Source organism: Falcatimonas sp. MSJ-15 (assembly GCF_018918265.1).
Lineage (GTDB): Bacteria > Bacillota > Clostridia > Lachnospirales > Lachnospiraceae > Falcatimonas.
In genome coordinates this window covers 1-57,671 of sequence record NZ_JAHLQC010000016.1, presented here as the reverse complement: position 1 = coordinate 57,671, position 57,671 = coordinate 1, and the positions used below count along the sequence as shown (strand labels likewise).

The 57,671-nt window shown below is 34.0% G+C and carries 52 protein-coding genes and 2 tRNA genes (1 of these 54 running past the window's edge); 49 read left to right on the top strand and 5 right to left on the bottom strand.

What is annotated here, in order from left to right; genetic code table 11:
- From rpsM to rpsI, 11 genes are all read left to right on the top strand, one after another.
- Positions 1-192 carry the 3' portion of a 30S ribosomal protein S13 gene (gene rpsM / locus KQI85_RS12455; protein WP_216576406.1) on the top strand. The gene continues 177 nt to the left of window position 1, outside the view, so 192 of the gene's 369 nt are visible here — the last part of the coding sequence; its start codon lies beyond the left edge, outside the window; the stop codon is at positions 190-192.
- 33 nt (positions 193-225) lie between these two features.
- Positions 226-618: a 30S ribosomal protein S11 gene (gene rpsK / locus KQI85_RS12450; RefSeq protein ID WP_216576405.1), complete on the top strand. Its 393-nt coding sequence runs from the start codon at positions 226-228 to the stop codon at positions 616-618.
- An 18-nt stretch (positions 619-636) separates the two neighbouring features.
- Entirely contained in the window at positions 637-1,230 is a 594-nt protein-coding gene (gene rpsD, locus KQI85_RS12445) for a 30S ribosomal protein S4 (protein WP_216576404.1), read from the top strand.
- Between the two features lie 87 nt (positions 1,231-1,317).
- The gene (locus KQI85_RS12440) at positions 1,318-2,277 is read left to right on the top strand and encodes a DNA-directed RNA polymerase subunit alpha (RefSeq protein WP_216576403.1); all 960 of its coding nucleotides are present in this window, start codon (positions 1,318-1,320) and stop codon (positions 2,275-2,277) included.
- A 95-nt stretch (positions 2,278-2,372) separates the two neighbouring features.
- Positions 2,373-2,909 carry a bL17 family ribosomal protein gene (locus KQI85_RS12435; protein WP_216576402.1) on the top strand — a complete coding sequence of 179 codons (537 nt, stop codon included), beginning with the start codon at positions 2,373-2,375 and terminating at the stop codon, positions 2,907-2,909.
- A gap of 288 nt (positions 2,910-3,197) precedes the next feature.
- A complete protein-coding gene (locus KQI85_RS12430) occupies positions 3,198-4,049 on the top strand; it encodes an energy-coupling factor transporter ATPase (RefSeq protein ID WP_216576401.1) in 852 nt (283 codons plus the stop codon).
- The gene (locus KQI85_RS12425; RefSeq protein ID WP_216576400.1) at positions 4,034-4,903 is read left to right on the top strand and encodes an energy-coupling factor transporter ATPase; all 870 of its coding nucleotides are present in this window, start codon (positions 4,034-4,036) and stop codon (positions 4,901-4,903) included. The genes KQI85_RS12430 and KQI85_RS12425 overlap by 16 nt, the downstream gene beginning before the upstream one ends.
- The gene (locus KQI85_RS12420; RefSeq protein WP_216576399.1) at positions 4,896-5,696 is read left to right on the top strand and encodes an energy-coupling factor transporter transmembrane protein EcfT; all 801 of its coding nucleotides are present in this window, start codon (positions 4,896-4,898) and stop codon (positions 5,694-5,696) included. The genes KQI85_RS12425 and KQI85_RS12420 overlap by 8 nt, the downstream gene beginning before the upstream one ends.
- A gap of 438 nt (positions 5,697-6,134) precedes the next feature.
- Entirely contained in the window at positions 6,135-6,887 is a 753-nt protein-coding gene (gene truA, locus KQI85_RS12415) for a tRNA pseudouridine(38-40) synthase TruA (protein ID WP_216576398.1), read from the top strand.
- Between the two features lie 207 nt (positions 6,888-7,094).
- On the top strand, positions 7,095-7,523 hold the full coding sequence (gene rplM / locus KQI85_RS12410; RefSeq protein WP_216576397.1) for a 50S ribosomal protein L13: 429 nt from the start codon (positions 7,095-7,097) through the stop codon (positions 7,521-7,523).
- A gap of 28 nt (positions 7,524-7,551) precedes the next feature.
- Positions 7,552-7,944, top strand: coding sequence for a 30S ribosomal protein S9 (rpsI, locus tag KQI85_RS12405; protein ID WP_216576396.1), 393 nt, complete (start codon positions 7,552-7,554; stop codon positions 7,942-7,944).
- A gap of 140 nt (positions 7,945-8,084) precedes the next feature.
- On the opposite strand, the gene KQI85_RS12400 is transcribed toward rpsI, so the two are convergent.
- Positions 8,085-8,609, bottom strand: a complete 525-nt coding sequence (locus KQI85_RS12400) for a TetR/AcrR family transcriptional regulator (protein WP_216576395.1) — start codon at positions 8,607-8,609, stop codon at positions 8,085-8,087.
- A gap of 386 nt (positions 8,610-8,995) precedes the next feature.
- On the opposite strand from KQI85_RS12400, the gene KQI85_RS12395 reads away from it, so the two are divergent.
- The 5 genes from KQI85_RS12395 to nudC all read left to right on the top strand — a co-directional run bounded on the left by KQI85_RS12395 (position 8,996) and on the right by nudC (position 17,719).
- Positions 8,996-10,738 carry an ABC transporter ATP-binding protein gene (locus KQI85_RS12395; RefSeq protein WP_371820635.1) on the top strand — a complete coding sequence of 581 codons (1,743 nt, stop codon included), beginning with the start codon at positions 8,996-8,998 and terminating at the stop codon, positions 10,736-10,738.
- A 16-nt stretch (positions 10,739-10,754) separates the two neighbouring features.
- Positions 10,755-12,647, top strand: a complete 1,893-nt coding sequence (locus KQI85_RS12390) for an ABC transporter ATP-binding protein (RefSeq protein ID WP_216576393.1) — start codon at positions 10,755-10,757, stop codon at positions 12,645-12,647.
- Between the two features lie 506 nt (positions 12,648-13,153).
- Complete coding sequence (locus tag KQI85_RS12385) at positions 13,154-14,938, top strand: methyl-accepting chemotaxis protein (RefSeq protein WP_253293884.1); 1,785 nt, start codon at positions 13,154-13,156, stop codon at positions 14,936-14,938.
- A 534-nt stretch (positions 14,939-15,472) separates the two neighbouring features.
- Positions 15,473-16,834, top strand: a complete 1,362-nt coding sequence (locus KQI85_RS12380) for an MATE family efflux transporter (RefSeq protein WP_216576392.1) — start codon at positions 15,473-15,475, stop codon at positions 16,832-16,834.
- A 9-nt stretch (positions 16,835-16,843) separates the two neighbouring features.
- Positions 16,844-17,719, top strand: a complete 876-nt coding sequence (nudC, locus tag KQI85_RS12375) for an NAD(+) diphosphatase (protein WP_216576391.1) — start codon at positions 16,844-16,846, stop codon at positions 17,717-17,719.
- Between the two features lie 221 nt (positions 17,720-17,940).
- On the opposite strand, the gene KQI85_RS12370 is transcribed toward nudC, so the two are convergent.
- Positions 17,941-18,594 carry a helix-turn-helix transcriptional regulator gene (locus tag KQI85_RS12370; protein ID WP_216576390.1) on the bottom strand — a complete coding sequence of 218 codons (654 nt, stop codon included), beginning with the start codon at positions 18,592-18,594 and terminating at the stop codon, positions 17,941-17,943.
- Positions 18,595-19,532: 938 nt separating this feature from the next.
- Between KQI85_RS12370 and nth the strand changes: the two genes are divergently transcribed.
- On the top strand, positions 19,533-20,180 hold the full coding sequence (nth, locus tag KQI85_RS12365) for an endonuclease III (protein ID WP_253293883.1): 648 nt from the start codon (positions 19,533-19,535) through the stop codon (positions 20,178-20,180).
- A 187-nt stretch (positions 20,181-20,367) separates the two neighbouring features.
- Complete coding sequence (locus KQI85_RS12360; protein ID WP_216576389.1) at positions 20,368-20,634, top strand: GNAT family N-acetyltransferase; 267 nt, start codon at positions 20,368-20,370, stop codon at positions 20,632-20,634.
- 544 nt (positions 20,635-21,178) lie between these two features.
- Here the strand turns inward: KQI85_RS12360 and KQI85_RS12355 are convergent.
- Positions 21,179-22,396, bottom strand: a complete 1,218-nt coding sequence (locus tag KQI85_RS12355; RefSeq protein WP_216576388.1) for an iron-containing alcohol dehydrogenase — start codon at positions 22,394-22,396, stop codon at positions 21,179-21,181.
- A 382-nt stretch (positions 22,397-22,778) separates the two neighbouring features.
- Here KQI85_RS12355 and KQI85_RS12350 point away from each other — a divergent pair, with 382 nt between their 5' ends.
- The 7 genes from KQI85_RS12350 (at position 22,779) to KQI85_RS12320 (ending at position 32,514) form a co-directional block, all read left to right on the top strand.
- On the top strand, positions 22,779-23,948 hold the full coding sequence (locus tag KQI85_RS12350; protein ID WP_216576387.1) for a cation diffusion facilitator family transporter: 1,170 nt from the start codon (positions 22,779-22,781) through the stop codon (positions 23,946-23,948).
- Between the two features lie 675 nt (positions 23,949-24,623).
- Positions 24,624-25,946 (top strand): NCS2 family permease, encoded by a 1,323-nt coding sequence (locus tag KQI85_RS12345; protein WP_216576386.1) that lies wholly within the window; start codon positions 24,624-24,626, stop codon positions 25,944-25,946.
- Positions 25,947-26,070: 124 nt separating this feature from the next.
- On the top strand, positions 26,071-26,760 hold the full coding sequence (gene pnuC / locus KQI85_RS12340) for a nicotinamide riboside transporter PnuC (protein ID WP_216576385.1): 690 nt from the start codon (positions 26,071-26,073) through the stop codon (positions 26,758-26,760).
- A 20-nt stretch (positions 26,761-26,780) separates the two neighbouring features.
- On the top strand, positions 26,781-27,812 hold the full coding sequence (locus tag KQI85_RS12335; protein ID WP_216576384.1) for an AAA family ATPase: 1,032 nt from the start codon (positions 26,781-26,783) through the stop codon (positions 27,810-27,812).
- Between the two features lie 123 nt (positions 27,813-27,935).
- Entirely contained in the window at positions 27,936-29,921 is a 1,986-nt protein-coding gene (locus KQI85_RS12330; RefSeq protein ID WP_216576383.1) for a methyl-accepting chemotaxis protein, read from the top strand.
- Positions 29,922-30,191: 270 nt separating this feature from the next.
- Positions 30,192-31,439: a histidine--tRNA ligase gene (hisS, locus tag KQI85_RS12325; protein ID WP_371820630.1), complete on the top strand. Its 1,248-nt coding sequence runs from the start codon at positions 30,192-30,194 to the stop codon at positions 31,437-31,439.
- A 436-nt stretch (positions 31,440-31,875) separates the two neighbouring features.
- Positions 31,876-32,514: a hypothetical protein gene (locus KQI85_RS12320; protein ID WP_216576381.1), complete on the top strand. Its 639-nt coding sequence runs from the start codon at positions 31,876-31,878 to the stop codon at positions 32,512-32,514.
- A 180-nt stretch (positions 32,515-32,694) separates the two neighbouring features.
- On the opposite strand, the gene ymfI is transcribed toward KQI85_RS12320, so the two are convergent.
- Positions 32,695-33,471 (bottom strand): elongation factor P 5-aminopentanone reductase, encoded by a 777-nt coding sequence (gene ymfI / locus KQI85_RS12315; RefSeq protein ID WP_216576380.1) that lies wholly within the window; start codon positions 33,469-33,471, stop codon positions 32,695-32,697.
- A 537-nt stretch (positions 33,472-34,008) separates the two neighbouring features.
- Here ymfI and trxB point away from each other — a divergent pair.
- From trxB to KQI85_RS17005, 9 genes are all read left to right on the top strand, one after another.
- Positions 34,009-35,019, top strand: a complete 1,011-nt coding sequence (gene trxB / locus KQI85_RS12310; protein WP_216576379.1) for a thioredoxin-disulfide reductase — start codon at positions 34,009-34,011, stop codon at positions 35,017-35,019.
- A gap of 159 nt (positions 35,020-35,178) precedes the next feature.
- Entirely contained in the window at positions 35,179-36,486 is a 1,308-nt protein-coding gene (locus tag KQI85_RS12305) for an SH3 domain-containing C40 family peptidase (protein ID WP_216576378.1), read from the top strand.
- 793 nt (positions 36,487-37,279) lie between these two features.
- Entirely contained in the window at positions 37,280-37,807 is a 528-nt protein-coding gene (gene hpf / locus KQI85_RS12300; protein WP_216576377.1) for a ribosome hibernation-promoting factor, HPF/YfiA family, read from the top strand.
- 180 nt (positions 37,808-37,987) lie between these two features.
- Positions 37,988-40,549, top strand: coding sequence for a preprotein translocase subunit SecA (gene secA, locus KQI85_RS12295; RefSeq protein WP_216576376.1), 2,562 nt, complete (start codon positions 37,988-37,990; stop codon positions 40,547-40,549).
- Between the two features lie 14 nt (positions 40,550-40,563).
- Positions 40,564-41,685, top strand: a complete 1,122-nt coding sequence (prfB, locus tag KQI85_RS12290; RefSeq protein WP_216576375.1) for a peptide chain release factor 2 — start codon at positions 40,564-40,566, stop codon at positions 41,683-41,685.
- A 6-nt stretch (positions 41,686-41,691) separates the two neighbouring features.
- Positions 41,692-42,150, top strand: coding sequence for a chemotaxis protein CheW (locus KQI85_RS12285; RefSeq protein WP_216576374.1), 459 nt, complete (start codon positions 41,692-41,694; stop codon positions 42,148-42,150).
- A gap of 195 nt (positions 42,151-42,345) precedes the next feature.
- Positions 42,346-42,789: an ACT domain-containing protein gene (locus KQI85_RS12280; RefSeq protein ID WP_216576373.1), complete on the top strand. Its 444-nt coding sequence runs from the start codon at positions 42,346-42,348 to the stop codon at positions 42,787-42,789.
- A gap of 6 nt (positions 42,790-42,795) precedes the next feature.
- Positions 42,796-44,016: a homoserine dehydrogenase gene (locus tag KQI85_RS12275; RefSeq protein ID WP_216576372.1), complete on the top strand. Its 1,221-nt coding sequence runs from the start codon at positions 42,796-42,798 to the stop codon at positions 44,014-44,016.
- Between the two features lie 59 nt (positions 44,017-44,075).
- Positions 44,076-44,426, top strand: coding sequence for a DUF2752 domain-containing protein (locus KQI85_RS17005; protein WP_371820634.1), 351 nt, complete (start codon positions 44,076-44,078; stop codon positions 44,424-44,426).
- 28 nt (positions 44,427-44,454) lie between these two features.
- Here KQI85_RS17005 and KQI85_RS12265 read toward each other — a convergent pair whose 3' ends face one another.
- On the bottom strand, positions 44,455-44,817 hold the full coding sequence (locus tag KQI85_RS12265; RefSeq protein ID WP_216576370.1) for a DUF4190 domain-containing protein: 363 nt from the start codon (positions 44,815-44,817) through the stop codon (positions 44,455-44,457).
- Between the two features lie 334 nt (positions 44,818-45,151).
- Between KQI85_RS12265 and KQI85_RS12260 the strand changes: the two genes are divergently transcribed.
- The 15 genes from KQI85_RS12260 (at position 45,152) to KQI85_RS12195 (ending at position 57,440) form a co-directional block, all read left to right on the top strand.
- Positions 45,152-47,299, top strand: coding sequence for a Tex family protein (locus KQI85_RS12260; protein ID WP_216576369.1), 2,148 nt, complete (start codon positions 45,152-45,154; stop codon positions 47,297-47,299).
- A gap of 256 nt (positions 47,300-47,555) precedes the next feature.
- On the top strand, positions 47,556-48,053 hold the full coding sequence (locus tag KQI85_RS12255) for a YcxB family protein (RefSeq protein ID WP_216576368.1): 498 nt from the start codon (positions 47,556-47,558) through the stop codon (positions 48,051-48,053).
- Between the two features lie 13 nt (positions 48,054-48,066).
- Complete coding sequence (gene tsaE, locus KQI85_RS12250; protein WP_216576367.1) at positions 48,067-48,489, top strand: tRNA (adenosine(37)-N6)-threonylcarbamoyltransferase complex ATPase subunit type 1 TsaE; 423 nt, start codon at positions 48,067-48,069, stop codon at positions 48,487-48,489.
- A 69-nt stretch (positions 48,490-48,558) separates the two neighbouring features.
- Positions 48,559-49,269 (top strand): tRNA (adenosine(37)-N6)-threonylcarbamoyltransferase complex dimerization subunit type 1 TsaB, encoded by a 711-nt coding sequence (gene tsaB / locus KQI85_RS12245; protein WP_216576366.1) that lies wholly within the window; start codon positions 48,559-48,561, stop codon positions 49,267-49,269.
- A complete protein-coding gene (gene rimI, locus KQI85_RS12240; protein WP_216576365.1) occupies positions 49,256-49,693 on the top strand; it encodes a ribosomal protein S18-alanine N-acetyltransferase in 438 nt (145 codons plus the stop codon). The genes tsaB and rimI overlap by 14 nt, the downstream gene beginning before the upstream one ends.
- A gap of 67 nt (positions 49,694-49,760) precedes the next feature.
- Positions 49,761-50,672: a ribonuclease Z gene (locus KQI85_RS12235; protein ID WP_216576364.1), complete on the top strand. Its 912-nt coding sequence runs from the start codon at positions 49,761-49,763 to the stop codon at positions 50,670-50,672.
- A 20-nt stretch (positions 50,673-50,692) separates the two neighbouring features.
- The gene (locus KQI85_RS12230; RefSeq protein ID WP_216576363.1) at positions 50,693-51,283 is read left to right on the top strand and encodes a DUF6715 family protein; all 591 of its coding nucleotides are present in this window, start codon (positions 50,693-50,695) and stop codon (positions 51,281-51,283) included.
- On the top strand, positions 51,276-52,298 hold the full coding sequence (gene tsaD, locus KQI85_RS12225; protein ID WP_216576362.1) for a tRNA (adenosine(37)-N6)-threonylcarbamoyltransferase complex transferase subunit TsaD: 1,023 nt from the start codon (positions 51,276-51,278) through the stop codon (positions 52,296-52,298). Before KQI85_RS12230 ends, tsaD begins: the two co-directional genes overlap by 8 nt.
- 1,099 nt (positions 52,299-53,397) lie before the next feature.
- Positions 53,398-53,820, top strand: a complete 423-nt coding sequence (locus KQI85_RS12220; RefSeq protein WP_253293882.1) for an NUDIX hydrolase — start codon at positions 53,398-53,400, stop codon at positions 53,818-53,820.
- A gap of 201 nt (positions 53,821-54,021) precedes the next feature.
- On the top strand, positions 54,022-54,525 hold the full coding sequence (locus KQI85_RS12215; RefSeq protein WP_371820626.1) for an N-acetyltransferase: 504 nt from the start codon (positions 54,022-54,024) through the stop codon (positions 54,523-54,525).
- Between the two features lie 76 nt (positions 54,526-54,601).
- The gene (locus KQI85_RS12210) at positions 54,602-54,793 is read left to right on the top strand and encodes a zinc ribbon domain-containing protein (protein WP_371820625.1); all 192 of its coding nucleotides are present in this window, start codon (positions 54,602-54,604) and stop codon (positions 54,791-54,793) included.
- Between the two features lie 41 nt (positions 54,794-54,834).
- Positions 54,835-54,957 (top strand): hypothetical protein, encoded by a 123-nt coding sequence (locus tag KQI85_RS16830; protein WP_256448219.1) that lies wholly within the window; start codon positions 54,835-54,837, stop codon positions 54,955-54,957.
- Positions 54,958-55,542: 585 nt separating this feature from the next.
- Positions 55,543-56,358: a 2-C-methyl-D-erythritol 4-phosphate cytidylyltransferase gene (locus tag KQI85_RS12205; protein WP_216576360.1), complete on the top strand. Its 816-nt coding sequence runs from the start codon at positions 55,543-55,545 to the stop codon at positions 56,356-56,358.
- Between the two features lie 837 nt (positions 56,359-57,195).
- Positions 57,196-57,281, top strand: a tRNA-Ser gene (locus KQI85_RS12200).
- A 70-nt stretch (positions 57,282-57,351) separates the two neighbouring features.
- Positions 57,352-57,440, top strand: a tRNA-Ser gene (locus tag KQI85_RS12195).
- Positions 57,441-57,671 lie beyond the last annotated feature (231 nt).

Sequence of the window (57,671 nt, the reverse complement as noted above, 5' to 3'; positions counted from 1 at the left end):
ATCGATGCAAAACATACAGTTGAAGGTGATTTAAGAAGAGAAATCGCTTTAAATATTAAGAGATTACAGGAAATCGGATGTTATAGAGGAATCCGTCATAGAAAAGGTCTTCCAGTTAGAGGACAGAAAACAAAGACTAATGCGAGAACTCGTAAAGGTCCTAAGAAAACAGTAGCAAATAAAAAGAAATAATTCAGTTTAACCCATAAGGGAGGTTAGTTTAAAATGGCTAAAGTTACAAAAAAAGTGACAAAAAAGCGTGTAAAGAAAAACGTTGAACGTGGACAGGCACATATCCAGGCATCATTTAACAATACAATCGTTACATTAACTGACATGGAAGGTAACGCTTTATCATGGGCAAGTGCTGGTGGTCTTGGTTTTAGAGGTTCAAAGAAATCTACTCCTTATGCAGCACAGATGGCAGCAGAAACTGCTACTAAAGCAGCTTTGGTACACGGTCTTAAAGTAGTTGACGTAATGGTTAAGGGTCCAGGTTCAGGTAGAGAAGCAGCAATTCGTGCTCTTCAGGCTTGCGGTCTTGAAGTAGCAAGTATCAAAGACGTTACTCCTGTACCACATAATGGATGTCGTCCACCAAAACGTAGAAGAGTTTAATTAGGAGGTGTAACAAAGATGGCAGTTAATAGAGTTCCTGTTCTTAAAAGATGTAGATCACTTGGATTAGATCCAATTTACTTAGGAATAGATAAAAAATCAAACAGAGAATTAAAAAGAGCTAATAAGAAAACAAGCGAGTATGGACTTCAGTTAAGAGAAAAACAGAAAGCTAAATTCATATATGGCGTATTAGAAAAACCTTTCAGAAATTACTATAAGAAAGCTGAAAAGATGAATGGCCAGACAGGTGAAAACCTTATGGTATTACTTGAAAGCAGACTTGATAATGTAATCTTCAGATTAGGTTTAGCAAGAACAAGAAAAGAAGCAAGACAGATTGTTGATCATAAACATGTATTAGTAAATGGTAAATGTGTTAACATTCCATCATACTTAATCAAAGCTGGTGACACTATCGAAATCAGAGAAAAATCAAAAGCTTCACAGAGATATAAAGATATCTTAGATGCAACAGCTGGAAGATTAGTACCTGAGTGGTTAGATGCTGACCAGGAAAACCTTAAAGGTTCAGTAAAAGAATTACCATTAAGAGAAGCAATTGATGTACCTGTAAATGAAATGCTTATTGTAGAGTTATATTCTAAATAATCTTTAGGATTGTAACTCTATATGGAATATAGGGTGGATATAACTTCCCTCAATATAAGAATAACCCATTAAAGGAGGGGCTTTAGAGTGTTCGATTTTGAAAAACCAAAAATTGAGATAGCAGAAATCTCAGATGACAAGAAATATGGAAGATTTGTAGTTGAGCCACTCGAAAGAGGTTACGGTACAACTCTTGGTAACTCATTAAGAAGAATTATGCTTTCTTCTTTGCCAGGTGCCGCTGTAAGTCATGTTAAAATTGACGGTGTTCTTCATGAATTCAGTTCAATTCCAGGAGTTAAGGAAGATGTAACAGAGATCATAATGAACATAAAGAACTTAGCAATAAAAAACAATAGTGATACAAACGAAGCTAAAGTAGCTTATATTGAGTTTGAAGGCGAAGGCGTTGTTACAGCAGCAGATATTCAGGTTGATCAGGATATTGAAATTCTTAACAAGGATTTAGTAATTGCAACTCTTAACGGAGGAGCTGATAGTAAGCTTTATATGGAACTTACAATCACTAAAGGAAGAGGATATGTAAGTTCAGATAAGAATAAGAGTGATGATTTGCCAATCGGTGTAATCTCAATCGATTCAATCTATACACCAGTAGAACGAGTAAACTTATCAGTACAGAATACTCGTGTTGGACAGGTTACAGATTATGATAAGCTTACATTAGATGTATATACTAACGGAACGCTTGCACCGGACGAAGCAGTTAGTTTAGCTGCAAAAGTATTAAGCGAGCACTTAAATCTGTTCATTGATCTTTCAGAAAATGCCAAGACAGCAGAGATCATGGTAGAAAAAGAAGACAATGAAAAAGAAAAAGTATTAGAAATGAATATTGATGAACTCGAATTATCAGTTCGTTCATACAACTGTTTAAAGAGAGCCGGAATTAACACTGTTGAAGAGTTAACCAACAGAACTTCCGAAGATATGATGAAAGTTCGTAACTTAGGTCGTAAGTCACTAGAAGAAGTACTTGCAAAACTTAAAGAACTTGGATTACAACTTAATCCAAGTGACGAATAATCCTCAGAGAACTAATTAATTTATGGATAAATAGCATATAGTCAGTAAGACCGAAGAAGCATGGCTATATGTTCCACAAATGGAGGTAAAATATAATGGCAGGATATAGAAAACTCGGTAGAACATCTAACCAGAGAAAAGCTTTACTTAGAAACCAGGTAACAAACCTTTTATACAATGGAAAGATTGTTACAACAGAAGCTAAAGCTAAAGAAATCCGTAAAATTGCTGAGCATTTAATTGCATTAGCAGTTAAAGAAAAAGATAATTTTGAAACTGTTAAAGTAACAGCTAAAGTTGCTCAGAAAGATAAAGATGGAAAGAGAATCAAAGAAGTAAAAGACGGTAAAAAAGTTACTGTTTATACAGAAGTTGAAAAGGAAATCAAAAAAGATATGCCTTCACGTCTTCACGCTAGAAGACAGATGCTTCAGGTTCTTTATCCTGTAACAGAAGTTCCAGCAGAAAACGCTGGTAAGAAGAAAAATACTAAAGAAGTTGATTTAGTAGAAAAATTATTTACAGAAATCGCTCCAAAGTATGTTGATCGTAAAGGTGGTTATACAAGAATCGTTAAGATCGGACCACGTAAAGGTGATGCAGCTATGGAAGTTCTTATTGAATTAGTATAGTATCAGATAAGGCTGTTTCTATCTTAGATAAAGGTAGAAGCAGCCTTTTTTTGGTTCTTTGTTAAGAGTAGGGGCAAAATCCTATATTTTTTGACTATAAGTTTTTGTCACTTTTATCTACTTGTAATAACAAAGAATAAGATAAGTTTTTCCGCTTGTAAGCCTAACAAGCAGGCTAAAGCATTCTTTTTCTTGCAAAAATCCTGTACATAATTTACAATAGTAAAAAATAGAAACTACGATAACAGACCAATATAAAGCAAGATAATTGTTTATTGGAGGAAAACAATGGGAATTGTAAAAACAGCGAAACTAGTATATGAATACTTAAAACACGATGAAGAAGGCAATGTTGAAGCTGTAAATAGAGCAATAGATGGAGTTGACATAGATATAGAAGAAGGTCAGTTCATAGCAGTACTCGGACATAATGGTTCAGGCAAATCAACATTTGCAAAACATATTAATGCATTAATAGTTCCAACAGAAGGAACAATGTGGGTTGATGGATTAAAGACAGATGAGGAACAGAATACAATAAAAGTCAGACAAACGGCAGGTATGGTATTTCAAAATCCTGATAATCAGATAATAGGAACAATAGTAGAAGAAGATGTTGGATTTGGCCCGGAAAATCTAGGTGTACCAACACAAGAGATATGGGAACGAGTTAATAAAAGTCTTGAAAGTGTCCATATGACAGAATATCGACATCATTCGCCTAATAAACTATCAGGTGGACAGAAACAGAGAGTGGCGATTGCAGGCGTAATTGCAATGCATCCAAAATGCATAGTATTAGATGAACCTACAGCAATGCTAGATCCAAATGGTAGAAAAGAAGTAATAAAAGCAGTACATGAGCTTAATAAAAAAGAGAAAATTACTGTGATACTGATTACACATTATATGGATGAGGTAATAGACGCAGACAAAGTATACGTTATGGATGAAGGAAAAGTAGTAATGGAAGGAACACCAAGAGAGATATTTTCACAGGTTGATAAGATGAAAGATTTAAGATTAGATGTTCCACAGGCTACAGAGATAGCGTATGAATTAAGAAAATCCGGTATAAACATAAGAGCGGATATATTATCAATAGATGAGTTGGTGAATGAAGTATGTCAATTAAAGTAGAAAATGTAAATTATATATATGGAATAGGCTCTGGATTTGAAAAACAGGCACTTAAAGATGTAAATTTGACAATAAATGATGGAGAATTCATAGGTCTGATAGGACATACAGGTTCAGGCAAATCAACCCTCACACAACATCTGAATGGACTTGTAAAAGCAACATCAGGAGCTATATATTACAATGGACAAAACATATATGATGAAAAATATAATATGCGTGAGTTAAGAAGTAAAGTAGGATTAGTATTCCAGTATCCAGAACATCAGTTATTTGAAGAAACAGTATTTAAAGACGTATGTTTTGGCCCATCTAACCTTGGACTTAGCAAAGATGAGATAGAAGAAAGAGCCTACCAGGCATTAAAAAATGTAGGACTTGATAAGACATTCTATGAACAATCACCTTTTGAACTCTCAGGAGGACAGAAAAGAAGAGTAGCTATAGCAGGAGTACTTGCGATGAAACCGGATGTACTTATACTTGACGAACCAACTGCAGGGCTTGATCCTAGAGGTAGAGATGAGATACTTGACCAAATAGCACTTCTTCACAAAACAGAACATATAACAATTATTCTTGTATCGCATAGTATGGAAGACGTTGCAAAATATGTAGGAAGAATAATAGTTATGAACAGAGGAGAAGTGCTCTTTGACGATATACCAAAAAAAGTGTTTAAAAATTATAAAAAACTTGAAGAAGTTGGTTTAGCAGCTCCACAGTCAACATATATAATGAATGCATTAAAAGAGCGAGGGCTTGATGTAGACACAGATGCCATGACAGTTGAAGAAGCAGCAACAAGCATAATAAAAGCATTAAAAGAAAATGGAGGAGCTGGAGATGATTAGAGATATAACACTAGGACAATACTATCCAGCCAATTCAGTTCTGCATAGACTAGATCCAAGAGTAAAGCTGGTAGGAACACTAATTTTTTTAATAACACTATTTCTTGGAAATAACATAATAATGTATGCAATAGCAACATTATTTTTAGCAATAGTAATTAAGATATCAAAAGTACCATTCAAATTCATGGTAAAAGGTCTAAAAGCAATAGTATTACTATTGATGATAAGCGTAGTATTTAACCTTTTTTTAACACCAGGTGACATATTGGTTAAAATAGGAATATTAAAAATAACAAAGCAGGGACTTAAAATAGCAATATTTATGGCTGTAAGACTTGCATACTTAATTGTCGGTTCATCTATAATGACACTTACAACAACACCGAATGACCTTACAGACGGTATGGAAAAAGGACTTTCACCATTAAAATATATAAAAGTTCCAGTGCATGAGATATCAATGATGATGTCAATAGCATTAAGATTTATACCAATACTTATAGAAGAGACAGACAAGATAATGAAAGCCCAGATAGCAAGAGGAGCTGACTTTGAGACAGGTGGGATGGTAAAAAAAATAAAAGCAATGGTACCACTGCTCGTGCCACTTTTCATATCAGCATTTAGAAGAGCTAACGATCTGGCAATGGCAATGGAAGCAAGATGCTATACAGGCGGAGAAGGCAGAACCAAGATGAAACCGCTAAAATACGAAAAAAGAGACCATATAGCATATCTTATACTCTTATTATATACAGGAACTATGATAGGACTAAAGATAGTATTGTAAAATAATAAAAGATATTGAAATAATGTAGAAAATAAGCAGATGTAAGCATAAGTATATTTGTATTTTCTACATTTTTTAATAAAAAGTAACTACTAAGATTAAAATTGATATTGCAACAATAAATATAAAAAAATATTATAAAGCAAGTAATTATCATATTATAAATTCGTGGCATCCCACAGACTTGTTACGGGAGTAGTCAGAAATCAGTGAAAAATGTAACTTGCTGTGAAGAATATTAAAAGTTGCAATAAGTATAAAAAATAAGTATGATAATTATCAATTTTAGTACTTGCTACTGCATTAACAATGGAGATAAGTATAAATAAGCTGTTTATAAGCTAGAGCGTAAAACCCTCTACCTTTGGGTGATGGGTAGTTCACTAATAAATAAATAGCAACAAATATAGAAAAGCATAGAGAAGAGAGGAAAAATTAATGAAACGAGTTATGCTTCGTGTTGCGTATGACGGTACGAACTACTGTGGATGGCAGATTCAGAATAATGGGATAACAATAGAAGAAGTATTAAATAGAGAGCTCACAAGACTTCTTGGTGAAGAGATAAAAGTAACAGGAGCAAGCCGAACAGACTCAGGTGTACATGCACTTGGCAACGTTGCAGTCTTTAGCACAGATACAAGAATACCAGCAGATAAGATATCATTCGCACTTAATCAGAGACTTCCGGATGATATAGTAATACAGGAATCAAAAGAAGTTGAATCAGACTTTCATCCAAGATATGCAAGATGCGAGAAGACGTATGAATATAGAATATTAAATAGAAGATTTCCATTACCATCAGAACGATTTAATTCTCATTTTTTCCATTACAAATTAGACATAGACAAGATGAGACAGGCAGCAAAATATATAATAGGCGAACATGATTTTAAGTGCTTCTGTGCAGCAGGAGCGCAGGTTAAGACAACCGTAAGGACGATATATGCACTTGACATATCAGAGAATAATGGAATGGTAACTATACGAATAAGAGGAAACGGGTTCCTATATAATATGGTAAGAATCATAGCCGGAACACTTATAAAAGTAGGAAATGGCGACATTGAACCTGAATATATAAAGGAGATAATAGCATCAAAAAAACGTGAGAATGCAGGTCCAACAGCACCGGCTAATGGTCTTACGCTTGTAAAAATCAGATATATTGATATGGAGACTGATTGATAAAAGCCAGACAGTTATAAACAAAATATAAATTACATATAAAAAGCAAAAACCACAGAGAAAAAATGGGAAAAACATATTGACACAAATACACTGATTTAGTATAATAAATAAATGTGACGTAAGGAAAATAATGTCTAATCCAATGCCCCGGTAATGACATTTTGCATCATATAGTTATAGTAAATATTCATAGGAGGTAAACTAATGAAAACTTTCATGGCTAGTCCAGCAACAATTGATAGAAAATGGTATGTAGTTGACGCTACAGGATGTACATTAGGTCGTTTAGCATCTGAGGTTGCATCAGTTTTAAGAGGAAAAAATAAACCAACATATACACCACACATTGATACAGGTGATTATGTAATCGTTATAAATGCAGATAAAATTAAAGTAACAGGTAAAAAATTAGATCAGAAGATCTACTACAATCACTCAGATTTCCCAGGTGGAATGAGAGAGACAACACTTAGAGAAAAATTAGCTAAGTCACCTGAAAGCGTTATTGAACTTGCTGTTAAAGGCATGCTTCCAAAGGGACCACTTGGAAGATCAATGATTGACAAACTTCATGTATACGCAGGACCTGATCACAAACATGCTGCTCAGAAACCTGAAGTATTAACATTTTAATTAGAGAGTCTGGAAGGAGGAAATTAAATTGGCTAAATCAAAATTTTACGGAACTGGTAGAAGAAAAAGTTCTATCGCAAGAGTATATTTAGTACCTGGTAAAGGTGATATTACAATAAATAAGAGAAGTATTGATGAATACTTCGGTCTTGAGACATTAAAATTAATCGTTCGTCAGCCACTTGTTGCTACAGAGACAACAGAGAAATATGACGTAATCGTTAACGTACATGGTGGTGGTACAACAGGACAGGCTGGTGCTATCAGACATGGTCTTTCAAGAGCTTTATTACAGGTTGACGCAGAATATCGTCCAATCCTTAAAAAAGCAGGTTTCTTAACAAGAGATCCAAGAATGAAAGAAAGAAAGAAATACGGACTCAAAGCCGCTCGTCGTGCTCCACAGTTCTCAAAGAGATAATTCAAACCGAATATCACAAAAATATTACCCCTTGGAAATCCAATATTTCCAAGGGGTTTCTTATGTCCTATTGTCCCTAAAATGCCAACATGCTCCAATGCAGACGATAGTTCTTCAAGGTTTCTTATGCCCTATCGTCCCTAAAATGCCCTAATAACCCTCATAGTATAGTCAACCATCTCATTAACACTTTCAGGAGTATTATTTTCAAGCCATTTATTGCCGATGCCATGAATTAAAGACATCTTGGCAGCGATACTATACTTCTCATCGATACTGTCAGGAGAATGAACACTGCACTCAAGGCTGCTAAGCTTCTCGTGAAGACGATAGAAGATAATATTATGTCTTCTTGATATTGCAGAAGGAAAAGGCTTGTAACGTTCCTTAAGCTCAGTAAAATATCTATTAAGATAATTACGCAGTTTAACATCATCATTATAATCAAACATAGGAACAAGATCAGTGAAGAACTCATTAACCATATTATCAGTAATACTCTCCACAATATCATTAATCGAAGAAAAATGACGATAATAAGATGTTCTTGAAACCATTGCCTTTTTAACAATGTCAGTAACACTGATATCAATATAAGCCTTCTCATCGAGAAGATCCATAAAAGCCTGTTCAATTAAGCGTTTAACAGAATAATTCTCAGACATGTTACAAAAAACCTCCATTTATGTACTATTTACAAAAAAGCATTGATTTTGAAAAAAAGAACGTATATACTAGTTCCTACACAATAAAATTCTATCAATATGTAATACAGTTGTCAACTGACATATCACAAAGTTTATAGCATAAATCAGCATTACAGTTAAGTAAAAATCAACACCTAGTCAGTATTTTTATTAACACAAAATTTATAGCGGATATATAGCTAAGCAATCAACTTGCTGATAATAAAAATTAATATCACAACTATATTACTTAGAAGTAATCAGATATATGCAAAAAATAAATTTGCAATAATCAATTACAAAAATACGGTAGCCGCAAAACTATATAGCTACCTAATTAATATTAAAAAGGAGGAATAAAAGTGATAAAAAAACTACTACAATATGTAGGCGAATACAAAAAAGACTCAATATTAACACCAATATACATAATCGGTGAAGCATTTATGGAGATCTTGATACCATTTGTAACAGCATCAATAATTGACAAAGGAATAGAAGCCGGAGACATGTCAAAAGTATATCAATATGGTGCGATAATGCTCATACTTGCATTCTTAAGTCTGTTCTTCGGAATACAAGCAGGTAAGACAGCAGCTCGTGCATCAGCAGGATTTGCATCCAACTTAAGAGAAGGAATGTACGAGAACATACAGACATTTTCATTTTCCAATATAGATAAATTCAGTACAGCAGGACTAGTAACACGAATGACAACAGACGTAACCAATGTACAGAATGCATATCAGATGATAATTAGAATAACAGTAAGAGCACCACTTATGTTAATCTGTAGTATGATAATGTGTTTTGTAATCAATGTAAAGTTAAGCCTGATATTCCTTTGTGTGCTCATACTATTAGGATTCGCATTAGGATTCATAATAAAATGCGCAATGCCAGTATTCAATGAAGTATTTAGCAAATATGATGACCTTAACGCAAGTGTACAGGAAAATGTAACAGGAATAAGAGTAGTAAAAGCATTCGTAAGAGAAGATTTTGAAAATAAAAAATTCGGAAAAGCATCAGAAGTACTATATAAGATGTTTGTAAAAGCAGAATCATACTTAGCATTTAATAACCCTGTAATGATGGTAGCAATATACGGATGTATGCTTTCATTATCATGGTTAAGTGCCCACTACATAGTAGGTGGAACAATGACAACAGGTAATCTTACATCACTTTTTAGTTATGTAATGGGAATGATGATGTCACTTATGATGATATCAATGATATTCGTAATGCTATCAATGAGTACAGCAAGTGCAAAACGAATAGCAGAAGTACTCAATGAAAAAGCAGACATAACTAACCCTGAGAAACCAGTAATGGAAGTAAAAAATGGAGACATCGACTTCAACAACGTAAACTTTGCATATAAACATGGAAGTGGTGAAGAGACACTTGAGAATATAGACCTTCATATTCATTCAGGTGAGACAATAGGAATAATAGGAGGAACAGGTTCAGGTAAATCAAGCTTTGTAAACCTGATATCAAGACTATATGATGTATCAGCAGGTTCAGTATGTGTAGGTAATGTAGACGTAAGAAAATACGATATCGAAGTACTAAGAGATGAAGTAGCAGTAGTACTTCAGAAAAATGTACTTTTCTCAGGAACGATATTAGATAACCTTCGCTGGGGCAAAGCCGATGCAACAGAAGAAGAATGTAAGGAAGTATGTCATCAGGCATGTGCAGATGAATTCATAGACAGATTCCCTGATGGATATAATACATACATAGAACAAGGCGGTAACAACGTATCAGGAGGACAAAAGCAGAGACTTTGTATAGCAAGAGCACTCCTTAAAAAACCAAAAGTACTTATACTTGATGACTCAACAAGTGCAGTAGATACAGCAACAGATGCGAGAATAAGAGAAGCATTTGCAACCAAGATACCGGGAACAACCAAGATAATAATCTCACAGAGAATATCAAGTATACAAGGAGCAGACAGAATACTTGTATTAGATGACGGTAAAATAAGCGGTTTTGCATCCCATGAGGAACTTTTACAGACTAACATCATATATAAAGACATATATAATGTTCAGATGCAGGCAGGCGGAGATTTTGACGAGAAGATGAACTAAGAAGGAGGAAAGGAAAATGAGAGGACCAGGAAATATGCCAATTAGTAAAGGCAAAAGTAATCCAATGGTATCATTGAAAAAAGTAATGAAATATGTGCTAAAAGAATACAAAGGCTCATGTATAGCAGTAGTAATCTGTATACTACTATCAGCACTTGCAACACTTTCAATGACATTATTTTCACAGAGCCTTATAGATGACTACATAATACCAATGCTATCACAGAGTACACCGGATTTTAAGCCACTTGAGATAAGAATGTTAAAACTTATGATAGTGCTGATTGGTGGAGTAATATGTGCATATGCATACAATAGAATTATGGTAAATGTAACACAGGGAACAATGAAAAGAGTCAGAAATGACATCTTCACCCACATGGAATCATTACCAATCAAATACTTTGACACACATGCACATGGAAATATAATGTCAATCTACACTAACGATGTAGATACATTAAGACAGTTAATAAGCCAGAGTACACCACAGATAATCAACTCATTAATAACACTTATATCAACATTTATAAGTATGATAGTATTAGATATACCACTTACAATAGTATCAGTAATAATGGTAGCGATAATGCTATATGTAACATCAAGATTAAGTGCAGCATCAGGCAAATACTTTGTCAAACAGCAGAAAGACTTAGGAGCACTTAACGGATACATAGAAGAGATGATGGAAGGACAGAAAGTAGTAAAAGTATTCTGCCATGAAGAAAAGAGTATCGAAGACTTCAAAAAAGTAAACAGACAATTAAGAGAAAGTGCGACAAAAGCTAACGAGATAGCAAATATAACAATGCCGGTTAATGGTAACATAGCCAATATAAGTTATGTAATCTGTGCAATCACAGGAGCAATCCTTGCACTTAATGGATTCTCAGGACTTACAATCGGAACATTAGTAGCATTCCTAAGCCTTAACAGAAGTTTTACACAGCCGGTAACACAGATAAGCCAGCAGGTAAGCAGTATAGTAATGGCATCAGCCGGAGCATCAAGAGTATTCGAACTCATGGAAGAGACATCTGAGGCAGACGAAGGATATGTAGAACTTGTATGTGCAAAAGAAAAAGAAGACGGAACAATAGAAGAGACAACAGGGCATACAGGAATATGGGCATGGAAGCATCCACACAGTGCAGATAACACAGTAACATATACAAAACTCTGTGGAAAAGTAACATTTGAAGATGTAGACTTTGGATACTCAGACAAGAAGATGGTATTACATGATATTAATATGTTTGCAAAACCAGGTCAGAAGATAGCATTTGTAGGAAGTACAGGCGCAGGAAAGACAACAATAACCAACCTTATTAACAGATTCTATGATATACAGGAAGGTAAGATAAGATATGACGACATCAATATTAGCAAAATAAAAAAATCAGATCTTAGACGAAGCCTTGGAATAGTACTTCAGGATACACATCTGTTTACAGGAACAGTAATGGATAATATAAGATATGGAAGACTTGATGCCACAGATGAAGAATGTATACAGGCAGCAAAACTTGCCAATGCAGATAGCTTTATTAAACATCTTCCAGATGGCTATAACACCATGCTTACAGGCGATGGAGCTAATTTAAGTCAGGGACAGAGGCAGTTAATTGCGATAGCAAGAGCAGCAGTCGCAGATCCACCAGCTCTTATACTCGATGAAGCAACATCATCAATAGACACAAGAACAGAAGTACTTGTGCAGCAGGGAATGGACTCGCTTATGGCAGGAAGAACATCATTTGTAATAGCACACAGACTTTCAACAGTTCGCAATGCTGACTGTATAATGGTAATGGAGCAGGGAAGAATAATTGAGCGAGGAACACACGAACAGTTACTTGAAGAAAAGGGCAGATACTATCAATTATATACAGGAAAAACAGAATAATAAAAAATAAAGAAAACAATTAAAAACTGTTATATTATGATAGAAAATAAATAATATATTATAAAGCACGCTTAAAGCTTAAAAAATAGAGAATATATGATTCTGAATTTTTACAAGCAATATGAGCGTGCTTTTAATATATAAGCGAAAAAATATTTGAAATATATAAGTCAAGAAAAAGAAGTATACAAGATTATAAATGGAATGGATATGTCATAAAATATCGAGAAACTCTACAAAATGTATTAATTCAGACTATCAATAAAATAAACAAAAGTTCAAGTAGCATGAATAAATGATAAAGTAGATAAAATTATTTAAATATAATGTGTTAAGATACCGATAACTAAATTGTATAAATTTGTGAAAAATATATACAGGAGGAATAATAATGAATGAGAAACAAAAAAAATAATATAAAAGTGTACACTAATTTTATAATCAGTTTTGCATTTTTAAACAAAATATACAAAATTGATTAGTTCTGATGAAAGGAGAATAAAGGTATGAAGAATATGAAGGTAAGGACCAAGCTGAATCTGATTCTGGTTATAGTCATTCTGCTTGTGGCTTTTGGGAGTGTTGTTTCCATCAAAAATTTGGAAGATGTAAAAGATAAAGCATTGGAAACAATGGATGCATCATCACGTCAGAGTTACGATGACTCAATTAAAGAGCAGGTAAGCGTGGTTATTTCTCTATTGACTGAGATTAATGACGAATATAAAGCGGGAACTTATACATTAGATGAAGCACAAAAAATTGCAGCAGATGAGGTTCGGCAGATGCGTTACGGAGAAACTGGTTACTTTTGGATTGATCAGTCAGATGGCACAAATGTAGTTCTGCTTGGCAGCAATACCGAGGGAACGAACCGTATGGAGACTGAGGATGCAAACGGATACAAAATGGTAAAAGAAATCATACGTGTAGCAGTGGAAGACGGTGGAGGATACACAGATTATGTATTTCCTAAAGAAGGAGAGACGAAACCTTCACCAAAGCGTTCCTACAGTGCATATTTTGAACCATTTGACTGGGTGGTTGGTACCGGAAATTATACCGATTATATTGATACTGCCATTGCAAATCAGGACAAGGTATTTTCAAGCTATGCAATGAAAAAGACAAGCGCACTAATTGGGTCATGTGTTGCAATGCTTGTGGTTGTTGCAGTGCTTATTTTTATGATTGCCCAGGATATTACAAAGTCGCTAAAGAAAGTTGTAGCAGAGATTGAAGTGATTGCAGGTGGTAATTTTGCACATAGGATGCAGGACAATATGATGAAACGAAAAGATGATTTCGGGCAGTTAGCAGGAGCACTTGAGACGATGAGGAAATCAGTATGCGGATTGCTTTCTAAGGTAAAGATAGAGGCGGCAAATATTGATAAAGTTGTGGAAACGATGGATAGCAGTATATCAAATCTGAATGAAGAAATTGAGGATGTATCTGCGACAACTGAGGAGCTTGCTGCAAGTACTGAAGAAACAGCCGCATCCACAGAACAGATTAACAGTATGACTCAGCAGATTGACGGTACAGCTAAAGAGATTGCGATATGTGCACAGAATGGCGCTACGGAATCAGAAGAAATTCATAAGAGGGCAGCACAGACGAAGCAAACAACGGTAGAGAATAGACAGAAAGTCCAGACGGTGCTTGAAGAAATCAGGGGAAGGCTTGAACAGGCACTTAAAGAGGCAAAGGTTGTGGAACAGATAGGCGTCCTTGCTGATTCTATCCTTGCGATTACCGGACAGACTAATCTGCTTGCACTGAATGCATCCATTGAGGCAGCACGTGCTGGCGAGGCCGGAAAGGGATTTGCAGTTGTTGCAGAGGAAATCAGAGTATTGGCAGAACAGTCCCAAGATGCTGTGGCAAATATTCAGGCTGTGACGGAAAATGTGGATAATGCAGTAGCAAATCTTGCAAATGATTCTAATCGTCTGTTGGATTTTGTAGATACTGATATTGTGAAGAGTTTTGACGATTTTGAGAAAATGGCAGATGATTATAACTTGGATGCAACTAAAATTAATGAGCTGGTATCAGATTTTAGTGCAACCTCAGAAGAACTTGTAGCATCCATTTCTAATATTACAACGGCAATTGAAGAAATTACCACCGCATCAAATGAAAGTGCTGCAGGTACAACAAATATTGCACAAAAAACTGTTTCTATTGCAGGCGGATCGGCAGAAGTCATGAAAGGTGTTAAGACAGCGGAGGCTTCGGCAGTAGAACTCCGCAAGAATGTAAGCAACTTTGTGATTGAAGAATAAAAAATATATCGTGAAATTAATTTATATCAATAACCATATTTTGTTTACTATAAATGAGCAGTGACATCTATTAACTATTGTTAACAACCCCATTTAATGCTAAAATGGGGTTGTTATTTTTTTGGCATGATTTGTATATGTAATATATCAATTTATATACATACTAAGCAGTGAATACAAAAAAAGTACTGACAGTTGCAAAGACTACTATTTCAAATAGAGAAAAATTTTAGGCTACAAGTAGACGGATATAAATTTTACAATTACTAAATAAAATGATGTTGGGGTCAAAAGCCCCAACTTTGATGCCTACGAATTGCTCCGTGCTACGCACTCCCACAATTCTACCCGATATTCGCATATCGTGGGATTGTCATCCCACTTTTATGCTCATATCGGGGCGGGTCCCAAGGTCTTTCACCCACCTATGAGCAAGCTCATGTGGGTTTAGATCTTTTGACCCTGGCATCATAAAATAAAAAAACTCAGAAAGGAAAAAGTAACAGGATATAACAAACTGATACAGGTGTCAAAATGGACAGTGAGACTAAGAAAAATCTTCAATATGAAAAAATGACAACAAAACCAATACCAAAACTTATTGGAACACTTGCAATACCTACAATAATAAGTATGATGGTAACTAACATATATAACCTTGTAGATACTGCATTTGTAGGCAGACTTGGCAATAGTGCAAGTGGGGCAGTAGGAATAGTATTTGGATATATGTCAATACTGCAGGCAGTCGGATTCATGTGCGGACAGGGAGCTGGAAGTGTAATGTCAAGAAGGCTTGGAGCTAAAGATAGTGAAGGAGCAACAGCTTACAGCTCAACAGGATTCTTCCTGTCACTTTTACTTGGAGGAATTATAGGAATATTAAGTTATATATTTCTTACACCACTTGTTCATATACTTGGAAGTACAAAGACAATAGAACCTTATGCCAAAAGTTATATAATATATATAATAATATCAGCACCATTTTTTACATCAAGTCTCACACTTAACAATCTGCTAAGATATGAAGGAAGAGCAAGACTTGGAACAATTGGACTTATGACAGGTGCAGCGATTAATATAGGTGGAGATATGCTCTTTATGTTCGGGATGAACATGGGAATATCAGGAGCAGGTTTATCAACAGCATTATCACAGATAATAAGTTTTATAATACTTCTTCTAATGTTCTTAACAGGAAGAACAGAGACTAAGATATCAATACATAGAATAAGCCATACATTTGCAGTGCCGGGTAATATAATGGCGACAGGATTTCCAAGCCTTATAAGACAATCGCTAAATAGCATTGCAACAATGCTCCTAAATGGACAATCAGCAATATATGGAGATGCAGCAGTTGCGGCAATGAGCAATACATCAAGAATAGCATTTTTTATGATGGCAGTAGCGATAGGAATGGGACAGGGATTTCAGCCGGTCAGCAGCTATAACTATGGAGCAGGCAAATATGACAGAGTAAAAAAAGCATTCTGGTTTACAGTTGCGGCAGCAGAAGTACTACTTCTTATAATAATAATTCCGGTATATATAAAATCAGACTTCTTCTTAAGTCTTCTTAGAGATGACAGCGAAGTATTATCCTATGGAATAAGAGCATTAAGATTACAATGCATTACATTGATGTTTGTACCACTTACGATGATGACAGAGATGGGATTTCAGAGTACAGGACAGAGAGCACTTGCAATATTTGCATCATCACTTAGAAGTGGATTAATCTTCATACCGGTATTGTTAATACTCTCAGCACTTAGAGGAATGAGCGGAATACAGGAAGCACAACCAGTAGGATATGTGATATCCTTCATAATATCACTATTCCTTAGTAGAATATTTATGAAAAAACTTGATAAGCTAAGCAAGAACTAGGAGAAAAAAATGATTCAGGATATAGCACCAAAAAAATTTTATAACCAATACAGGGATGAAAAATGCACCGCACAGGATAAAGTGCTTATATATGATGGGAGAAATGTTCTATTAAAAAGAGAGAATAATACCAGACTTGTAATACCAACATATAAAGAAGCAGAGACACTTATGTGCGTAAAAAAAAGCGAAGAATATGAAGAAAAAAATAAAGAAGCAATATATCTTTTTGCAATTGATGATACAAAATATTTTCTTCTAAATAATCAAAATATTAATGCAGACAAGAATACTAAATGGCACTATGCAACAGTCAATGAGACAAGACAGCTTCTAAAAAAAGAAGATGCAATGGCAACAGCCACAGGGCTGCATCTTAGCACATGGTATAGTGTAAATCAATATTGTGGAAGTTGTGGGACTAAGACTGTGCATGATAAAGTCCAGCGAATGTTATACTGCCCTAAATGTCATAATATGATATTTCCAAGAATAGCACCGGCAGTAATTGTAGCACTTACACACAACGATAGAATAATGTTAACCAAATATGCAGGCAGAGAATATACAAGATATGCACTAATAGCAGGCTTTAACGAGATAGGTGAGACAATAGAAGAGACAGTAAGAAGAGAAGTAATGGAAGAAGTCGGAATGAATATAAAAAACATAAGATATTACAAATCCCAGCCTTGGGGAATAGCAGGAGATCTTTTGATGGGATTTTTTGCAGAACTTGATGAAGAACTCTCAGACGGAATAATTCACCTTGATGAAGAAGAACTCTCGTATGCAAGCTGGATGACAAGAGAAGAAGTACCTGATTATAAAGAAGGACTAAGCCTTACACACGAGATGATGATGGTATTTAAAAATGAGAAATAATAAACTCCCTTTTTACAAAAGTGTGTCTAATGAATAAACCCTTATAATTATTCGCTTTTACCACTTTTATACATTTTCTATTCATTTTTCACTAATGGGAAACTTATTTTTTGATAAGTTGTCGTGCAATTTATTAGAATGGAATTTTTGAAAGGGCCAGCACCTTGAAAGGGCTGGCTCTTTCAATGTCACCTGTAATTGACAAACAGGAATTTTTCTTGTTACTTATTTTTTTGATTGTGGCGTTTCTTATTCCACAGTGAACCTACCAACATACCGATTGCAGAGATTATTGCTCCGGCTACAATCATTCCCAAGTCAGGGGCATTAAGTTTGTTAAAAGCCATGTTGTTTGCCATTTTGAATGTGCCATATTCAGCAAGCATATACATTACGCCAAAGAAAAGAGTGAATGCCCATTTTCCTTTTCCCCAAAAGTTATTTTTACCAATAACAATAGATACAATAAATGTGGATATAGGAAGAATAAACCAAAGAAACATCAAACTGTAACCCATAGCGTCACTTCCACTTGTAAAAAACCAGAACACTATCATTGCAAACGCCCAAATCAAGAGATAGGAGAGAATCGTAATAATCTTGTTTCTGTTGGCATTGCTTTTCACAACATTCGTACTTTCTTCAAGATAATCATAATAGCTTTTCATTTTTTGTTCTCCTTTCAATAGATAGTCAAGAGAGACATCGTAGCATTCGCTCATTTTAATGACGCTGATAATATCTGGATAGGATTTTTCATTTTCCCAATTTGAGATGGTCTGACGACTCACACCCAACAATTCGGCAACCTGTTCTTGCGTTAGCTTTTTTTCAATTCGGGCTGCCTTGATTTTGCATCCAATATCATGCTCCATGCCACTATACCTCCTTGCACTTTTATTGTAGGAAAAACGCTCACTATTGTCTACAAAATAGCTTTGACATCACTTATTATGCGTGTCAAAATCCTTTTACATCTGCCAAATTCCGATTTGTATAACAGTAGTCTAACACATGCTGATAAGAAATACCATATACAAACAAATATTCGTGATTTGCTTTCCATAAAAAGTGCCTTTCTCGCAACATTTCTTCCCATGTATCCTCTGAAAGATGAGTGTAGCGAAGACTGTCTCCATAATTTTCTGAAAAGCTTGCTCCACAATCTTTACAACGATATCGTTGCAATCCCTTTGTAGTTACTCCATTTTTCTTGTAATTCGTTGAACCACACTTGATACAACAGTAAACCTTTGATAAGGTATTGGTATTAGATACACAAAGGTAAATAGGGACATAATAAAATATACAAAAAACTCATTACAAAAAATGTGGATTAAAAATAGAACAAAAACAGTTAGTTAAAAATGATAGAGAAAAATACAAAACGTAAAACAAAAACATAATATCAGAGAGACAATTAGGGCATAAGGTATACAGTTAAAATATAAGCAAAACAATTATAATATATAAATAAATAACATAAAAAAACACGAAGCATTTGCTTCGTGTTTTTTTGAGAAAGAGGATAACAAAAATAAACATATATTAAAATTACAAGGAGCCAATTCATAATATATAATATATCTTATTTTATTTACACAATCTATATCGGTAATAGACGTGTAAAAGTCAATACTCTAAACAATGTTTTTAAACAGATACTAATAAGACCTATATATTAAACTTTCACACACTAATTTGACCAAGTAAAACAAAACATTTGCAATAAAGTTTGATAAGTGAGAAAAAATACTTTAATATGTAAATATACTATACATATTACATCAACAATAGCGAGGAGAGAAATAAGATGACAAGTATGATAGATAAGAAGAAGTTAGCAATAGAAGTAATAGAGCGATTAAAAAAAGAATATCCAAAAACAGAATGTACGCTTGATTATGATGAAGCATGGAAACTTCTTGTAAGTGTACGTCTTGCAGCACAATGCACAGATGCAAGAGTTAATGTTGTTGTAAAAGAACTCTTTGAAAAGTATAATTCAGTCAATGCACTTGCAAAGGCACAACCAGAAGACATAGAGAAGATAGTAAGACCATGTGGACTTGGCAAGAGCAAAGCAAAAGACATATCAGCCTGTATGCGTATGTTAAGAGACGAATATAATGGCAAAGTACCAGAAGATTTTGATGAACTTCTTAAACTTCCGGGAGTTGGAAGAAAAAGTGCAAACCTCATAATGGGAGACGTATTTGGCAAACCGGCAATAGTTACCGATACACATTGTATAAGACTCACTAACAGGATAGGACTTATAGACAACGAAAAAGATCCGAAAAAAGTTGAGATGGCACTTAGAAAAATAGTACCATTAGAAGAAGGCAATGACTTCTGCCATAGACTTGTTGACCATGGAAGAGAAGTATGCACAGCTAGAACCAAGCCGCATTGTGACAGATGCTGTCTTAATGATATCTGTGCTAAGGCAGGAATATAAAGTTATAAATTAGTGGCGCCCACCACAGGCTTGCCTGTTGGAGTAGTCAGTTTAGATGATTACAAAAAATATAACTTGTAATATAATCTGGAATAAACGTTGCATTTTAAGAACAATAAGCTAGAATGTTAGATATATCCATTTACTTAGCATAATTAATAAAATATAAGAAGAAAGAAGGAAAAATATGGAATTTAAATATGACAATAACAGAATATACATTGAAAAAGAAGATAAGACACTCCTTGCAGAGATAACATTTCCAGAAGTAGAAACAGGAGTATGTGACATTAATCATACCTATGTATCTGATGAATTAAGAGGACAGGGAATAGCTGGCAAACTTGTAAAAGCAGCAGTAAATCAGATAAAAAAAGAAGGAAAGACATTCCGTACATCATGCAGTTATGCAGCATCATGGACACAGAAACATGCAGATGAGATAGCAGACTAATATTAGCCTTTTATTTGATATAGATAATCTTGATGTAGCGAATATATATTTTTAATATATAAATCTATGCATACGAATATATATTTTGATATATAAATCTAAGCATAGCGAATATATATATTTTTAATATATAAATCTAAGCATAGCGAATATACATTTTTAATATATAATCTATGCATAGTGAATATACATTCTCAGAGATTTTTAATTGGATTGCCTGATAAAAAATAAAAGATAAAAATTAATAATTAAGAAGAAAAAATATCAAAAACAGCAGATATATTATATATGAACTCCTACCCGAAACCGGAATAAGAAAAATACATATATAACACCATCTGCTGTCTTATTTTACCATGCATCTATATTAGAATGCTTTGGTTAGAGTACTTTTAATTAGAGTATTTTAAGTTATAGTACTTTAAGGTATAGTACTTTTAATCATAGTATTTTAAGTTATACTACTTTTAGTTAGATAGAGTACTTTTGATTATAATACTTTTAATTATACTACTTTTGGTTAAAGTATATTGTAATTATGTAATTAGAAATCAACTTCTGTATCATAATAACAACATTTGAGAAGTTTCTCCATCTCTTCCTGGCTAGGCTGTCTTGGATTAGAACCTGTGCAGGCATCTAAGATTGCATTAGCAGCAACATCGTGAAGTCTCTCAAGGAATACTTCTTCAGGAACAAAACCATTCTCAACAGGATAGCTGTCAGCACCATAATTCTTAATACAATGAGGAATATTAAGTTCATCATTCATCTTTCTTAAGTAAGCGATGAGAAGATCAACTTTTTCATCATCATTATTGCCACCAAGTTTCATATAATCAGCGATAACACCATAACGTTTCTTAGCTTCAGGATCTTTAGCATTGAACTTAATAACTTTTGGCAGATACATTGCATTAGCAGCACCATGAATAATATGTGCGCCATAATCAGCAAAAGCAGCACCTGTCTTATGAGCCATAGAATGAACGATACCAAGTAAAGCATTAGAAAAAGCCATACCTGCAAGACACTGAGCATTATGCATACTGTCACGTTTAGCCATATCTCCATTATAAGAATCAACAAGATCATGCTGAATCATCTCAATAGCATGAAGAGCTAAAGGATCAGTAAAATCACAATTAGCAGTAGACACATAAGCCTCTATTGCATGAGTGATAGCATCCATACCTGTGTGAGCAACAAGTTTCTTAGGCATAGTCTCAGCAAGGTCAGGGTCAACAATAGCAACATCAGGTGTAATCTCAAAATCAGCGATAGGATATTTAATACCCTTATTATAATCAGTAATAATAGAAAAAGCAGTTACTTCTGTAGCAGTTCCTGAAGTAGAAGAAATTGCACAAAAATGAGCTTTTTTACGAAGTTTTGGAAGTCCAAATACCTTACACATATCTTCAAAACTTGTGTCTGGATATTCATATTTAATCCACATAGCTTTAGCAGCATCAATCGGTGAACCACCACCCATTGCAATAATCCAGTCAGGCTCAAACTCAAGCATAACCTTAGCTCCATTCATAACAGTATCAACAGATGGATCAGGTTCAATACCTTCAATAAGTTTAACTTCCATACCTGCTTCCTTAAGATAGTCACAGGCTCTGTCTAAAAAACCAAAGCGTTTCATAGAACCGCCACCAACACATACAACAGCTTTTTTTCCTTCAAATGTCTTAAGTGCCTCAAGAGCACCTTTTCCGTGATATAAATCTCTTGGTAATGTAAATCTTGCCATATGTCCTCCTATCTGCATAATGCGATAAAAATATTGTTATGTTAGTGTCATGATGTAACCGACACCAATTGTAAAGATTAAACCGGCTAATTTGCAGAGTAACCGGCAGGACCAAAGTCCTTATAGAATGATTTTACCACATAATCTACAAAAAATGAACATAAATTTTAAAAAAAGTATAAAAAATGCACAGGTTTACATAATGCTATTGAAAGCAAGTTACGAAAAAGATACAACAAAGAAATACTAATGATAAAAATGTTAATAAGCATTGCCAATTACAAAAAATCAATGTACACTAATAAGAAACTTTCAGATATAATTAATGGAAGAATATGGCGATTATGTTAGTGTAAAACAATATCAGGGGGGAATACAAAAAATGACAGAATTACTTATCAAAATGTTTATTAAGAATAGCGATGATACCACAAACCCTTCAGTCAGGCGGGCATACGGAACAATGGCAGGAATTGTTGGAATAATATGTAATGTATTCTTATTTACAACAAAATATATAATAGGAACAATATCCGGTTCGGTTGCTATATCAGCAGATGCTGTTAATAACTTAAGCGATGCATCAAGCAACATAATAACCATGATTGGTTTCAAATTAAGCTCCAAAAAACCTGACAAAGACCATCCGTATGGACATGGACGATACGAATACATATCAGGACTTTGTGTATGTGTAATTATCCTTTCAATCGGTTTGTCACTTGCAAGAGAATCACTTGTAAAGATTATAAGACCAAGAATAATTATATTTAACAAGGCACTTATATTAGTACTTGTAATATCAATAATAGTAAAAGCATGGATGATGTTATTTAATACAAGAATTGGTAAGAAGATTAAATCAGACACATTCAAAGCAACAGCCAAAGACAGCCGCAATGACGTGATATCAACAACAGTAGTACTTATCTCGTCAATAATATGTAATATGACTAAGATATATAGAATTGATGGAATAATGGGCTTTTTGGTAGCAGCATTCATAATAATAAGTGGTATAGAACTTGTAAAAGAGACTTTAAGCCCACTTATAGGAAGAGTACCGGACTCTGAATTTGTAAAAAATATAGCAGATAAAGTATGTGCTTACGAAGGAGTAATCGGAGTGCATGACCTTATGATACACGACTATGGTCCGGGATACTGTTTTGTGACAATACATGTTGAATTTCCTGCAGATATGGACGTAGTCGAAGCACATGATATGGTAGATAATATCGAAAAAGATTTTATCAATAACGAAGGGATACTTCTCACAATACACTATGATCCGGTAGCAACAGGTGATGAGAGAATAGAGATATTAAAAAAACATTTAAAAGACAAAATCCGACAATATGATGAAGACCTTTCAATACATGATCTTAGAATAGTAGCAGGAAAGGAACACATTAATGTTGTATTTGATTGCGTAATACCACCAGGATATTCAGGCTCAATAGATGAACTAAAAGAATATCTCCAAAAATCAGCCAAAGAAATAGACAAACGCTACAACACAATAATTAAAATAGAACAAAGCTACATATAAATATACTTGTGCGAAACTCATATATAGGATATCTAAGATTGCCAGAGTATAAATAACATCAACAAAAACACGCTCCCGCTAAGTGTCCATCGTAACGGTACTAAGTTTGTTGTAAGGCTTTGCCTTCCAACGCACTAAGTGCCGACGATTACCACATTGTTTTCTTTTGATGTTATTTATACTCTGGCAATCCAATTTTCGTTTCGATGAGTTTCGCCGCTACGTTTTCGCTCAATATATAATTTCATATATATACTTACATGAGATACCAAAAAATCTACACATTTATAAAAGCAGAACACTTTAGGAATATCATAATAATATTTGCCATACTTGTATATCGTAAGCCGATAATCCTTTTAAAAATCTCTGAAAAACGTATATTATCAACGTCTGGATTAATATGTATCAAAAGAAAACAATGTGGTAATCGTCGGCACTTAGTGAGTTATACATCTTAGATGTATAGCGAACTTAGTACCGCTACGATGGACACTTAGCGAAAGCGGGTTTTTGTTGATACATATTAATCCGGGCGTTGCCAATGAACTACCTTGTGAGATTTTTAAAAGTATACTTAAAAAATCATAATTTACTATATGTAATTGGGAGAAAATGTGGTAATATAATTCAGTGATTTTTAAAATATAATATTACGAAGGAGCGAGAATTCAGATGTTAGAAAAGGTTTTTAAACTTAATGAAAAAGGCACAACAGTAAAAACTGAACTTGTAGCCGGCCTTACAACATTCCTTGCAATGGCATATATACTTGCTGTCAATCCGGCAATGCTGTCAGCAACAGGAATGAGCACACAAGGTGTATTCTTAGCAACCGCAATAAGTAGTGCAATCGCATCAGTACTTATGGGAATATTAGCTAACTATCCTGTAGCATTATCAGCAGGTATGGGTGTTAATGCAGTATTCACATATACAATAGTACTCACAATGGGATTAAGCTATGAAGGAGCACTTGCATGTGTATTCGTGTCAGGTATATTATTCATACTTATATCAGTTACAGGACTTAGAAGTATAATAATCAAAGCAATCCCTGCACAGTTAAAAATAGCAATTGGAGCAGGAATCGGCTTCTTTATTGCATTCATCGGACTTAAGAATGCAGGAATCGTAGTCGCAAGCGAATCAACATATGTAGCATTCGGAGATGTAACAGATCCAGCAGTATTACTTGCAATATTTGGTATAATAGTAACAATAGTATTATTAATAAGAAAAGTACCAGCAGCAGTATTCTATGGAATACTTATAACAGCAGTTGTAGGTATAATTGCAGGGCTGTGTGGTGTAAAAGGAATGCCAGAACTTCCAAAAAAAGTAATATCAGTAGACTTTGACTTCAGTCTTGTAGGAGCATTTGCAAAAGGATTTGGAGATCTTGCAAAGCATCCACAATGTTTTATGGCAATATTCTCACTTCTGTTTGTAGATTTCTTTGATACAGCAGGAACACTTGTTGCAGTAGCATCAGGAGCAGGACTTGTTAATGAAGATGGAGAACTTGATAACATAGACAGAGCATTACTTGCCGACTCAATCGGAACAGTAGTAGGCTCAGTACTTGGAACATCAACAGTAACATCATTCGTAGAATCAACATCAGGAGTAAAAGTAGGAGGAAAGACTGGACTTACAGCATGTACAACAGGAGCGTTATTCCTCTTATCAATATTCTTCTATCCACTTCTTACATGTGTAACAAGTGCAGTAACAGCACCTGCATTATTTGTTGTAGGTATTCTTATGGCACAGCAGTTAAAAGCAATCGAATGGGATAACATAGTAGTAGCAGCAAGTACATTTGTAACAGTAATCTTTATGATACTTGCATATTCAATAACTAATGGTATCGCACTTGGATTTATAGTATATGCAATCGGAATGGTTGCAGACAAAAAAGCAAAAGAAGTAAAACCAATTGTATGGGTACTTGTAGTGCTATTTGCGATATACTTTGCATTTTTACCAAAATAAAATATAAAAAACGCTAACAATATGGAATGACAGATATTCTGCCATTCCATATTTTATGATATCATTAATATGCAATATCTAATTTAAATTAGGTTAAAAAATAACCACAGGAGGAATACGGAGTATGAATAATTTATCAAAATTTTTGAAGGAAGAATGTAGTGGCTGGAAAAAATGGGAAGTTATCTGGCTTATATTCGCTAATCTTATTATTCTAGGAGTATCAGCATATCTAGGAGACAATGCACTTGGAATAATCACATCAATGACAGGAGTAACATGTGTAATACTGGTAGGAAAAGGTAAGATGTCTAACTACATATTTGGAACAGTCAATGTACTTCTATATGCACTGACAGCATGGAAAGCCAGATACTATGGAGATGTAATGCTTAATCTCTTATACTATTTTCCAACCAACATAATCGGCTGGTTTGTATGGATGAGACATGTAGACAAAGAATCCAACGAAGTATACAAAGAGAGAATGACAGTAAAGCAGGACATAATAGTAACATTAATAAGTATAATAGGGATATTTGCATACAGTTATATCCTAAAACTACTTGGTGGCAACCTTCCACTTGTTGACAGTATGAGTACAGTATTATCAATAGTAGCACAGATACTTATGATAAAACGATATACAGAACAGTGGATAGTGTGGATAGTAGTAGATGTGGTATCGGTAATAATGTGGATAGCGGCATTATTCGGAGAAGGACAGAGCATAGCAGTACTTATGATGTGGGCGGTATACCTTGCCAATGCAATAATTATGTTTGTAAAATGGTATAAAGAGTCTAAAAAATAATTAAAAAAGGGAGTTATAACATGATAAATGGTACAAAATATAAAGTTGGAATGTATGGAGGAGCATTTAATCCACTTCATCTAGGACATGTAGACTGCATTATGAAAGCAGCAGCACAATGCGAAGAACTCTACATAGTAATATCATACAGAGATAATGATACAGATATTGATGTAAGAATAAAATATCGTGCAATATATACACTTACAAAACATATAGGCAATGTTAAGATAATACTTCTTCCAGATACACTTAATACAAAAGAAGAATATACAAAAGAATACTGGGAAGAAGATTGTAGTAAAGTCAGAGAACAGATAGGCAAGAAGATAGATGTAGTATTCTGTGGAAGTGATTATGATGAGACAAGTTTTTGGAATATATGTTATCCGGAAAGTGAATTTGTAGTATTTCCAAGAGACAGATACAATTCAACAGCAATAAGAGAAGACATATATGGACATTGGGACTGGCTTAGTAATGCTATAAAACCATACTATGTAAAAAAAGTATTGTTAATAGGAACAGAAAGCTGTGGCAAGTCAACACTAACAGTTAATCTTGCCAATCATTACAACACTAACTATCTTGAAGAAGTAGGAAGAGAACTTTCAGAATTATCAGGGACAGACACAATGATGCTCTCAGAAGATTTTACAAGAATACTATTAGAACACAAAGCAAAAGAGATGCGAGTAATTCAAAACAGTAATAAAGTCCTTTTCGAAGACACAGACTGCCTTGTAACAAGATTTTTTATGGAATTTCTTGAAGATGATAATATTAAAAAAAATGAGAAACTTGCAGAAGCAATAGCAGCTCTTAACAATTATGATTTAGTTCTATACTTAGAACCTGATGTCACATGGGTTCAGGATGGGGATAGAAGTGAGATAATAGCCGCAGATCGTTACGCATACGGTAATAAGATAAAAAAACTATATGAAAAATATGGATTTAAGCCAGTTACAATATCAGGTGATTATCTTGCAAGATATAACAAAGCGATTGAATATGTTGATAAAATGCTTAATATAAAAATAACTGAATAGTTTTGCCCAGAAAGTCGTAGTACTGATTTTTTTGTGCTAAAAGATAAGAAAATAAGATTTTCATAACGATAAAAAGAATGATAAAAGTTTAAATATATGTATATATATAACGAGGTGAATGTTATGGAAAAAAAGATCGGATTAAGAGCAAAGTTATTATCAGGCATACTTCCATTTATTATACTTGCATTTGGTATAACTGTGATAATAGCTTATACATCATCTAAGGAGATGTTAGAGAACAAATCCAAAAGTTTGTTAGAAGCACAGGCACAGGCAGCTGCCAATGATGTTACAGCATGGAAAAATAAAAATATATCAGTACTTGATGAAGCGTTAAATACAATAGAATACATGAATTTTAAAGAAGATGACATATTAAAATTTCAAAATAGTTATATAGGAACTTACGAAGATTTTCCAAATGGAATATATGTAGGGCTTTCTAATGGAGATATTATAGATGCTACAGGTTGGGAACCGGATGAAGATATAACCAAGAAGAGCTGGTATATAGAAGGTCTGAACCACAATACATTTGAATTTGGAGAAGTCTACACGGATAGTCTTACAGGCGATAGGGTTGTGACAGCATCAAGAAAAAGTGATAATATTGCCGGTAAGTCAGGCGTTGCAGCATCAGATATGAGCCTTGCAGAACTGTCAGCAACAATCAATAAGATGGATGTAGCAGGCGGTGGAGATTCATTTATAATAGATAATGAATATGGTATTGTATTAGCACATAATAATACTGAACTTGCAGGTAAGAAAGTTACTGACATATCAGATACATTTTACAGCAATATACAGGCAGATATTACATCTGGTAAGACAGCGACAGACAGATATTCAACAGACGATGGAAGATATCTTGTAAGCAAGATACAGATAGAAGGAACTAATTGGTATGTAATAACAAGAGCATTAGAAAAAAATATTTTTGCAGATATATCAACATTAAATGCAAAAATTGTAACAGTTGGAATAATTGCAGTAATAATAATAATAGCTGCAGTACTTATTGCAATTAATGCGATAACAAAGCCAATTAAGACACTTAATGATACAATAGTTGAAGTAACAGAAGGTAACTTTACAGCAGATATTAATACCGGCAGTAATGATGAGATAGGAACTATGTCGAATTCAATGCGGGAATTTATAGGAGTTATGAGACATACACTAGCCTCGATTATTAGTGTATCAAAATCAATAGATACGCAGGCAAGAGATAGCTTTAATATAGCAGAAGAACTTCATACATCAGCAGCAGGACAGGCAGAATCAATGGAGCAGCTAAGACAGAATCTTGAAGAGCTTGTGCGTTCAATTAATGTAATTGCGCAAGATGCCACAAGACTTGCAACAGTTATATCAGATACAGATAAGGCAGGCGAAGATACATTAGACAACATAGCGACGACAATGAGAGAAGCCAATGAAGGCAAAGAGAGTATGACTCAGGTAAAAATAGCTATGGAAGAGATGACAGGCAATATGGGACTACTAGAAGAGTCAATAGGAGATGTTGGAGCAGCAACAATAAAGATAGACGAAATAACTACAACAATCAGAGATATTGCAGAGGAGACGAACCTTCTTGCTTTAAATGCATCAATAGAAGCTGCGAGAGCCGGAGAAGCAGGCAAAGGATTCGCAGTAGTAGCGACAGAGATAAAAAGCCTTGCAGATACATCAGCAGCGGCAGCAGATGAGATAACAAGTCTTATCCATTCAGTAACGGAACTTATAACAACAACGGTAGAGCAGAGTAGAAATAGCATGGAACAGATACATACAAGTTCATCTACTGCAATAAGAGCATCAGAACAATTTAACATTATATATGAGAGCATACAAAATACTAATAACAATGTAAATGACATAATAGACAAGATACATTCACTAAATGACGTAGCTTCTAATATGGCGGCGATAACTGAGGAACAGTCAGCCTCAGCAGAAGAGATAGAAGCAACAGCAGTCAACATTCAGGAACTTTCATCAACAGTACTAAAAGGCAGTGAGAATGTTGAAAAAGACTCAGGGGAACTTGCTAATCATGCTAAGACACTAAGCAGTGAGATATCCAGATTTAAGATATAAGAACAACAATATAACAAAAATCCATCATATTAAACGTATGATGGATTTTTTTATTCAGAGATTTTTATTCAGAGATTTTTATTCAGAGATTTTTATTCAGAGATTTTTAATTCAGGAAGTTTTTATAAGCAAGAGTGAACTACCCATTACCTTTAGGTGATAGGTAGTTCACTTAAGTAGTTCACTCATGCAATCAAACTGAAAACTTACCTTGACAATATCAGTATATTTGGCTATGATAAAAATCAGTAAATTAGAGTGAGAAAGGACGTGCCGGATTTGAAAGCAACACCAGTAAAAGGAACAAGAGACTATCTTCCACAGGAAGTTGAGATTAGAGACTATATGCAGAGTGTGATACTTGAGACATATCGTGAAGCAGGATTTGAGAGAATAACAACACCTATCATAGAGAACGGAGAGAACCTTGATAAGAGTGATGGTGGAGAGAATTTAAACCTTATATTTAAGGTATTAAAAAGAGGAAGAAAGTTAGAAGAAGCTTTAGAAAAAGGTGATGTAAAAGAACTTTCAGATATGGGCTTAAGATACGACCTTACATTACCACTTAGCCGTTATTATGCTAACAACCGTAATGAACTTATGAATCCATTCAAATGTATTCAGATGGACAGAGTATATCGTGCAGAACAGCCACAAAAAGGAAGACTTCGTGAATTTATGCAATGCGATATTGATATAATTGGTAATCCATCAATGGATGCAGAAGTAGAATTAATCCTCACAACAGCTAAAGCACTTGTTCGTGTAGGAATGAAAGACTTTAAAGTAAAGATTAATGACAGAAGAATATTAAAGAGTATATTTGCTTATGCAGGATTTGAAGAAAAAGATAATGAGAAACTTGCAATAATATTTGATAAACTTGATAAAATTGGGTTTGATGGTGTAAAAAAAGAACTTCAGGCAGAAGAATATAGTGAAGAAGCAATAGAAAAATTCCTTTCATTATTTGAAGGTGGCGAACTTACACTTGAAGCCGTATCAAAAGTATGTGACGCATCATATGTAGAAGATTTACTATATATAATGAATACAGTAGACAAAGCATCAAAAGGAACAGTACCAGTAGAATTTGCACCATCACTCGTAAGAGGACAAGGATACTATACAGGAACAATTTTTGAAGTAGAAGCAAAAGGTTACAGCGGAGCAGTAGCAGGTGGCGGAAGATATGACAACTTAATAGGCAAATTCTTAGGCGAGAACATTCCGGCAGTAGGATTTTCAATCGGATTTGAGAGAATATCAGGAATTCTTTTAAGTGAGAACTATGAGATACCTGAACAAAAAGCAAAGATCGGACTATTTTATGATACAGATACTTATGCAGAAGCACTGATTCTTGCAGAAGAACTTAGAAAAGATTACAAAGTAACATTATTTGCAAGACCTAAGAAATTAGGTAAATTCCTTGATAAGATTGAAAAACAGGGATTTGCAGGATATGCAGTATATGGACAGGAAGACGGTGTAAAACTGTTTGCAGACAGATAGTATAGACTAAAAGTAGTAAGCATATTGCAGACAGATAGTATATGCGAAAAGTAGTAAACATATTGCAGACAGATAATATATGCTAAAAGCAGTAAGTATATTACAAATAGATAGTATATGCGAAAAGTAGTAAACATATTGCAGACAGATAATATATGCTAAAAGCAGTAAGTATATTACAAATAGATAGTATATGCGAAAAGTAGTAAACATATTACAGACAGATAGTATATATTAAAAACAGATAAGTATATAGAAGAGATATATAATAAGATAAGCAGTTGTACAATATGAAGATATTATATAAAGATATCATATCAAGATGTACAACTGCTTTTTTATTTTTTACTCTACATAATTATGTAAACATGCCGATGAAGATAATGAGAGGGTGCGTAACAATGGATTGAACATTTTTTTACATGGAGGTAATATTATGAATGTAAACGAAATAACATCTGTAAATGGCTATTATACTAATCAGTACAAAACAGTAGAGAATGATAATAAGAAGACATCAGACACAGCAAAGAATACGAAAAACACTAAGAATATGAATACATCTAAGAACGAAATATCTGTGGAGACATCTAAAGATGGCGTAATATATGAGACAACAGATGATATCAAAAAAGCAACAGAAAGTCAGAGAAAACAGATAGTTGCACAGATGAAAAAAGATACAGAGACAAGACTTGCACAGATGCAGAATCTTGTAACAACAATGTTTAGTAAACAGGGTATCAAAGTAACATCACTTGAAGATATGTGGAAAAGATTGGCAAGTGGTGACTTTACAGCAGATGAAGCGACAATTAATAAAGCTAAAGAAGATATATCAGAAGATGGATACTGGGGAGTTAAAGAGACTTCACAGAGAATATTTGATTTTGCAGTTGCACTCTCAGGCGGCGATGAAGACAAGATGGAGAAGATGAGAGATGCAGTGACAAAAGGCTTCAAGGAAGCAACAAAGGCATGGGGAAAAGAACTTCCTGAGATATCACAAAAGACATACGATGCAGTTATGAAAAAATTTGATGATTATAAAACTAAAGAACAGGAAACAGAATAAATACTAAAAAAACTATATTAAAAATCTTATAGGGTAATTTAGAGTAGTTTGTAAGTTGCACTAAGATATATATCAACTAACAAGTATGCTCTCGCTAAGTAGTAATCTTAGCGAGAGCATATTTTTTTCTCATAATGACATTTATAAAGCAACTATCGGGAATATATACTTATTAAATGATTAACACCAGCCACCATCAATCTGTATAACCTGACCGGTCATATAATCAGATGAGTCAGTCGCTAATCTAAAGATATAGTCAGCAATTTCGTCAGGTTGTCCAAGTCTGTTAGCCGGAATTTCTTCAATAAGAGCATCCATATCTTCCTTAGTGAAACATTTATTCATATCAGTATCTATAGCACCAAGAGCAACAGCATTAACAGTGATGCCACTAGCAGCAAGTTCTTTGCCAAGAGCTTTTGTAAAAGCATTAATGCCACCTTTTGTAGCAGAATAAGCAACTTCACATGAAGCACCATAGACACCCCATACAGATGATACATTAACAATGCGTCCTTTACCGATAGAGAGCATGTGAGGAATTACTTCGTGACAACAATTATATATAGAAGAAAGATTACATGATATAATATTATTCCACTCGTCAGGCTTCATATCCTGTAACATACCAACATAAGATATTCCAGCATTATTAACAAGTACATCAATACGACCAAAAGCATTAAATGCAGCATCAATAAGAAACTTTGCACTTTCATAATTGCCAACATTACACTTAACCATAAGACAGGACACGTTATAAGATATGATTTCCTTTTTTACATTCATAAGAGAGTCTATACTTTTATTGCAATTAATAACAACATTATAACCGGCTTTTGCAAATCTCACAGCACATGCAGCACCTATACCTCTTGAACTTCCAGTAATAACAGCGACTTTATTTCCATTTTTACATACATTATCATTATCATATATAATATAATTTTCCATAATTAACCTCCAAATATATAATACCAACTCTAAGTAAAGTATAAAATGTGATATTTCTTATATATCATAATATCATTCGCAACTTGCTAAGGCAATGTTTGATTCTATCTATTACATATTTAAGTGATAAACACTGAAATTATAAAACCATGCGAAGTTACAAAAAAGAAGAATCATGAATAATAAATATGCTTAAGCTTTATTTGTATTTTTCTATATTATAAGAATCTTAATTGGAAACATATTATAAAAAACATAATTAGGAATAAAATAAAAAGTTGATACAGTTAAAACAGAACAGAAAAACATATAAAAATACAAAAATCATAAACAATTAATACGGATATGTAATAAGAATATGGGAAAACTTAAATAATGATAAGAAACATATAATTAAAAAGCTGTGATTTTACCAGAAGGACGCAAAAACTTTACTATATTGCCATAGGATTGCCATAGCAGACAATCCTATTTTAGGACAAATATAAGTTTTGCGATGAACAAGAAAATAATAGCAAAAAGGAGAAAAATTAGATTATGGATAACATAATAAAAACAGACAATACAATAGCAACAAAAGCCGATAATTCAATAACAAAAGCCAATAATGTAACAACAAAAGTAGATAATATAGAAATCTACGATATGATAATAATCGGAGCAGGTCCTGCAGGAGTAAGCAGTGCAATATATGCAAAAAGAGCAGGACTTAAGATGATTATAATAGAACAGAATTCAATAAGCGGCGGACAGATAATGTATACACAGGCAATAGATAACTATCCGGGACTTATGGGAATTAATGGATATGAGCTTGGTCTACGATTTAATGAGCAGCTTAAAGCACTTGGAATAGAGATGATAAGTGAAAGAGTAACTAAAGTAATAACAGATGAATTAGTCAAAAAAGTAATAACAGATAATAAAGTATATTCTACAAAGACAATAATATTTGCCACCGGAAGCAGATACAAAAAACTTGGAATAGATGGAGAAGAAAGACTTGCCGCAAAGGGAGTATCATATTGTGCCACATGTGATGGTGCATTTTATAAGGATAAAGAAGTTGCGATAGCAGGTGGAGGCAACGTTGCAGTGCAAGATGCAATATATCTCTCTAAGATATGTAAGAAAGTATATCTTATTCACAGGCGTAGTGAACTAAGAGCAGATAAAGTTTTGCAAAATAAACTCTTTGATATTACAAATGTAGAGATTTTGTGGAATTGTGTAATCACATCCATTAATGGTGACGATAGAGTAGAAAGTGTAACATTTACTAATAATGAAAAAAGTATTACATCAAAGTTAAAAATTAATGGAATATTTATTGCAGCAGGAATGGAACCGGCAACAGATATGCTGATGGGAAAAAATGTATTAAATTCCAGTAATTATGTTATTGCAGGCGAAGACTGTGCCTCAAAAATACCAGGAATATACGCCGCAGGCGATATAAGAACCAAGAGTTTGCGTCAGATAGTTACTGCAATTTCAGATGGTGCCAATGCCGTACAATCAGCACACAAATATTTGAATTGTCTGTAATTTATATATTTTAAATATTCTATTGACATGAATTATGCACTTTGCTATAATAACGATGTAATAAATTTAATAAATTTGTAACAAATAAGTAGATTGGCAATGAAGCGGGGAAGTCAGTCTACTTTATTAGATAGAAAGAGAAGAGGTATGGAGGTTAATATGTTAAAGAACGCAGGAAAATATGCAATTGGCTTAACAGCATTCGCATTAATTGCATTAAGTAATAAGACAGAAGCAAAAGCATTTACTTTAGACAGTGAGACAACAGTTGCTGGAATTTCAGTTACACTTAATAATTATTATACTGACACAGACAACCCTGAAGATAAGATTTATACATTACTTTCTAATGGAATCAGTTCAACAGTAGCAACACAGCCGGCAGTTGTAACATCACCATATGATGGAATCGCAATTTCACAGGTTAATGATTATGTTAATATAAGAACATCACCAAGCATTGACGGAGAAGTAGTTGGTAAGTTATATAATAACTGTGCAGCAACAATTGTACAGAAAGTCGGCAAAGAAGGAGACTACTGGTATCAGATAGAATCAGGTGATGTTATAGGATATGTAGCAGCACAGTATTTTGTTACAGGTGCAGAAGCTGAAGCAATCGCAACACAGGTTGGAACATGGATTGGTACAGTTAATACAGATGTACTTAATGTAAGAACAGAACCTACAACAGAATCAACAATCTATACACAGGTTCCTAATGGAGAAGAACTTTATGTAGTAGAAGATCTTGGAGATTGGATAAAAGTTGAGATGGGTTCAGAAGCAACAGCATACGTTTCTAAAGAATTCGTTGATTTAAGAGTAGATTTTAATAAAGCAATTTCACTTGAAGAAGAGAGAAGACAGGAAGAAGAGAGAATTGCAAGAGAAAAAGCAGCTCAGGAAGCACAGGCAAAACTTGAAGAAGAACAGAGACAAAAAGCAGCTCAGGAAGCAGCAGCTAAGAATGCAGCTAAGAATGCAGCTAAGAGTTCTTCAAAATCAAGTTCAAGCAGTTCATCATCAAGCTCATCATCAAGTTCAAGCAGTTCATCATCTAAGAGTTATAGCAGTGCTGATACAGTTGCATCTAACAGCTCAGATTTAAGAACAGCTATTACAACTTATGCATGCCAGTTCCTTGGTAACCCATATGTATATGGTGGTACAAGCTTAACAGATGGAACAGACTGTTCAGGATTTACATCAAGTGTATATTCTAAATTTGGATATTCAATCGGAAGATCATCAAGAGATCAGGCAGCTAACTTAAGAGAGATTAGCGAATCAGAACTTCAGCCAGGAGATCTTGTATTCTATGCAGATAATACTGGATACATCTATCATGTAGCAATGTATATCGGCGGAGGAAGAATTGTACATGCATCTTCACCATCAACAGGTATTACAACATCAAGTATGTATTACAGAACACCATACAAATATTGTACAGTACTTGGCTAATAACAATATAATAGCCATTATGCATACAGTAAGCTGTTTACTAATACATATAATATAAGAATAATATAACGGACATATAAGAATCCCATCTAAAGATTTTGATATATGCTCATTTATACATACAAGCTATAATAGAACTTGTTATATAAAAGAGAACATATCAGATCATTAGATGGGATTTTTGCAAATTTTTATTATTTCTTCACATAAATAAACAGAAAATAATCTTGAATTAAATAGTACTAATTACCTAGACAAAAAATGCCGATATAAAGTTGACTTTTTTGCAATTATACAAAATGCACAAAAACAGGGATAAAAACATGGAGCATCAATAATTGACAAGCTGCATATAACAAAATGCGACAGTTTTTTCCACAATTAAATCACACGAAATTAGGTCAAAAAAGAGTTATACACCAAGTTATCCACAATATCCACAATAAATAAGTGTATAAAAGTTGTGGAATTAATGGTATAAACTACGAACGAAAGTTTTGTTAATGTTGATAAAATGCAAAAAAACACGCAAAACTATTGACTTTTAAATTATGGATACACTATCTCACAAAAGATTACAAATGGTAAAATATTGAAAGATGAATGTGGAAAAGTGTATTTATATGTGAATAAACTATGAACAAATTGCATTTATTATTGCAAAATGAGTGAATTGTGTTATAATAAACATATATCAACAAGAGATGATTTACAAAATCAAATCATAACTTGTTATTGATAAAAGACTTCAACTCAAGTCTTTTATACTTTTAAGTAAAAGGAGTTGGGCAGCATGCGTTTTATAATTACAGGAAGAAATATTGATGTAACCCCAGGACTAAAAACAGCAGTAGAAGACAAACTTGGAAAGCTGGAGAAGTTTTTTAAACCGGACACAGAAGTGAATGTAACATTAAGTGTTGAAAAAGACAGACAGAAGATAGAAGTTACAATACCGGTTAAAGGAAGCATTATTCGTTCAGAGCAGGTAAGCAACGATATGTATGTGTCAATCGATTTAGTAGAAGAGGTTATCGAGAGACAGATGAAGAAATATAAGAATAAAATTATCGATGCTAAGCAGGCAGGTAGTCCTTTTACAGATGATTATCTTGAAAAAGAGTACGACGAAGAATCAGACATTAAGATTGTAAGAACCAAGAGATTCGGAATAAAACCTATGGATCCCGAAGAAGCATGTGTACAGATGGAACTTTTAGGACATAACTTCTACGTGTTTAACAATTCAGAGACTGATGAAGTTAACGTTGTATACAAGAGAAAAGGCGGTACATACGGTTTAATAGAACCAGAATTTTAGTACATAATATTTAGTATAATTGTATGATATACAATATTTAAAGACAGTGTACTAGGAAAATAAAATAGAGAATGCAGCTACACAAAAGTGGCTGCATTTTTTATTGAATAATATCAGATATAATGTTACAATATGTGATAGTGATGAAAAATATACTTATTTTTAGGAGAGAATTAAGACATGGGAGTAATTGAAAAAATTTTTGGAACTCATAGTGAGCGAGAATTAAAAAGAATATATCCGATAGTGGATCAGATTGAAAGTTTAAGACCTGAGATGCAGGCACTTTCAGATGCAGAATTAAAAGATAAGACAAGACAATTTAAAGAGAGACTTTCAAAAGGCGAGACGCTTGATGATATTCTCCCTGAAGCTTTTGCAACAGTTCGTGAAGCTGCAAAGCGAGTACTTAACATGGAACACTATAGAGTTCAGCTTATTGGTGGTATAATACTGCACCAGGGACGTATTGCTGAGATGAGAACTGGTGAAGGTAAGACTCTTGTATCAACACTTCCGGCATATCTTAATGCACTTGAAGGCGAAGGCGTTCATATCGTTACAGTTAATGATTACCTTGCAAAACGAGATGCTGAATGGATGGGACAGGTTCATGAATTCCTTGGACTTAAAGTTGGTATAGTTCTTAATGGAATGAATAACGATGAGAGACGAGAAGCTTATAAGTGTGATATAACTTATGTAACTAATAATGAATTAGGATTTGATTATCTTAGAGATAACATGGTAATATACAAAGAACAGCTTGTACTTCGTAAGTTACACTATGCAGTAATCGATGAAGTCGATTCAGTACTTATTGATGAAGCAAGAACACCACTTATTATCTCAGGACAAAGCGGCAAGTCAACAAGATTATATGAGATGTGTGATATTCTTGCAAGACAGCTTACAAGAGGTGAAGGTGATGGAGAACTTAGTAAGATGGATGCACTCATGGGTGAACCAATCAAAGAAGATGGAGACTTCATCGTTAATGAAAAAGATAAGATTGTAAACCTTACAGAACAAGGTGTAACAAAAGTTGAGAAGTTCTTCCATATAGAGAACCTTGCAGATCCAGAGAACTTAGAGATTCAGCACAATATTATCCTTGCATTAAGAGCACATAATCTTATGTTCAAAGATCAGGATTATGTTGTAAAAGATGACCAGGTACTTATCGTAGATGAATTCACAGGACGTATAATGCCGGGAAGAAGATTCTCAGACGGACTTCATCAGGCAATTGAAGCCAAAGAAAAAGTTAAAGTTAAGAGAGAGAGTAAGACACTTGCAACAATTACATTCCAGAACTTCTTTAATAAATTTGAGAAGAAATCAGGTATGACAGGTACAGCTTTAACAGAAGAAAAAGAATTCAGAGAGATCTACGGAATGGACGTAGTAGAGATTCCTACTAACAGACCAGTAGCCAGAGTAGATAAAGAAGATATTGTATTTAAGACTAAAAAAGAGAAACTTCATGCAGTTGCAGATGAGATAGAAAAAGCAAAAGCAACAGGACAGCCAGTACTTGTTGGTACAATTACAATTGAAGCATCAGAAGCAGTAAGTGCAGTTCTTAAGAAAAGAGGCATCAAGCATCAGGTACTTAATGCCAAATATCATGAGCAGGAAGCAGAGATTGTAGCACAGGCAGGACAGCATGGAGCAATTACAATTGCAACTAACATGGCAGGACGAGGAACAGATATTAAACTTGATGATGAAGCCAAAGCAGCTGGTGGACTTAAGATTATTGGTACAGAGAGACATGAATCAAGACGTATCGATAACCAGTTAAGAGGTCGAGCAGGACGTCAGGGAGATCCAGGTGAATCAAGATTCTACATATCACTTGAAGATGATCTTCTGAGACTTTTTGGTTCAGATAAGATGTTACAGGCATTTAATGCGCTTGGAGTTCCAGAGAACGAGCCACTTGAACACAAGATGTTATCTAATGCGATAGAAAAAGCACAGAGAAAGATAGAGACTAATAACTATGGCATAAGAAAGAACCTTCTTGAATATGATCAGGTAAATAACGAACAAAGAGAGATTATCTACGAAGAGAGAAGAAGAGTTCTTGATGGCGAGAGTATGAGAGACAATATCTACAGCATGATCACAGATATTGTTGAAGCAAAAGTTGATATGAGTATTGGTGAAGACCAGCACAAAGAAGACTGGAATTTTGAAGAACTTAATCAATTATTATTGCCAATCATTCCACTTGAACCAATAACAGCAGAAGTTGAAGCTAAGAGTAAGAATGAATTAAAACAGTTATTAAAAGAAAAAGCAGTTAAGATGTATGAAGCAAAAGAAGCTGAATTCCCAGAACCAGAACAGTTAAGAGAATTAGAGCGAGTAATACTTCTTAAAGTAATAGACAGAAAATGGATGGATCATATCGATGATATGGAACAGTTACGTCAGGGTATCGGACTTCAGGCTTATGGACAGAGAGATCCACTTGTAGAATTCAGAATCAGTGGATTTGATATGTTTGATGCAATGACACAGAATATTAAGGAAGACACAGTCAAACTTCTTATGCATGTACATGTTGAAGAGAAGATTGAAAGAGAGCAGGTGGCAAAGGTTACAGGAACTAACAAAGACGATTCATCAGTAAAAGAACCTGTAAAACGTGATGAAGACAAAGTTTATCCTAATGATCCATGTCCATGCGGAAGTGGTTTAAAATATAAAAACTGCTGTGGAAGAAAATAGAAGTAGGTGAAAAAATGGTAGAATTAGACGGGTTTAAGACCACTCTAAATAACTACGAGACTCCATTAAAGGAGATAAAAGATTCACTTGATCTTGATAATAAGAAAAAGAGAATCGAAGAGATAGAAGCCAATATGGAAGAACCGGGATTTTGGGATGACATGGACAAATCCCAAAACTCAATGAAAGAACTAAAAGCATTAAAGTCTTCGTTTGAAGACTTTAATGCTGTTATGTCATTATATGAAGATGCAAAGACACTTATAGAACTGGGTTACGAGGAGAATGATCCTGAGATAATACCAGAAGTAGATGAGATGGTTGCAGAATTTGTTAAGGCCTTTGATAAGATGCGAATTCAGACACTTTTATCAGAAGAATATGATAAAAACAATGCAATTTTAAGACTTAATGCCGGTGCAGGTGGAACAGAATCATGCGACTGGGCATCAATGTTACTTAGAATGTATACAAGATGGGCTGAACAAAAAGGATTTACGACTGAGATATTAGATTACCTTGATGGTGATGAAGCAGGAATAAAGTCAGTGACAATACAGATTAATGGTGAGAATGCATTTGGATATTTAAAATCTGAAAAAGGTGTACACAGACTTGTAAGAATATCACCATTTAATGCTGCAGGAAAGAGACAGACATCATTTGTATCTTGTGATGTGATGCCGGATATTGAAGAAGATCTTGATATTGATATAGCAGAAGAAGATTTAAGAATAGACGTATATCGCTCAAGTGGAGCAGGTGGTCAGCATATCAACAAGACATCATCAGCAATCAGAATTACACATATTCCTACGAACATAGTAGTACAGTGTCAAAATGAACGTTCACAGCATCAGAACAAAGCAAAAGCAATGCAGATGTTAAAGGCAAAATTATATCTGTTGAAGAAGCAGGAAAATGCCGAAAAGATATCTGATATAAGAGGTGAGATAAAAGATATAGGATGGGGAAGTCAGATAAGATCTTATGTCTTACAGCCATATACAATGGTAAAAGATCACAGAACAGGATATGAGAGTGGCAATGCTTCAAATGTTTTAGACGGTAATATTGACTCTTTTATTAGTGCGTATTTGAAGTGGAACAGTATAGGCAGAAATAAGGAGGAATAGTATATTATGCAGGCGATAAAACCAGTTGTTTTCAAATTAAATGATGAAGAGTATGGCGTTGATATTAATAAAGTACATGCGATAGAGAATATACAGGATGTAACAAGGATTCCTAATACATTAAGCTGTATAAAAGGTATATTGAATCTGAGAGGAGATATAATTCCTGTTTATGATATCAGAAAAAGATTTGGATTAGAACCTGTAAAAGACAGAAACCTTGCTAAACTTATTGTAATCAAGACAAAAGACATGAACATTGCGCTTGAAGTTGACTCAGTAGCGGAGATAGATAATATTGAAGACGAAGATATACATAATGTACCATCGATAGTAAGAAGCAAAGACACAGCTTATATTGATAAGATAGCCAACGTAGACGGACATCTTATAGTAATACTTAACCTTGATGAACTTCTGACCGAACAGGAATATGTAGAAGCTACGAAAATTATTGAAGAGTAAAGTATTAATGCTTTAATATTAAAAAATAAAATGAATAATTATAAGTTCTGCTTATTAGAATGTATTTAATTGAATACAATTACGCAGAACTTATTTTTTTTACGAAAAAAAGGTTGCAGACTTTAGAAAATTATGTTAGTATCTTCCTAAGAAAAACAAATGTATTTCTACAGCATACAATAAGGATGAAATGATATGGCAGATACAGAAAAATTCTATGTAGTTAAACAAAAAGCTCTACCAGAGATATTATTAAAAGTAGTAGAAGCTAAGCGACTTTTAGATTCTGAAAAGGTACTTACTGTTCAGGATGCAACTGATAGAGTTGGCATAAGCAGAAGTTCTTTTTACAAATACAAGGACGATATATTTCAATTTAACGACAATACTAAAGGCAGGACCTTCACATTTGTACTTCAGATGGATGATATAACTGGACTTTTATCCATTGTACTGAATAAAATTGCAGAGTATCATGCAAATGTGCTTACAATTAACCAGACAATTCCAATTAATGGGATAGCCTCTTTAACATTAAGTGTAGAAGTTTTATCCACTACAGGTGACATTGCTAAGATGATTGATGAGATAACGGAATTGGAAGGCGTTCATTATTTAAAAATACTAGCGAAGGAGTAGATTATTATGGTAAATATTGCAATATTAGGTTATGGTACAGTAGGTTCAGGTGTTGTTGAGGTTCTTAACATCAATGGCAGTTCTGTAATTAATAAGAGAGCAGGAGAAGAGATTAATGTAAAATACATTCTCGATTTAAGAGATTTTCCTGGAACACCAATTGAACACAAGATAGTTCATGATTTTGATGTGATTTTAAATGATGATGATATAAAGATTGTAGTAGAAGTAATGGGTGGTGTTGAACCTGCATATACATTTGTAAAGGCAGCACTTTTAAAAGGCAAGAGTGTATGTACATCTAACAAAGAACTTGTTGCAAAACATGGAGCAGAATTACTTGAGATAGCAAAACAGAACAATATAAACTTCCTTTTCGAAGCAAGTGTAGGTGGTGGAATTCCAATTATCAGACCACTTAATCAGTCACTTACAGCTGATGAGATTCAGGAGATAACAGGTATACTTAATGGAACAACCAATTACATCTTAACTAAGATGGGAAGAGAAGGACTTGATTTTGATACAGTTTTAAAAGAAGCACAGGCAAAAGGTTTTGCAGAGAGAAATCCTGATGCAGATGTACTTGGATATGATGCATGTCGTAAGATTGCAATTCTCTCATCACTTGCATTCGGACATCAGGTAGACTTTGAAGACATCTATACAGAAGGAATCACTAAGATAACAGACGTTGACTTCAAATATGCAAAACAGTTAGATTCATCAATCAAATTATTCGCTTCAAGCAAGAAGACAGGTGATAGCTTTTATGCTATGGTAGCACCAGTATTGGTTAACTCTTACCATCCACTTTACAGCGTTAATGATGTACTCAACGGAATATATATAAAAGGCAATGTAATCGGAGATGTAATGTTCGTAGGAGCAGGAGCTGGTAAACTTCCAACAGCGAGTGCTGTAGTAAGTGATGTTGTTGATGCAGTAAAACACTTAGGAAGAAATATTATGACTAACTGGAGTAGTAAGAAACTTGAACTTACACATATTGATAAATCAGAAAAACAGTATTTTGTAAGAATAAGTGGTAATGTATCAGACAGATTAAAAGAAGTCGAAGAAGTTTTTGGCGAAGTAAAAGTTGTAGGAGTACCAGGAGTAACAGGAGAATTCGGTATAGTTACTAAAGTAATGTCAGAAGAAACATACAAAGCTAAGGCACAGAGCTTAGATGGAATTCTCAATATGATAAGAATAGAAGGATAGTTAATATATCCGAATAACTAAGAAATGATTTTTTAGTAAATAGGTAATACAACCAAGTGATGATATATTTTACATTGATAAATAAGATAATAGAATTAGTTCCACCATGTATTTTGTATACATACTTTGGAATATATTGTCCGGGATGTGGAGGGACAAGAAGTTTAATCTATCTTTTACAAGGAGATATAATAAGAAGCTTCATTGCATATCCTGCACTCCCGGTAACAGTATTAATAATATGCAGATATTTATTACAATACATAATTAGTTATGCAACGCATAATAGAATAAAAAAACCGGTATTCAGACTTATGTATGTATATCTTATTATGACAATAATACTAATAAATTGGATAATAAGGAATATCTTGTTATTAAAGATGGGAATAAAAATAATCGGACAGTAAAAAGCTGCCCGATTATTTTTATGCACGATTATATGGCATTGTTCTTAAAAATTTTATACTGATTAATAATATCCTGATACAGCTGCTGATATTCTGGTGTCTGCATAAGATATATGCCAACGATTGTAAGCAATATACCAAGAATACTTGTAACAATTCCGATAGTCATACCGGCAATAGCAACAGCAACCATTTTGCCACTTCTCTTTTTAGATATTATAGCAAATACAATCGCAAGTACACCGGAGATTATAGCAAGATATGTACAGCATAAGCAAGGAATAGAGAAGATGCCCATGCAAAAAGATGCAATAGCAAAAGCATCAGTATAAGGTTCACCACTTTGGTTATTGTTCTTATTATAATCATAATTAAAATCATTCGAATCCATTTATAAATACCCCCTGAGTATAAAATATATTCTGCATAAAATTGCAGTTACAATAAAACACTGTATCAGATATTCTAACATAAAAGACAAATATATACAATAAAAGCATTTGCCTAAAAAATCGAAATAAGCAGTGTATACAAGTTTTGCTTGAAGACAATACTCATTTGAATTATAATTTACGTTGTACTAATATAGAATAATGAAAAAAGTAGTAATTTAGATGCAGTACAATTGCAGAGCATACATTAAAAACTATATATAGAAAGTGATATATACTCTCTAGTGAGTTTAAGATGTATGAATAGACAAGAACATAGAAGAGGAGAATAAGATGGATATAATTAAGACACTTACAAGTGAACTTCAGGTAGAAAAATGGCAGGTTGAAGCGGCAGTAAAGTTAATCGATGAAGGAAATACAATTCCATTTATTTCACGATACAGAAAAGAGATGACAGGCTCACTTAATGATGAAGTACTTCGTAATCTCAATGAGAGACTAGGATATCTTAGAGGTCTTGAAGATAAGAAACAACAAGTGTTAAAGAGTATAGAAGATCAGGGAGCATTAACAGAAGAACTGCGAAAACAGATAGAAAAAGCAGAGACAATGGTACTTGTAGACGATCTTTACAGACCATTCAGACCAAAGAGAAGAACAAGAGCAATAATAGCTAAAGAAAAAGGTTTAGAGCCACTTGCAGGAATAATAATAGGTGGATTAGCAGACAGACCTATAGAAGATATAGCTAAGCAATATATAGACGATGAAAAAGAAGTATCATCAGCCGAAGAAGCAATAGATGGTGCACTTGATATAATCGCAGAGATGATATCAGACAATGCAGATTATAGAACAAGAATAAGAGAACTTACAATGAAAGAAGGCACGATAACATCAACAGCCAAAGATGACAAAAAAGAATCTGTATATGAGATGTATTATGAATTTGAAGAAGCATTGACAAAGATACAGGGACATAGAATATTAGCGATAAATCGTGGTGAAAGCGAAAAGTTCATAACAGTAAAAGTAACAGCACCACAGGATAAAATATTAGATTATCTTGTTAAAAAGAGTATTGTAAAATCCAATAAATATACAGATGAACTTATAGAAAAAGCAGTAAAAGACAGTTATGACAGACTTATAGCACCATCAATTGAACGAGAGATAAGAAATACACTTACAGAGAGAGCAGAAGACGGTGCAATAAAAGTATTTGGCAAGAACTTAAAACAACTCCTTATGCAGCCACCTATTGCAGGTAAAGTAGTACTCGGATGGGATCCTGCTTTTAGAACAGGATGTAAGTTAGCAGTAGTAGATCCTACAGGAAAAGTATTAGATACAGTAGTAGTATATCCGACAGCACCAACATCTGAGAAGAAGATAAGAGAAGCAAAAGATACAGTAGAAGCACTTATTGATAAATATGGCATAGATCTTATATCAGTAGGTAATGGAACAGCATCAAGAGAATCAGAACTTGTAATAGTAGATATGCTAAAAGAAGTCAAGAGAAACGTACAATATATTATAGTTAACGAAGCAGGAGCAAGTGTATATTCAGCAAGTAAACTTGCAACAGAAGAATTCCCTAATTTTGATGTAGGACAAAGAAGTGCGGCATCAATAGCAAGAAGACTACAAGATCCACTTGCAGAACTTGTAAAAATAGATCCAAAATCAATCGGTGTAGGTCAATATCAGCATGATATGAACCAGAAGAAACTTGGTGAAGCACTTACAGGAGTTGTAGAAAGCTGTGTTAACAGCGTTGGTGTAGACTTAAATACAGCATCAGCCTCATTACTTGAATATGTATCAGGAATATCAAAAGCTATTGCTAAGAATATTGTAACATACAGAGAAGAAAATGGCAGATTTACTAACAGAAAACAACTTTTAAAAGTAACAAAACTAGGACCAAAAGCATTTGAACAATGTGCAGGATTTATGAGAATCAAAGATGGAGAGAATCCACTTGACTATACCGGAGTACATCCAGAGAGCTATGAAGCAGCAACAGCATTATTAAAAGAACTTGGAATGGATATAGATAACATAGGAAAAGAAGGCATTAAAGACTTAAGAAAGAATATAAAAGACTATCCTAAGATGGCAGAAAAACTTGGAATTGGTGAGATAACATTAAAAGATATAGTAAAAGAACTTGAAAAACCTGGAAGAGATCCACGAGATGAGATGCCAAAACCAATATTAAGAACAGATGTTCTTGAAATGAAAGACTTAAAAGAAGGCATGATACTAAAAGGAACAGTAAGAAACGTAATTGACTTTGGAGCATTTGTTGACATCGGAGTGCACCAGGACGGTCTTGTTCATATATCACAGATGACAGAACGCTATATAAACCATCCATTAGATGTAGTAAGTGTAGGCGATGTAATAGACGTAAAAGTACTTAGTGTCGATATCAATAAAGGAAGAATACAGTTATCAATGAAACTGTAAGAAGAATACAAGACAAAACAAATATATAGATATTTTGCATATAGACCAACAAGCAAAACTACTATATTACAAAAATGTACTCTTGGAATCTTCTAAATGAAGAATTCTGAGATAAATTTTTGATATGCAATAACATTTTCGCAGTGCGTACACGGTGTGTACGACGAGAAAATGGAAGCAGCATATCGGAAATATAGCCAGAAGTATTTGTTTAAAGAAGATTCCGAGAGTACATAAAATATAATGGAGGAATGAAATGGACAGAAAATTTGATGTAAAAGTAAGCGTTATGGATATGTTTAATTTTATGATGTACCATAACTACTCATCAATAGGAGGTAAACTAAGTTTCATATTCAGTGTTGCAATGCTTATATTAGCAGCAGTAAAGTTTGGCGATTTTAGTACAACTGAATTTATGGTAGTGCTTGTACTTGGACTGTTGTTTACAATAATTAATCCGATAATGCTATTTGTAAAATCGGTAAAACAAGTAGTACTAAACCCAATGTTTAAAAAACCGCTTACATACGAACTACAAAAAGATAAGATAATAATATCACAAGGCGAAGTATCTAATGAGATTTTGCTTACAGATGTAACCAAAGTAGTAGAGACAAGAAGAAGCATACTTGTATTTGTAACAAGAGTAAGAGCATATATCTGGCCAAAAGGAAGTTTAAAAGACCAATATGCACCAGTAAAAGAACAATTAAAACAGACAGTAAAAGAAGAAGCAGTAAAATTAAAGTAAAGGAGAAAACCGAATGGTAAAGGAATCATATTCACCTGAAGAGACATTTGCGATAGGAAAAGAAATTGGCGAACAATTAAAACCGGGTGATGTATACTGTCTTATTGGCGATCTTGGAGTTGGAAAAACAGTATTTACACAAGGACTTGCCAAAGGACTTGGAATAGAAGAACCGATAAACAGTCCTACATTTACGATAATACAGGAATATCACGAAGGCAGAATACCACTGTATCATTTCGATGTATACAGAATAGGAGATGTCAGCGAGATGGATGAACTAGGATACGAAGAATATTTTTACGGAGACGGTGCCTGCCTTATAGAATGGGGAAATCTTATAGAAGAGATACTCCCAAAAGAGACAGTTACAATAACGATAGAAAAAGACCTTGAAAAAGGTTTTGACTATCGTAAAATTACCGTTACAGAGTAAAAATAGAAACAAATTATATTTGAAAAAGCAGCAAAAAAATATATAAAAAAGAAAATGAAGGATGGAAACATGTTAGTATTAGGAATAGAATCATCATCAATGGTCGCATCAGTAGCGATAATATCTGATGAGAAGATAATATGTGAATATACAATAAACAACAAAAAAACACACTCACAGACAATACTGCCTATGATAGATGAGATGATAAAGATGTCAGAGATAGATAAAAAAGACATAGATGCAATAGCAGTATCAGGAGGACCAGGTTCATTCACGGGTCTAAGAATAGGAGGAGCACTTGCAAAAGGACTTGGATTTGCTTTAAATATTCCACTTATACATGTAAAGACACTAGAAGGAATGGCATTTCAATTATATGGAACAAAAGAACTTATTGTTCCAATAATGGATGCAAAACGTAATCAGGTATATACAGGAATATATGAAAATGAAAACGAATTTAAAGTAATAAAAGAACAGACACCACAAGACATAGAAGAACTAATACAAGAACTTAATCAGACAGGAAGAAAAGTAACATTCCTTGGAGATGGAATATTCTGTTACAAAGATATAATAGAAGAAAAATGTAAAGTAGAATATACATTTGCGCCATCACATTGTAATATGCCAAGAGCAGCATCCGTTGCAGCACTTGGACTTAAGATGTATAACGAAGGCAACTACCAGAACGCATCAGAATTTCTTCCGGACTATTTAAGAGTATCACAGGCAGAAAGAGAGAGAAACGAGAGACTAAAACATGGCAATAATTAGAAAAATGGAAGAAAAAGACATAGAAACAGTATATAATATAGAAAAAGACTCATTTTCACTGCCATGGTCAAAAGGAGCATTTGCCAATTCATTAGACGATGAATTTCAGACATTTTTTGTGGCAGAAGAAGAAGATAAAGTAGCAGGATATGTCGGAATAATGACTGTATGCAAAGAAGTTAATATAACTAACATTGCTGTTGGTGAAGAATACAGAAGATGTGGAATAGCATACAGCCTTATGGAATATGTAATACAGTATGCAAGAGATAACAAAGATGAGATAATATTTCTTGAAGTACGAAAAAGCAATGAAAAAGCACAAAAACTTTATGAAAAGACAGGCTTTGAAGTAATAGGAGAACGTAAGAACTTTTATACAAAGCCAGACGAAGACGCTATACTGATGAGCAGAGGAATATAACTTATCTTGTCAGAGCAGATATTTTAGCCGATAAAAAAATAAGGATATTAAAGGACAGGAGGTAACAATGTTAGATGTTTGTTTATTAGGAACAGGTGGAATGATGCCATTGCCAAACAGATGGCTTACATCATTATTGGCAAGATACAATGGAAGCAGTATATTAATTGATTGTGGAGAGGGAACACAGATAGCAATCAAAGAAAAAGGGCTTACATTCAAACCAATAGATGTAATATGCTTTACACACTTCCACGCAGATCATGTAAGCGGTCTTCCAGGACTTCTGCTTACACTCGGTAATGCAGAGAGAACAGAACCACTTACAATAATAGGACCAAAAGGAGTAGAACGTGTAGTAAACAGCTTAAGAGCTATAGCACCAGAATTACCATTTAAAATCAACTGTATCGAGATAACAGAGCCAACCAAAAGTTTTAACATAAATGGATATATACTTGAAGCATTCAAAGTAAACCATAATGTAACATGCTATGGATATACAATAAAGATTCCAAGAGCAGGCAAATTCGATCCACAAAAAGCTGAACAAAATGAAGTACCACGAAGTATGTGGAGTAAGCTCCAAAAAGGTGCAATAATCGAAGAAAATGGCAAAACATATACACAAGATATGATACTTGGACCAGAGAGAAAAGGAATAAAACTTACATATTGTACAGACACAAGACCAGTATCACAGATTTGGGAGAATGCCAAAGATGCAGATCTATTTATATGTGAAGGAATGTATGGAGAACCTGGAAAAGAAGCAAAAGCAGTAGAATACAAACATATGACATTCTATGAAGCAGCAGAATTAGCTAAAAAAGCAAATGCCAAAGAAATGTGGCTTACACATTACAGCCCGTCACTTGTACATCCGGAAGAATATGCAGATGAAGTAAAAAAAATATTTCCGAATACCAAGATAAGTAAGAATGGAAGAATGACAACATTGGAATTCGAGGAAAAATAAAAAACTGTGGAGGGATTTCTATGAAAAAATACAAAAGTCTTATAGTAATTGCAATATTGGCAGTTCTTGCAGTAGGATATTACATATATCTAAGCAAGAGACCGGTAAACACAGATCCTGTAGATTCACAAAAAGAAAAATCACTTGTTGCAGAATATATAGCAAGAGATCTAAATGCGACATATCCTGAGACACCAAGTGGAGTTGTAAAACTATATAGCGAGATAATGAAATGCTACTATAGCGAAAAATACACAGACGAACAGCTAGAACAGCTTGTGTCACAAGCAAGACTATTATGGGATAATGAATTGTTAGAGAAAAACCCTATGGATGAATACATGATAAATCTTAAAGCAGATATCAAATCATACAAAGATAAAAGTCGTGTAATCAAAGATTTTAAAGTAGACGGTTCAGCAGCCGTTGAATATCAGACAGATAAAGACGGAGCACAGTATGCCAGTCTGCATGCAGAATACTGGGTTCGTGAGAATAATACAACAACAACAAAATCATATGAAAAATATATGCTTAGAAAGGATGAAAATGGTAACTGGAAGATATTGTACTGGCAATTATCAGAAGCTACAGATATAAAAGATGAGTAAAGATACATTAATACTTGCAATAGAAAGTTCATGCGACGAAACAGCCGCAGCAGTAGTAAAAAATGGAAGAGAAGTACTATCTAACGTAATATCATCACAGATAGCACTACATACACTATATGGAGGTGTAGTACCGGAGATAGCATCAAGAAAACACATGGAAGCTATAAATCAGGTAATAGAACAGGCATTAAAAGAAGCAAAAGTAACACTAGATGATATAGACGCAATAGGTGTAACGTATGGACCTGGACTTGTAGGAGCACTCTTAGTAGGGCTTACAGCAGCCAAAGCAATAGCGTATGCAACAGACAAACCATTAGTTGGTGTACATCATATAGAAGGGCATATAAGTGCCAACTTTATAGAAAACAAAGAACTAGAACCACCATTTATGTGCCTTGTAGTCTCGGGCGGTCATACACATCTTGTAAAAGTAAAAGACTATGGAGAATATGAGATACTAGGAAGAACAAGAGATGACGCAGCAGGCGAAGCATTTGACAAAGTAGCAAGAGCAGTAGGACTAGGATATCCAGGAGGACCAAAGATAGACAAAGAAGCTAAGAATGGTAATAAACACGCAATAGAATTTCCTCGTGCTAACATAGAAGGAGCACCTTATGATTTCAGCTTTAGTGGTTTAAAATCAGCAGTTCTTAACTACATAAACCAATGTGAGATGAAGAATATAGAGATAAATCGTCCAGATCTTGTAGCATCATTTCAAAATGCAGTAGTAGAATCACTAGTAACAAGAGCCATAAAAGCCGCAAAAGAATTTGGAATGGACAAAATAGCAATAGCAGGTGGAGTTGCATCTAATACAGCACTTCGTGAAGAGATAAGCAAAAGATGCAAAGAAAACAATATAGAATTCTATCATCCATCACCAATACTATGCACAGACAATGCAGCCATGATAGGAGCAGCAGCATACTATGAATATATAAAAGGAACACGTCATGGACTTGACTTAAACGCAATTCCTAACTTAAAACTTGGAGAGAGATAGACAATACTAAAAATATGCAATACTAAAAATACGCAATATTAGTACAATGTTTTCAAAATAACCACACATTCACTTGATTGCGAATGATTGCACAGGTGAAGGCTAAGTATGGAATCATAGAGCGTGAGAATTATAACAAGCCTAAGTCAGATGACGTCAGATAGCCGAAGTGCCCGAAGGAAAAGAAAGAAGCTATTGCCAGGGCATTGAAGTATTTTCACACGATATAAAAATGATAATGGGTAAACTGAGACTGATAAAACTGTAAATGGAATTTTATATCATACTTTTAAAGGAAACATCTAATCGTTAAGTTAAAAGCATCTCTTCGGAGGTGCTTTTCTTACTGCAAGGCTTCCGAGTAAAACAGTTCGGACTTTTCTCATCTATTCCAAAGTTGTTATTGAATTGGTTACAAGTCACATGATATAATTTGAATACGAAAATTGAGCAACAAATCGGATTTTCTTAAACATAATTATGCTATAATTGTGTTATAATGCGTTATTTTGATTCCCTTATTTTTTTCCTTATAATAACAAATACGATGTCGGGGTCAAAAGCCCCCGACTTTGATGCCTATGGGTTGCTCCGTGCTACGCACTCCTACAATCCTACCAAATATTCGCATATCGTAGGATTATCATCCGACTTTGATGCCTACGGGTTGCTCCGTGTTACGCACTCCTACAATCCTACCAAATATTCGCATATCGTAGGATTATCATCCCACTTTTATGCTCATATCGGGGCGAGCCCTAAAGTCTTTCACCCACCTATGAGCAAGCTCATGTGGGCTTAGACCTTTTGACCCTGGCATCACAAATATCAGAATATTAACAAAACACAAAAAGTTAAAAAACTAGAAAAAGAAAACGCAGATTACAGCGTTCCATATCAAGAAGATATGAGAAAAATAAGAAAGGAGTAAGTTACTGCAAAACAAGTAATATTATAAAAAGTGAAAAAGAACTTTTAAAAATAAATAACAGACTAACAGATATTCGACAGAACTATTTACAAGTTTTCAGTAACGGTGTAGAGAGTGGATCTTACTTTTAAATACGAAAATAAAAAGTTCAATTATAGAGTATGCGCAATGATTATTTCGGATAATAGAATTTTGGCAATGCATGATGAGCGTTCTCCGTACTTTTATTTACCCGGTGGCAGAGTTACCATGGGAGAAACGGCTGAACAAGCGGTAATACGGGAAATGCAGGAAGAACTCGGCATTACTCCGAAAATTATTCGCCCCGTTTGGCTAAATCAAGCCTTTTTTACAGAAGATGTAGATAATCTGTTCTATCACGAACTTTGTATCTATTTTTTGATGGATATTTCGGAAACGGATTTGCTAAATAATGGTGATAAATTTACTAAGACAGAGGGGAAACGTACCCATGTATTTGAATGGTTGGAGTTCAGCAGATTGAAAGATGAATATTTTTATCCATTGTTCTTGAAAGAAGAAATTTTTAATCTTCCAAGTGAGTTTACCATTCGTACTGAAATTGAGTAGAATGACAACTTCAAGTTTTTGAAACTAGAGAAATAGGAACCGTTGATTTTGTAAATACCGACTTTTTCTTCTGAAAGGAGACATAATAGAAGAATATCTTTAGAGGAACTGTTAGAAAATATACTAAAATGTTGTGTGAGATAAAAGAGTGGAGATATAAACAATCATCACTGACAGTTTAGAAGATGAAAGGTGAAAAAAGTGACAAAACAGATAAATATTAGAAAAGCAAAACAATCAGAACTTGCAAAAATAATGGAAATATATGCTTATGCAAGAAAAATAATGAAAGACAATGGAAATGCTACGCAATGGGGAAACAACCGTCCAGATATAGCAACCATACAAAAAGATATAGAACAGCAGCAGCTCTATGTAGTTGAACAGCAGAATGCAATTCATGCAGTATTTGCATTTGTACTGGGAGAAGATCCAACATATAGAGTAATAGAAGATGGACAATGGCAAGATAATAGTGAATATGGAACAATACATAGAGTTGCGAGTAACGGAACAATAAGAGGCATATTTGACCTAATAATGCAATTCTGTGAACAAAAAATAAAACACATACGAATAGATACACACAAAGATAATACAATAATGCAACACCTTATAGAAAAACACCAATTTCAAAGATGTGGAATAATCTATGTATCTGATAAAACTCCAAGAATAGCATACGAAAAATCAGAAAAAATATAAAGAAAAGCTCATCATTAACATAAGAACCGCTATGTATCTGTATCGTGGTTTGTTCTATGACCTTAGATAGAAACTTATGTATAAAGCTAAACAGAATCAATCATCCGTGATTAAGGTTAATCCTGCGTATATAAGCCAGAGTTATCCTGCCTGTGGACACATTGAAAAAGCTAACCGTAATAAAAAGTGTTGTGGTCAAGCAAAGATACATCTGTTTAACTGTAAAAATTGTGGCTATAAATCTAATGATGACCACATTGGAGACTAAGGTTGTTGAAGCAGTTGCAGAGGACACAGGCTATAAATCTAATGATGACCATATTGGAGACTAAGGTTGTTGAAGCAGTTGTAGAGAACACAGGCTATAAATCTAATGATGCCCCATATTGGAGACTAAGGTTGTTGAAGCAGTTGCAGAGAACAAGACTATAAATCTAATGATGACTGCATTGGAGATATGAACCTGTATCGTATGTTGACCACAACAGTATGGAAATAAACTATTTTGAAGATAGCCAAGTATCGCATGAACAATACACGTTCATAATTGCCGTTTAACGAATAAACTATCTTAAAGATAGCCAAGTATTTAGTACAGTTACAGCCGAGTAAACTTTGCTGTCAAGCACCCTACGATGTAAAGTCACTTTAAGTAGCAATACTTATCGGGATTAAAAGTCGCAGGTGTAAAAATGATAAAATATAAGGTTAAAGGTCGCAGGTGCAAGCCATTACTACGACTAGGTAGTTACAAGCCCGCTACCATTAGGCGGTGGGTAGTTGACATATAAGAACAAAGCATAAGAAAAAACGATTGTGAGAGTAAAGCAAAACAAAAGCAATTGTAATAGCAAAGCATAAGAAAAGCAATTATAAGAACAAAGCAAAACAAGAGCGATTGTAAGAACAAAACATAACAAAAACCAATTGAAGTATAAGAAAGAAATATAAAAATGTTCCAAATATAATGGTGAAACATAAAAATAAAAAACACAAAAAGAAAGTGAGAATGAAAAAATGAAAAAGCATATAGCAATAATACTTGCAGCAGGAAAAGGAACAAGAATGAAGAGTAATATACCAAAACAATATATGACAATAGAAGAAAAGCCAGTGATATATTATACAATAAAAGCCTTTGAAGAATCCTATATAGATGAGATAATTTTGGTTACAGGCAAAGATGATATAGAATATGTAAAAAAAGAAATAGTCGACAAATATCACTTGCAAAAAGTAACAAAAATTGTAGGAGGTGGAGCGAATAGATATGATTCTGTAAATGCCGGAATTAATGCAATAAACAGTAGCTATGATACAGATTGCAAACTAAGCGAACCAACATCTGCAGGTAATATAAACAGACAAAGCACAACGGATTCATCAGCTATAGATAAGATATATGTGCACATTCATGATGGAGCCAGACCATGTATCAGCCAGGAAGAACTTAATGATATGAGAGATAATGTGGAGTTATATAATGCATGTATATTGGCAGTGAAAGTAAAAGATACAATAAAAATAGCAGACAGCAATAATAACGTATTGAATACTCCAAAGCGAGATACCCTTTGGGCTGTACACACTCCACAGAGCTTTGAGCTATCATTAATAAAAACTGCTTATCAGAATATGTACAAAGCACTTTTAAATATGACGCCAGAACAGGAAAAGGCAGCCAATATTACAGATGATGCTATGGTAATTGAAAAATATTCAGACATATCAGTAAAAATAGTAGAAGGAAAGTATACAAACATAAAAATAACTACACCGGAAGATCTTGAAACCGCTAAAAACTATTTAAAGCAAAGCACCAAGAACTCGTAAGAACTTTAGTCTAAGAAGATTAATTGTCGCCAAATTATCATACAAAAATAATAATGAGTAAAAATAAGAGTAAGAAAAAAGTGATAAAGGAAGAAACAATAAAGAAAATAACTATGAGAAAGAAACGATAAGGAAGAAACAATAAAGAAAACAACTATGAGAAAGAAACGATAAGGAAAAAACAATAAAGAAAACAACTATGAGAAAGAAACAATAAGGAAAAACAATAAAGAAAATAACTAAGAGAAAGAAACTAAGAGGAAAAAACAATAAAGAAAATAACTAAGAGGAAAAAACAATAATGAATATATGAGTGTAATTAACTAATATTTTTATTAAGTAAGAACGTAGTGATAGAGTGTTTACAAGAAAAATATATGAAATCAGCAGTTACTATTTCTAATTTATAATTTACAAGAGCAATATTTAACAGTTGTTATTTCTGATTTATAATTTACAAGAGCAGTATTGGTTATAAACAAAGCTGCTCTGATAGTTGAAAAATTTTGAATCCAAAATTAATAGTTATATAACTCTTAAAAACGACTGAAATAAAATACGAAGAAATAAATAATAAAAGCAAATACAATCCGAATAAAGAAGAAAAAGAGGAAACTTGACAAAAGAAAAAGCTAGTAAACATAAGTGAAAAAGCACGTTTGAGAGTGTACTTAAAAAATGTTTAAAAAAATTGAAAAAAGTTGTTGACATATTTGGCGACAGATGGTAGAATACTACTTGTCGCTGAGATACAGCGGCAACAACTTAAAAAAAGTAATACAAAAAAGTACTTGACAAGCAACCTTGAATGTGTTAAACTAGTCAAGCAAAACATTTGGAGAGGTACCGAAGCGGTCGTAACGGGGCGGTCTTGAAAACCGTTTGTCTGAAAGGGCACATGGGTTCGAATCCCATCCTCTCCGCTAAGTATTAAAACCACGACATGAGCGTGGCTTTATTACTGAATAAGCTAAGAATTATCAGCCGTTTCTTGGAGAAGTACCCAAGTGGCTGAAGGGACACCCCTGGAAAGGGTGCAGGTCGTTAATAGCGGCGCGAGGGTTCAAATCCCTCCTTCTCCGTTAAATGACTTAAAAAAGTACTTGACAGCATCTTAAGTACATGATAGAATGTATGAGCTGTAAAAACACAGAACTTTGAAAACTAAACAATAAAACAACCTTGAAAATTCCGGTTCCAACGAAGTTGGAACGAGAACATTTTTGAAAAAGTTGTGCTGAACTTAAAACAGTAAAAACGAGGATAAATTAGCCAAGAGTTGATTTTGAATCAGATTCAAACTTTATTTGAGA

Excerpts from the sequence above, each read along its gene's own strand:
- rpsK (WP_216576405.1), top strand. The coding sequence starts at position 226 with ATGGCTAAAGTTACAAAAAAAGTGACAAAAAAGCGTGTAAAGAAAAAC.
- rpsD (WP_216576404.1), top strand. The coding sequence starts at position 637 with ATGGCAGTTAATAGAGTTCCTGTTCTTAAAAGATGTAGATCACTTGGA.
- KQI85_RS12435 (WP_216576402.1), top strand. The coding sequence starts at position 2,373 with ATGGCAGGATATAGAAAACTCGGTAGAACATCTAACCAGAGAAAAGCT.
- KQI85_RS12430 (WP_216576401.1), top strand. The coding sequence starts at position 3,198 with ATGGGAATTGTAAAAACAGCGAAACTAGTATATGAATACTTAAAACAC.
- KQI85_RS12425 (WP_216576400.1), top strand. The coding sequence starts at position 4,034 with ATGTCAATTAAAGTAGAAAATGTAAATTATATATATGGAATAGGCTCT.
- KQI85_RS12420 (WP_216576399.1), top strand. The coding sequence starts at position 4,896 with ATGATTAGAGATATAACACTAGGACAATACTATCCAGCCAATTCAGTT.
- truA (WP_216576398.1), top strand. The coding sequence starts at position 6,135 with ATGAAACGAGTTATGCTTCGTGTTGCGTATGACGGTACGAACTACTGT.
- rplM (WP_216576397.1), top strand. The coding sequence starts at position 7,095 with ATGAAAACTTTCATGGCTAGTCCAGCAACAATTGATAGAAAATGGTAT.
- KQI85_RS12400 (WP_216576395.1), bottom strand. The coding sequence starts at position 8,609 with ATGTCTGAGAATTATTCTGTTAAACGCTTAATTGAACAGGCTTTTATG.
- KQI85_RS12390 (WP_216576393.1), top strand. The coding sequence starts at position 10,755 with ATGAGAGGACCAGGAAATATGCCAATTAGTAAAGGCAAAAGTAATCCA.
- KQI85_RS12385 (WP_253293884.1), top strand. The coding sequence starts at position 13,154 with ATGAAGAATATGAAGGTAAGGACCAAGCTGAATCTGATTCTGGTTATA.
- KQI85_RS12380 (WP_216576392.1), top strand. The coding sequence starts at position 15,473 with ATGGACAGTGAGACTAAGAAAAATCTTCAATATGAAAAAATGACAACA.
- nudC (WP_216576391.1), top strand. The coding sequence starts at position 16,844 with ATGATTCAGGATATAGCACCAAAAAAATTTTATAACCAATACAGGGAT.
- KQI85_RS12370 (WP_216576390.1), bottom strand. The coding sequence starts at position 18,594 with ATGGAGCATGATATTGGATGCAAAATCAAGGCAGCCCGAATTGAAAAA.
- nth (WP_253293883.1), top strand. The coding sequence starts at position 19,533 with ATGACAAGTATGATAGATAAGAAGAAGTTAGCAATAGAAGTAATAGAG.
- KQI85_RS12360 (WP_216576389.1), top strand. The coding sequence starts at position 20,368 with ATGGAATTTAAATATGACAATAACAGAATATACATTGAAAAAGAAGAT.
- KQI85_RS12355 (WP_216576388.1), bottom strand. The coding sequence starts at position 22,396 with ATGGCAAGATTTACATTACCAAGAGATTTATATCACGGAAAAGGTGCT.
- KQI85_RS12350 (WP_216576387.1), top strand. The coding sequence starts at position 22,779 with ATGACAGAATTACTTATCAAAATGTTTATTAAGAATAGCGATGATACC.
- KQI85_RS12345 (WP_216576386.1), top strand. The coding sequence starts at position 24,624 with ATGTTAGAAAAGGTTTTTAAACTTAATGAAAAAGGCACAACAGTAAAA.
- pnuC (WP_216576385.1), top strand. The coding sequence starts at position 26,071 with ATGAATAATTTATCAAAATTTTTGAAGGAAGAATGTAGTGGCTGGAAA.
- KQI85_RS12335 (WP_216576384.1), top strand. The coding sequence starts at position 26,781 with ATGATAAATGGTACAAAATATAAAGTTGGAATGTATGGAGGAGCATTT.
- KQI85_RS12330 (WP_216576383.1), top strand. The coding sequence starts at position 27,936 with ATGGAAAAAAAGATCGGATTAAGAGCAAAGTTATTATCAGGCATACTT.
- KQI85_RS12320 (WP_216576381.1), top strand. The coding sequence starts at position 31,876 with ATGAATGTAAACGAAATAACATCTGTAAATGGCTATTATACTAATCAG.
- ymfI (WP_216576380.1), bottom strand. The coding sequence starts at position 33,471 with ATGGAAAATTATATTATATATGATAATGATAATGTATGTAAAAATGGA.
- trxB (WP_216576379.1), top strand. The coding sequence starts at position 34,009 with ATGGATAACATAATAAAAACAGACAATACAATAGCAACAAAAGCCGAT.
- KQI85_RS12305 (WP_216576378.1), top strand. The coding sequence starts at position 35,179 with ATGTTAAAGAACGCAGGAAAATATGCAATTGGCTTAACAGCATTCGCA.
- hpf (WP_216576377.1), top strand. The coding sequence starts at position 37,280 with ATGCGTTTTATAATTACAGGAAGAAATATTGATGTAACCCCAGGACTA.
- secA (WP_216576376.1), top strand. The coding sequence starts at position 37,988 with ATGGGAGTAATTGAAAAAATTTTTGGAACTCATAGTGAGCGAGAATTA.
- prfB (WP_216576375.1), top strand. The coding sequence starts at position 40,564 with ATGGTAGAATTAGACGGGTTTAAGACCACTCTAAATAACTACGAGACT.
- KQI85_RS12285 (WP_216576374.1), top strand. The coding sequence starts at position 41,692 with ATGCAGGCGATAAAACCAGTTGTTTTCAAATTAAATGATGAAGAGTAT.
- KQI85_RS12280 (WP_216576373.1), top strand. The coding sequence starts at position 42,346 with ATGGCAGATACAGAAAAATTCTATGTAGTTAAACAAAAAGCTCTACCA.
- KQI85_RS12275 (WP_216576372.1), top strand. The coding sequence starts at position 42,796 with ATGGTAAATATTGCAATATTAGGTTATGGTACAGTAGGTTCAGGTGTT.
- KQI85_RS17005 (WP_371820634.1), top strand. The coding sequence starts at position 44,076 with ATGATATATTTTACATTGATAAATAAGATAATAGAATTAGTTCCACCA.
- KQI85_RS12265 (WP_216576370.1), bottom strand. The coding sequence starts at position 44,817 with ATGGATTCGAATGATTTTAATTATGATTATAATAAGAACAATAACCAA.
- KQI85_RS12260 (WP_216576369.1), top strand. The coding sequence starts at position 45,152 with ATGGATATAATTAAGACACTTACAAGTGAACTTCAGGTAGAAAAATGG.
- KQI85_RS12255 (WP_216576368.1), top strand. The coding sequence starts at position 47,556 with ATGGACAGAAAATTTGATGTAAAAGTAAGCGTTATGGATATGTTTAAT.
- tsaE (WP_216576367.1), top strand. The coding sequence starts at position 48,067 with ATGGTAAAGGAATCATATTCACCTGAAGAGACATTTGCGATAGGAAAA.
- tsaB (WP_216576366.1), top strand. The coding sequence starts at position 48,559 with ATGTTAGTATTAGGAATAGAATCATCATCAATGGTCGCATCAGTAGCG.
- rimI (WP_216576365.1), top strand. The coding sequence starts at position 49,256 with ATGGCAATAATTAGAAAAATGGAAGAAAAAGACATAGAAACAGTATAT.
- KQI85_RS12235 (WP_216576364.1), top strand. The coding sequence starts at position 49,761 with ATGTTAGATGTTTGTTTATTAGGAACAGGTGGAATGATGCCATTGCCA.
- KQI85_RS12230 (WP_216576363.1), top strand. The coding sequence starts at position 50,693 with ATGAAAAAATACAAAAGTCTTATAGTAATTGCAATATTGGCAGTTCTT.
- tsaD (WP_216576362.1), top strand. The coding sequence starts at position 51,276 with ATGAGTAAAGATACATTAATACTTGCAATAGAAAGTTCATGCGACGAA.
- KQI85_RS12220 (WP_253293882.1), top strand. The coding sequence starts at position 53,398 with ATGATTATTTCGGATAATAGAATTTTGGCAATGCATGATGAGCGTTCT.
- KQI85_RS12210 (WP_371820625.1), top strand. The coding sequence starts at position 54,602 with ATGTATAAAGCTAAACAGAATCAATCATCCGTGATTAAGGTTAATCCT.
- KQI85_RS16830 (WP_256448219.1), top strand. The coding sequence starts at position 54,835 with ATGATGACCATATTGGAGACTAAGGTTGTTGAAGCAGTTGTAGAGAAC.
- KQI85_RS12205 (WP_216576360.1), top strand. The coding sequence starts at position 55,543 with ATGAAAAAGCATATAGCAATAATACTTGCAGCAGGAAAAGGAACAAGA.